Annotated in this window: 60 protein-coding genes and 1 pseudogene (2 of these 61 cut by a window edge); 48 read left to right on the top strand and 13 right to left on the bottom strand. The window is 40.7% G+C overall.

The window, feature by feature from the left end; all coding sequences use genetic code 11:
* The 11 genes from Q7A53_RS08900 to gucD form a co-directional block, all read left to right on the top strand.
* Positions 1–745: the 3' portion of an extracellular solute-binding protein gene (locus tag Q7A53_RS08900; RefSeq protein ID WP_411788794.1), read on the top strand. The gene continues 530 nt to the left of window position 1, outside the view; the window shows 745 of its 1275 coding nt (coding positions 531–1275); the start codon falls outside the window, past its left edge; it ends in the stop codon at positions 743–745.
* 67 nt (positions 746–812) lie between these two features.
* Positions 813–1799: a carbohydrate ABC transporter permease gene (locus tag Q7A53_RS08895; protein ID WP_411788793.1), complete on the top strand. Its 987-nt coding sequence runs from the start codon at positions 813–815 to the stop codon at positions 1797–1799.
* Positions 1800–2621 carry a carbohydrate ABC transporter permease gene (locus tag Q7A53_RS08890; RefSeq protein ID WP_411788792.1) on the top strand — a complete coding sequence of 274 codons (822 nt, stop codon included), beginning with the start codon at positions 1800–1802 and terminating at the stop codon, positions 2619–2621.
* Positions 2622–2652: 31 nt separating this feature from the next.
* Positions 2653–4233: a glycoside hydrolase family 43 protein gene (locus Q7A53_RS08885; RefSeq protein ID WP_411788791.1), complete on the top strand. Its 1581-nt coding sequence runs from the start codon at positions 2653–2655 to the stop codon at positions 4231–4233.
* Between the two features lie 36 nt (positions 4234–4269).
* Positions 4270–6378: a glycoside hydrolase family 52 protein gene (locus Q7A53_RS08880; protein ID WP_411788790.1), complete on the top strand. Its 2109-nt coding sequence runs from the start codon at positions 4270–4272 to the stop codon at positions 6376–6378.
* Positions 6360–7076: a ThuA domain-containing protein gene (locus tag Q7A53_RS08875; RefSeq protein ID WP_411788789.1), complete on the top strand. Its 717-nt coding sequence runs from the start codon at positions 6360–6362 to the stop codon at positions 7074–7076. Before Q7A53_RS08880 ends, Q7A53_RS08875 begins: the two co-directional genes overlap by 19 nt.
* On the top strand, positions 7069–8193 hold the full coding sequence (locus Q7A53_RS08870) for a Gfo/Idh/MocA family protein (RefSeq protein ID WP_411788788.1): 1125 nt from the start codon (positions 7069–7071) through the stop codon (positions 8191–8193). The genes Q7A53_RS08875 and Q7A53_RS08870 overlap by 8 nt, the downstream gene beginning before the upstream one ends.
* A 40-nt stretch (positions 8194–8233) precedes the next feature.
* On the top strand, positions 8234–9385 hold the full coding sequence (locus tag Q7A53_RS08865; protein ID WP_411788787.1) for a Gfo/Idh/MocA family protein: 1152 nt from the start codon (positions 8234–8236) through the stop codon (positions 9383–9385).
* Between the two features lie 143 nt (positions 9386–9528).
* Complete coding sequence (locus Q7A53_RS08860) at positions 9529–10302, top strand: IclR family transcriptional regulator (RefSeq protein WP_411788786.1); 774 nt, start codon at positions 9529–9531, stop codon at positions 10300–10302.
* A gap of 64 nt (positions 10303–10366) precedes the next feature.
* Positions 10367–11278, top strand: coding sequence for a fumarylacetoacetate hydrolase family protein (locus Q7A53_RS08855; protein ID WP_411788785.1), 912 nt, complete (start codon positions 10367–10369; stop codon positions 11276–11278).
* A 19-nt stretch (positions 11279–11297) separates the two neighbouring features.
* A complete protein-coding gene (gene gucD, locus Q7A53_RS08850; protein ID WP_411788784.1) occupies positions 11298–12758 on the top strand; it encodes an alpha-ketoglutaric semialdehyde dehydrogenase GucD in 1461 nt (486 codons plus the stop codon).
* A 77-nt stretch (positions 12759–12835) separates the two neighbouring features.
* On the opposite strand, the gene Q7A53_RS08845 is transcribed toward gucD, so the two are convergent.
* Positions 12836–14041, bottom strand: coding sequence for an ROK family transcriptional regulator (locus Q7A53_RS08845; protein WP_411788783.1), 1206 nt, complete (start codon positions 14039–14041; stop codon positions 12836–12838).
* A gap of 196 nt (positions 14042–14237) precedes the next feature.
* Here Q7A53_RS08845 and Q7A53_RS08840 point away from each other — a divergent pair, with 196 nt between their 5' ends.
* The 4 genes from Q7A53_RS08840 (at position 14238) to Q7A53_RS08825 (ending at position 19135) form a co-directional block, all read left to right on the top strand.
* A complete protein-coding gene (locus tag Q7A53_RS08840) occupies positions 14238–15353 on the top strand; it encodes a M24 family metallopeptidase (protein ID WP_411788782.1) in 1116 nt (371 codons plus the stop codon).
* Positions 15354–15381: 28 nt separating this feature from the next.
* Positions 15382–16716: a xylose isomerase gene (gene xylA, locus Q7A53_RS08835; RefSeq protein WP_411788781.1), complete on the top strand. Its 1335-nt coding sequence runs from the start codon at positions 15382–15384 to the stop codon at positions 16714–16716.
* 73 nt (positions 16717–16789) lie between these two features.
* Entirely contained in the window at positions 16790–18286 is a 1497-nt protein-coding gene (xylB, locus tag Q7A53_RS08830; RefSeq protein WP_411788948.1) for a xylulokinase, read from the top strand.
* Positions 18287–18499: 213 nt separating this feature from the next.
* Entirely contained in the window at positions 18500–19135 is a 636-nt protein-coding gene (locus Q7A53_RS08825) for a hypothetical protein (protein WP_411788780.1), read from the top strand.
* Positions 19136–19520: 385 nt separating this feature from the next.
* Here Q7A53_RS08825 and Q7A53_RS08820 read toward each other — a convergent pair whose 3' ends face one another.
* Positions 19521–21020 (bottom strand): sensor histidine kinase, encoded by a 1500-nt coding sequence (locus tag Q7A53_RS08820; protein WP_411788779.1) that lies wholly within the window; start codon positions 21018–21020, stop codon positions 19521–19523.
* On the bottom strand, positions 21017–21703 hold the full coding sequence (locus Q7A53_RS08815; RefSeq protein ID WP_411788778.1) for a response regulator transcription factor: 687 nt from the start codon (positions 21701–21703) through the stop codon (positions 21017–21019). Before Q7A53_RS08815 ends, Q7A53_RS08820 begins: the two co-directional genes overlap by 4 nt.
* A 171-nt stretch (positions 21704–21874) precedes the next feature.
* On the opposite strand from Q7A53_RS08815, the gene Q7A53_RS08810 reads away from it, so the two are divergent.
* The 3 genes from Q7A53_RS08810 to Q7A53_RS08800 are packed head-to-tail and all read left to right on the top strand — an operon-like array spanning position 21875 to position 25465.
* Positions 21875–24028: a glycosyltransferase family 39 protein gene (locus tag Q7A53_RS08810; RefSeq protein ID WP_411788777.1), complete on the top strand. Its 2154-nt coding sequence runs from the start codon at positions 21875–21877 to the stop codon at positions 24026–24028.
* A gap of 50 nt (positions 24029–24078) precedes the next feature.
* A complete protein-coding gene (locus Q7A53_RS08805; protein ID WP_411788947.1) occupies positions 24079–25041 on the top strand; it encodes a glycosyltransferase family 2 protein in 963 nt (320 codons plus the stop codon).
* A complete protein-coding gene (locus Q7A53_RS08800; RefSeq protein ID WP_411788776.1) occupies positions 25028–25465 on the top strand; it encodes a GtrA family protein in 438 nt (145 codons plus the stop codon). Before Q7A53_RS08805 ends, Q7A53_RS08800 begins: the two co-directional genes overlap by 14 nt.
* 23 nt (positions 25466–25488) lie before the next feature.
* On the opposite strand, the gene Q7A53_RS08795 is transcribed toward Q7A53_RS08800, so the two are convergent.
* The 4 genes from Q7A53_RS08795 to Q7A53_RS08780 form a co-directional block, all read right to left on the bottom strand.
* Positions 25489–26166 (bottom strand): NAD(P)H-dependent oxidoreductase, encoded by a 678-nt coding sequence (locus Q7A53_RS08795; RefSeq protein WP_411788775.1) that lies wholly within the window; start codon positions 26164–26166, stop codon positions 25489–25491.
* A gap of 247 nt (positions 26167–26413) precedes the next feature.
* On the bottom strand, positions 26414–27841 hold the full coding sequence (locus Q7A53_RS08790) for a PTS transporter subunit EIIC (RefSeq protein ID WP_411788774.1): 1428 nt from the start codon (positions 27839–27841) through the stop codon (positions 26414–26416).
* 17 nt (positions 27842–27858) lie between these two features.
* Complete coding sequence (murQ, locus tag Q7A53_RS08785; RefSeq protein ID WP_411788773.1) at positions 27859–28749, bottom strand: N-acetylmuramic acid 6-phosphate etherase; 891 nt, start codon at positions 28747–28749, stop codon at positions 27859–27861.
* Entirely contained in the window at positions 28742–29614 is an 873-nt protein-coding gene (locus tag Q7A53_RS08780; RefSeq protein ID WP_411788772.1) for a MurR/RpiR family transcriptional regulator, read from the bottom strand. The genes murQ and Q7A53_RS08780 overlap by 8 nt, the downstream gene beginning before the upstream one ends.
* A 499-nt stretch (positions 29615–30113) precedes the next feature.
* On the opposite strand from Q7A53_RS08780, the gene Q7A53_RS08775 reads away from it, so the two are divergent.
* The gene (locus Q7A53_RS08775) at positions 30114–30647 is read left to right on the top strand and encodes a chloramphenicol phosphotransferase CPT family protein (RefSeq protein ID WP_411788771.1); all 534 of its coding nucleotides are present in this window, start codon (positions 30114–30116) and stop codon (positions 30645–30647) included.
* 54 nt (positions 30648–30701) lie between these two features.
* Here the strand turns inward: Q7A53_RS08775 and Q7A53_RS08770 are convergent, their stop codons facing one another.
* Positions 30702–32207, bottom strand: coding sequence for a M1 family metallopeptidase (locus Q7A53_RS08770; protein ID WP_411788770.1), 1506 nt, complete (start codon positions 32205–32207; stop codon positions 30702–30704).
* A gap of 302 nt (positions 32208–32509) precedes the next feature.
* On the opposite strand from Q7A53_RS08770, the gene Q7A53_RS08765 reads away from it, so the two are divergent.
* The 7 genes and pseudogenes from Q7A53_RS08765 to Q7A53_RS08735 all read left to right on the top strand — a co-directional run bounded on the left by Q7A53_RS08765 (position 32510) and on the right by Q7A53_RS08735 (position 37610).
* Positions 32510–33040 (top strand): immunoglobulin-like domain-containing protein, encoded by a 531-nt coding sequence (locus tag Q7A53_RS08765; RefSeq protein ID WP_411788769.1) that lies wholly within the window; start codon positions 32510–32512, stop codon positions 33038–33040.
* Between the two features lie 148 nt (positions 33041–33188).
* Positions 33189–33632: an SgcJ/EcaC family oxidoreductase gene (locus tag Q7A53_RS08760; RefSeq protein WP_411788768.1), complete on the top strand. Its 444-nt coding sequence runs from the start codon at positions 33189–33191 to the stop codon at positions 33630–33632.
* Positions 33633–33767: 135 nt separating this feature from the next.
* Entirely contained in the window at positions 33768–34388 is a 621-nt protein-coding gene (locus tag Q7A53_RS08755; RefSeq protein WP_411788767.1) for an ArsR/SmtB family transcription factor, read from the top strand.
* Positions 34389–35648: an MFS transporter gene (locus Q7A53_RS08750; protein WP_411788766.1), complete on the top strand. Its 1260-nt coding sequence runs from the start codon at positions 34389–34391 to the stop codon at positions 35646–35648. It abuts the gene before it with no gap.
* A gap of 113 nt (positions 35649–35761) precedes the next feature.
* A pseudogene (locus Q7A53_RS08745) lies at positions 35762–36319 on the top strand (histidine phosphatase family protein).
* A 444-nt stretch (positions 36320–36763) separates the two neighbouring features.
* Positions 36764–36928, top strand: a complete 165-nt coding sequence (locus tag Q7A53_RS08740) for a hypothetical protein (RefSeq protein ID WP_411788765.1) — start codon at positions 36764–36766, stop codon at positions 36926–36928.
* A gap of 82 nt (positions 36929–37010) precedes the next feature.
* Positions 37011–37610, top strand: coding sequence for a putative immunity protein (locus Q7A53_RS08735; RefSeq protein ID WP_411788764.1), 600 nt, complete (start codon positions 37011–37013; stop codon positions 37608–37610).
* A 125-nt stretch (positions 37611–37735) separates the two neighbouring features.
* On the opposite strand, the gene Q7A53_RS08730 is transcribed toward Q7A53_RS08735, so the two are convergent.
* Positions 37736–37951 (bottom strand): hypothetical protein, encoded by a 216-nt coding sequence (locus Q7A53_RS08730; protein WP_411788763.1) that lies wholly within the window; start codon positions 37949–37951, stop codon positions 37736–37738.
* A gap of 157 nt (positions 37952–38108) precedes the next feature.
* Complete coding sequence (locus tag Q7A53_RS08725; protein WP_411788762.1) at positions 38109–38345, bottom strand: DUF1059 domain-containing protein; 237 nt, start codon at positions 38343–38345, stop codon at positions 38109–38111.
* A gap of 169 nt (positions 38346–38514) precedes the next feature.
* On the opposite strand from Q7A53_RS08725, the gene Q7A53_RS08720 reads away from it, so the two are divergent.
* Complete coding sequence (locus Q7A53_RS08720) at positions 38515–39018, top strand: GNAT family N-acetyltransferase (protein WP_411788761.1); 504 nt, start codon at positions 38515–38517, stop codon at positions 39016–39018.
* A 24-nt stretch (positions 39019–39042) separates the two neighbouring features.
* A complete protein-coding gene (locus Q7A53_RS08715; RefSeq protein ID WP_411788760.1) occupies positions 39043–39747 on the top strand; it encodes an SAM-dependent methyltransferase in 705 nt (234 codons plus the stop codon).
* 104 nt (positions 39748–39851) lie between these two features.
* Here Q7A53_RS08715 and Q7A53_RS08710 read toward each other — a convergent pair whose 3' ends face one another.
* Positions 39852–40814, bottom strand: coding sequence for a helix-turn-helix transcriptional regulator (locus Q7A53_RS08710; protein WP_411788759.1), 963 nt, complete (start codon positions 40812–40814; stop codon positions 39852–39854).
* A 111-nt stretch (positions 40815–40925) separates the two neighbouring features.
* Between Q7A53_RS08710 and Q7A53_RS08705 the strand changes: the two genes are divergently transcribed.
* From Q7A53_RS08705 to Q7A53_RS08655, 11 genes are all read left to right on the top strand, one after another.
* Positions 40926–41411: a GyrI-like domain-containing protein gene (locus Q7A53_RS08705; RefSeq protein ID WP_411788758.1), complete on the top strand. Its 486-nt coding sequence runs from the start codon at positions 40926–40928 to the stop codon at positions 41409–41411.
* Between the two features lie 15 nt (positions 41412–41426).
* Positions 41427–41891 (top strand): phage tail protein, encoded by a 465-nt coding sequence (locus Q7A53_RS08700; protein WP_411788757.1) that lies wholly within the window; start codon positions 41427–41429, stop codon positions 41889–41891.
* 164 nt (positions 41892–42055) lie between these two features.
* A complete protein-coding gene (locus tag Q7A53_RS08695; protein ID WP_411788756.1) occupies positions 42056–42322 on the top strand; it encodes a protein kinase family protein in 267 nt (88 codons plus the stop codon).
* Between the two features lie 15 nt (positions 42323–42337).
* Positions 42338–42781, top strand: coding sequence for a phosphotransferase (locus Q7A53_RS08690; RefSeq protein WP_411788755.1), 444 nt, complete (start codon positions 42338–42340; stop codon positions 42779–42781).
* A 111-nt stretch (positions 42782–42892) separates the two neighbouring features.
* Positions 42893–43660: a hypothetical protein gene (locus Q7A53_RS08685; RefSeq protein WP_411788754.1), complete on the top strand. Its 768-nt coding sequence runs from the start codon at positions 42893–42895 to the stop codon at positions 43658–43660.
* A gap of 62 nt (positions 43661–43722) precedes the next feature.
* Positions 43723–44439: an LCP family protein gene (locus tag Q7A53_RS08680; RefSeq protein ID WP_411788946.1), complete on the top strand. Its 717-nt coding sequence runs from the start codon at positions 43723–43725 to the stop codon at positions 44437–44439.
* 44 nt (positions 44440–44483) lie between these two features.
* Positions 44484–45005: a GrpB family protein gene (locus Q7A53_RS08675; protein WP_411788753.1), complete on the top strand. Its 522-nt coding sequence runs from the start codon at positions 44484–44486 to the stop codon at positions 45003–45005.
* 47 nt (positions 45006–45052) lie between these two features.
* Entirely contained in the window at positions 45053–45874 is an 822-nt protein-coding gene (locus Q7A53_RS08670) for a hypothetical protein (RefSeq protein WP_411788752.1), read from the top strand.
* A 105-nt stretch (positions 45875–45979) separates the two neighbouring features.
* Positions 45980–46453, top strand: a complete 474-nt coding sequence (locus Q7A53_RS08665; protein WP_411788751.1) for a GNAT family N-acetyltransferase — start codon at positions 45980–45982, stop codon at positions 46451–46453.
* A gap of 48 nt (positions 46454–46501) precedes the next feature.
* Positions 46502–47293: a class I SAM-dependent methyltransferase gene (locus tag Q7A53_RS08660; RefSeq protein ID WP_411788750.1), complete on the top strand. Its 792-nt coding sequence runs from the start codon at positions 46502–46504 to the stop codon at positions 47291–47293.
* Positions 47294–47454: 161 nt separating this feature from the next.
* A complete protein-coding gene (locus Q7A53_RS08655; protein WP_411788749.1) occupies positions 47455–48267 on the top strand; it encodes a MerR family transcriptional regulator in 813 nt (270 codons plus the stop codon).
* A gap of 198 nt (positions 48268–48465) precedes the next feature.
* Here Q7A53_RS08655 and Q7A53_RS08650 read toward each other — a convergent pair whose 3' ends face one another.
* Positions 48466–49806, bottom strand: a complete 1341-nt coding sequence (locus Q7A53_RS08650; RefSeq protein ID WP_411788748.1) for a methyl-accepting chemotaxis protein — start codon at positions 49804–49806, stop codon at positions 48466–48468.
* A 327-nt stretch (positions 49807–50133) separates the two neighbouring features.
* Between Q7A53_RS08650 and Q7A53_RS08645 the strand changes: the two genes are divergently transcribed.
* The 8 genes from Q7A53_RS08645 (at position 50134) to Q7A53_RS08610 (ending at position 56827) form a co-directional block, all read left to right on the top strand.
* Positions 50134–51066 (top strand): exonuclease domain-containing protein, encoded by a 933-nt coding sequence (locus Q7A53_RS08645; RefSeq protein ID WP_411788747.1) that lies wholly within the window; start codon positions 50134–50136, stop codon positions 51064–51066.
* A 62-nt stretch (positions 51067–51128) separates the two neighbouring features.
* On the top strand, positions 51129–51596 hold the full coding sequence (locus Q7A53_RS08640) for a GntR family transcriptional regulator (RefSeq protein WP_411788746.1): 468 nt from the start codon (positions 51129–51131) through the stop codon (positions 51594–51596).
* Positions 51597–51598: 2 nt separating this feature from the next.
* Positions 51599–52507, top strand: coding sequence for an ATP-binding cassette domain-containing protein (locus tag Q7A53_RS08635; RefSeq protein WP_411788745.1), 909 nt, complete (start codon positions 51599–51601; stop codon positions 52505–52507).
* Complete coding sequence (locus Q7A53_RS08630; protein ID WP_411788744.1) at positions 52476–53216, top strand: hypothetical protein; 741 nt, start codon at positions 52476–52478, stop codon at positions 53214–53216. Before Q7A53_RS08635 ends, Q7A53_RS08630 begins: the two co-directional genes overlap by 32 nt.
* Positions 53213–53899 carry a hypothetical protein gene (locus Q7A53_RS08625; RefSeq protein WP_411788743.1) on the top strand — a complete coding sequence of 229 codons (687 nt, stop codon included), beginning with the start codon at positions 53213–53215 and terminating at the stop codon, positions 53897–53899. Before Q7A53_RS08630 ends, Q7A53_RS08625 begins: the two co-directional genes overlap by 4 nt.
* 194 nt (positions 53900–54093) lie before the next feature.
* Complete coding sequence (locus Q7A53_RS08620; protein WP_411788742.1) at positions 54094–54915, top strand: ABC transporter permease; 822 nt, start codon at positions 54094–54096, stop codon at positions 54913–54915.
* A gap of 13 nt (positions 54916–54928) precedes the next feature.
* Complete coding sequence (locus Q7A53_RS08615; protein ID WP_411788741.1) at positions 54929–55708, top strand: ABC transporter ATP-binding protein; 780 nt, start codon at positions 54929–54931, stop codon at positions 55706–55708.
* Between the two features lie 15 nt (positions 55709–55723).
* Positions 55724–56827: an ABC transporter substrate-binding protein gene (locus tag Q7A53_RS08610; RefSeq protein WP_411788740.1), complete on the top strand. Its 1104-nt coding sequence runs from the start codon at positions 55724–55726 to the stop codon at positions 56825–56827.
* A 146-nt stretch (positions 56828–56973) separates the two neighbouring features.
* On the opposite strand, the gene Q7A53_RS08605 is transcribed toward Q7A53_RS08610, so the two are convergent.
* Positions 56974–57246: a hypothetical protein gene (locus Q7A53_RS08605; protein ID WP_411788739.1), complete on the bottom strand. Its 273-nt coding sequence runs from the start codon at positions 57244–57246 to the stop codon at positions 56974–56976.
* 209 nt (positions 57247–57455) lie between these two features.
* Between Q7A53_RS08605 and Q7A53_RS08600 the strand changes: the two genes are divergently transcribed.
* Positions 57456–57671, top strand: the 5' end (the start) of a protein-coding gene (locus Q7A53_RS08600) for a GNAT family N-acetyltransferase (RefSeq protein ID WP_411788738.1). It continues 258 nt past the right edge of the window; the window shows 216 of its 474 coding nt (coding positions 1–216); its start codon is at positions 57456–57458; the stop codon falls past the right edge of the window.

Below are 57671 nucleotides of genomic sequence, written 5' to 3'. Positions count from 1 at the left end.
TAAATCGCATGATATTCTGCCGTTTTCGCTTGCTAATAAGTCGAAATGGCCAGGATCTTTCTATTATATGTATTTGGCCGAAAGAATTGGCGGTCCGGATTTATTTAATGAAGCTTTTAACCGTGAAGGCAGAGGGTTTGACGACGAGGCCTATGTAGAAGCAGGAAAGAAAATACAAGAGTTAGTGAAAAACGATGACTTTCCAAACGGGTTTAATGGGATGAATTTCGATACCGGCCAGTCTCGTCAGCTTATGTATGCTGAAAAAGCCGGAATGATTATTCAAGGAAGCTGGATGCTTGGGACAACTAGAGCGGACATGCCTGCCTTTGAAAAGAAACTAGGATTCTTTCTCTTCCCATCTGTTGAAGGAGGAAAAGGTTCAAATAAGGATATTGTAGGCGGAGTAAGTCCAGTCTTCTCTGTAGCTAAGAAGAGTAAGCATCAGAAGCTTGCAAAAGAGCTCGTTCAGGAATTAACAAGTAAAGAAACCGCTCAGGAGCTTGCTAATAAAGATGGGGCGATCTCAGCAGTGAAAGATGTTGAGTACGATGATGAATACGTAAAACAGATCAGTAAGGTGCTGGAACAGGCAGAATACTTACAAACGTTCTATGATCAAACTCTTCCGCCAGAATTGGCAGAAGCTCACTTAGATACCACTCAAGCCATATTTGGTCTTTCAATGACACCGGAAGAAGCGGCGAAACAAGTCGAAGAAAAAGCTAAAGAAGTCCTCAAATAATAATGAAAACTACATCAGGTAGCAACTTGCTTGGTGTAGTTTTCTTATCTTAAGGGTGGTGACGTACTTGCAAGATCATGCGAGAAAATTAGATTCGACAGAGGAATTTAGAAAATCGGCAAGCCGGGAAAAGCAAGCCGGAAAGAAAAAAAGAACGAAACCCAAAATGTCGAAAAAGCGTCGGGAAGAGATGTTGGTCATTGCTGGATTCCTCGCTCCTGCTTTGCTGATTTACGGAGTCTATGTCGTCTATTCTATTGTAATGACTTTCTATTATAGTCTTTTCGAATGGTCAGGAATCGATAATAATATGGTGTTTACTGGTCTAAAGAATTACATCACTTTGCTTAGTGATGGGGTCTTTTGGACTTCCTTCCAAAATAATTTCCTGCTCGTGGGGGCGTCTTTACTGACTCAGCTGCCATTGGGATTAATTATGGCCCTCTTATTATTCAGTCCTGTTAAAGGGATGCGGTTCTTCAGGTCCATTTACTTCATGCCTTTTCTTATGTCGACTGTAGCCATTGGTATTTTGTTTATTTACATTTATGACGGAAACTTTGGCTTAATTAACCAGTTGCTCGGTCAGTTAGGGTTGGATTCTTTGCAGCATGGATGGCTTGGAAATGAAGGTACAGCTATCTGGGCTGTTATTGCGACTGTCTGCTGGCAGTTTGCTCCGTTCTACATGATTTTATTTAGGGCTGCCATCGTAGGAATCCCTGAGGATCTTTATGAAGCTGCTGAAATTGATGGGGCGAATCCGAGGAAGAAATTTCTCAATATTACTTTGCCTTTATTAATGCCGACAGTGATCACTTCTGCGATTCTATCCATTATTGGAGCACTAAAGTACTTTGATTTGATCTATGTTATGACCGACGGCGGACCGAATAATTCTACAGAATTAATGGCCACCTATATGTATGAACAAACGTTTACAAATTTCAACATGGGTTACGGAAGCAGTATTTCTTTCTCCATGTTTATTATTGCCTTTATAGTCACAGCTTTCATTATTTTCTTTGACCAGAAAAGGAAAGGGGCGAATTAAATGTTAAGGAAATTAAATCAAATACCGCTCTACGTATTAGCTATTGCTTTGCTGTTGTTTACAGGTGTTCCTTTTTTCATCATGGTGTGCGCCTCTTTCAAAAGTCAAATTGAATTTATGGGCTCTCCCTGGGCATTACCTGAAAAATTTTCTTTAGAGAATTATCGACTGTTGTTTGAGTCTGATTTCTTTCATTACTTTTTTAATAGTGTGCTGGTTTCGGTCATTTCCGTAGTGGCTGTTATCATATTGGCTGCCATGGCGAGCTACCCGCTGGCAAGAATGAACTTTAAGTTAAATCGTCCTCTATTTCTCCTTTTTTTAGTCGGAATGATGATACCGATTCACACGACTCTGATTCCTATTTTCCTGCTCACTAAAAATCTAGGATTATACGATACGATCTGGGCATTGCCGGGACCGTATATTGCGTTTGCACTTCCCGTTTCAATTGTTATCTTTACTCAATTTTTGCAGGAGCTTCCTAAAGAACTGGAAGAGTCCGCTAAAATGGATGGCTGCGGCCATTTCCGGTTATTTTGGAGAATCCTCTTTCCGTTATTAACTCCAGCGGTTGCAACGGTAGCGATCTATAACTTCATCCAAATTTGGAACGAGTTTGTCTTCGCTCTTGTTCTTACAAATTCAGATGGAAATGCTACCCTTCCTCTTGGTCTTCGTCAATTTTATGGTCAGTTTTCCGTTAATGTTCCGGGGATAATGGCGGCGTTAACACTAGGCAGTCTGCCTCTGCTATTAATCTATCTACTAGCTCAGGAGAAAATTGTTAAAGGCATTGCCGCAGGCTCTGTGAAAGGATAAAACAGATAACACACGAAAGAAGGGAAAAAGTATGCATTCTATTGTAAACCCGATCCTGCCCGGTTTTCATCCGGACCCTTCCATTTTGAGGGTTGGCGATGACTATTATATTGCGACTTCTACGTTCGAGTGGTTTCCTGGTGTGCAGATCAACCATTCGAAAGATTTGAAGAATTGGAGACTGTTAACGTATCCACTGACGAGAACCTCACAGCTGAATATGTCTGGAAACATTGATTCCGGTGGTGTGTGGGCCCCGTGTTTAAGCTATTCAAATGGCCTGTTTTATTTAATCTACACGGATGTGAAGAGTCGAAGAGGGGCATTTAAGGATACCCACAATTATTTAGTTACATCTGAGAATATTGAAGGACCTTGGTCTGATCCCGTGTATTTAAATAGCAGCGGGTTTGATCCTTCGTTATTTCATGATGAAGATGGCACCAAGTGGCTGCTGAATATGATTTGGGACCATAGACAAGGGACCAATTCTTTTGCAGGTATTGCTTTGCAGGAGTATTCCTCTCAAGAAAATAGATTAGTTGGCCCGGTCAAAAATATTTTTAAAGGAACTGAATTAGGTCTAACCGAAGCCCCGCACCTGTATAAAAGGAATGGCTATTATTATTTAATCACGGCTGAAGGTGGCACAGGTTATGAACATGCTGTAACGATGTGTCGTTCAAAAAGCTTGTTTGGTCCGTATGAAACGGATCCTGAAAATCCAATCCTTACTTCTCGTAATTCAGAAGCAGAGTTGCAGAAAGCGGGGCATGGCAGCTTAGTAGAAACGCAAAAGGGTGAATGGTATTTAGCTCATTTATGCGGGCGTCCAGTCAAAGCTGATCAATGTATATTAGGAAGAGAGACAGCCTTGCAAAAGTGCTACTGGACTCAAGATGACTGGATCCGAGTTAAAGGAGGTCCCAACCCGCAAGTGGTAGTAGATGGCCCGGATATACCTGTAAAAGAATGGGGGAAACAGAAGGCTCGAGATGAATTCAATGAAGAATCACTTGGCCTTCAATGGAACTCTCTTAGAAGACCCTTTACAGAAGATTGGCTTTCCTTGAATGATCGTCCTGGCTGCCTCCGTCTCTATGGAGAAGAATCATTGATTTCCACCCACAACCAAAGCTTAGTGGCAAGACGGTTGGAAAGCATGAAGGCAGAAGTAGAAACCAGCGTAGACTATCTTCCAGAACATTTCCAGCAAATGGCCGGATTGATTTTTTACTACGATACCAAGGATTATGTCTATTTGAGAATTACTCATCATGAGGATTTAGGAGCAGTATTAGGAATTATCCGCTCAAAGCACGGGGTGTATGAGGAATTGTTAGACCAGGAAATCCAGCTTCCTCACCATTCAAATTACTATTTAAAAGCGTCTGTTAGAAATGAGAAGGTTTCATTTTATTATTCTTTGAATGGTGATGAATGGGAATTGGTAGAGGAATCGGTTGATATCAGTCATTTATCTGACGATGACCCTGATTATATTCGTTTCACGGGAACTTACGTGGGGGTATGTGCTCAGGATCTTTGCGGGCAGAAGAAACATGCAGATTTTAATTATTTTGTTTATCAAGAAAGTAATAACCATCTTTAACCTATTTCGATTATAGCTAGGATTGGAGGACCGCTTATGAAATACGATCCGTTTTTCAATGCTCATCATTCCCCAATGGGGGCGTTTGCCAGTTTCACACTGGGGCACAAATGTGCAAGCGGGGGACTCGGAATGGATTTAGGGAAGCCTGCCGACGAAAATGTGTACATAGGAATGGAGACGAAGGAGGGCGGAAGCTATCAGGCATTGCCTTTCTTTGGGGATTCCTCTGAAGATTTAGCTCGGTTTGCGGTTGGTAATGATCAAACGGATGCTGACCAAGAACTCATTACTTATTTCCGTGACGAGGAGATTGAGCGTGATTTTAATGTGGGAACGGATACTTGGAAAGCAGGCGATATGGAATTCACCATTTATTCGCCCGTTAGAGAGCTGCCCGACCCTGTAAAGGCGGAAGAAGAGACGATTAAAGATTCGATCCTTCCTGCTGTGTTTGTGGAGGTAACGCTCGATAATCTTCGTCACAAGAAATCACGTAAGGCCTTCTTTGGGTACCAGGGGGAAGATCCTTATGCTGCTATGAGAAGAGTCGATGATTCCGCTCATCCGTCCCTCGTCGGAATTGGTCAGGGACGACGCACAGCCATCGTAACCAAAGACGGGAATGTTAAATCAGGTCTAGGGTTTACCATCGATAAAGTCTTACATGCGGAACACGAGTTTAATTTAGGTTTTGGATTAGGATTGAGCGGCGGCCTGGTTATGGAAGTCGGTCCTGAAGAGAAAAGAACCTTTCAGTTTGCCGTCTGTTTTTACCGGGACGGACTTGTAACGAGTGGAATCGATACAAAATATTATTACACGCGTTACTTTCAATCAATAGAAGAAGTGGCGGACTATGCTCTTAGCCATTTCTCGCGTTTAACGTCCGCCTGCAGAAAGGGCAATGAACTGTTAGAAAAGGATCATCTTTCGGATGAGCAAAGGTTTATGATGGCTCATTCTATTAAAAGCTACTACGGAAATACTCAACTTCTTGACGGAGAGGACAAGCCAATCTGGGTCGTAAATGAAGGGGAGTATCGAATGATGAATACATTTGATTTAACCGTAGACCAATTGTTCTATGAATTAAAAATGTCGCCATGGACAGTGAAAAATGAGCTTGAATTATTTATGGAGAGATACTTCTACCATGATTCGGTTCAATTCCCTAATTCAGAGGAGAATCATTCTGGAGGGATCAGTTTTACGCATGATATGGGGGTGGCAAACGTATTCTCCGCCCCTGGCAGATCGGCCTATGAGTTTGCAGGGATTGATGATTGCTTTTCCTTCATGACCCATGAAGAGTTAGTAAATTGGCTTAGCTGTACAACGGTCTATATTTCACATCAAGAAGATTATTCCTTTGCAGAAACCCATTTGGGAGTGATCCAAGCATCCTTTGCCAGTATGTTAAATCGCGACCACCCTCAGCCGGATAAACGGAATGGACTGATGGGACTCGACAGCTCTTTTACCAAGGGTGGAGCGGAAATTACCACCTATGACAGCCTTGATGTCTCTCTGGGACAAGCAAGAAATAATATTTATTTGGCTGTGAAAAGCTGGTCCGTGTATATTGCTTTAGAAAAGTTATTCTCGAATCTTGAGCTGCCGAATCTATCTAATCAGGCGAAGGAACAAGCTATGCGCTGTGCGAAAACCATCGCAGGGGAAATGACTCCAGAGGGATACATTCCGGCTGTAATTACGGAAGGAAACCAGTCCAAAATTATTCCAGCAATCGAAGGCTTAATCTTCCCGTATTTTACAGATGGAAAAGAAGCATTAGCTGAAGATGGTGAATATGGATTTTTCATTCAGTCGCTAAAGAAACATATCACCTATGTCCTGCAGCCGGGAATTTGTCTATTTGAAGATGGAGGCTGGAAATTATCGTCAACAAGTGACAACTCGTGGCTGAGTAAAATTTATCTTTGCCAGTTTATTTATCGGCATATTCTGGGTTTTCCATGGGAGGAAAAAGAGAGAATTGCCGATCAAGCTCACGTAAAGTGGCTGACCCATAAGGAACATTCTTATTGGAGCTGGAGTGACCAGATTATCGCCGGGGAAATAAAAGCCAGTCGTTTCTATCCGAGGGGTGTTACGAGTATTTTATGGCTGATGGAAGAGTAGCAAATAGAAGAGGAAAGGCTGGTTATCAAATGAAGGCACTGATTTTTCAAGGAGGATGGGAAGGTCATGAACCGGCCCAGGTTGCTGAGATCTTAGCAGGGATACTCAGGGAAGAAAGCTTCAGAGTTAAAATTGCAGATTCCTTATCTGCTTTGGAAGAGGAAGATTTATCAGACTACGATCTTATTATCCCCAATTGGACGCAGGGGACGATCTCTGACAATCAATTGGCGGCTCTAATGAAAGCAGTAGAAAAAGGAACGGGTCTCGCGGGCTTGCACGGAGGACTTGGGGACTCTTTCCGGATGGCGACGGATTATCAATTTATGGTCGGTGGTCAATGGGTGGCTCATCCTGGCAATGATCATGTTCCATATCAAGTCCATATAAAAGACAAAAACCACCCGCTTACAGAAGGGATGGAAGACTTCAGTGTAGAGTCAGAACAGTACTACATGCATGTCGACCCTGCCATTCATGTTCATGCGACCACTATGTTTCCCGTAGCTGAAGGTCCTCATGAAGCCAATGGTCAAGTAGAGATGCCTGTGGTATGGAGTAAGAAGTGGGGAAAAGGAGAAGTATTTTATTGTTCTCTAGGACATGTTGCAGAAATTGTGAACATGCCAGAGGTTGTGACCTTGATGCGAAACGGATTTAACTGGGCGGCAAGAAATGTGGGGGAAAGAAATGAGTAAATTGAAAGCAGGCCTTGTCGGGTGTGGGAATATTAGTGATATCTATTTGAAGAATTCCGCAGCATTTGAAGCTTTTGGTATTGTAGCTTGTGCAGATGTTGATCTTGATCGAGCAAAAGAAAAGGCTGCTCAGTTTAACATCCCAATGGCTTGTACCCCACAGCAGCTAATGGAAGAACCAGACATTGATTTTGTGCTGAACCTGACCCCGCCTTCTGTTCATGCGGAAGTGGCATTGCTTAGTTTGAAATCTGGGAAACATGTGTATAGTGAAAAACCGTTATCCGTAACCAGGTCCGATGCTGAAAAAATAGTAGCGGCGGCTGAAGAAAGAGGACTAATGGTTGGCAATTCCCCTGACACCTTCTTAGGGGGAGGCATTCAGACCTGCCGCCATATCATCGATCAAGGAATGATTGGCGAACCCGTTTCCGCTGCAGCTTTTATGATGAATCATGGACATGAACACTGGCATCCCAATCCTGATTTTTATTATCAGACAGGCGGAGGGCCGTTATTTGATATGGGTCCTTATTACCTGACCACACTGATTTTTCTAATGGGTCCGATCCATCAAGTGACCGGGACAGCTAAGATGACTTATCCGGAAAGAACCATCACAAGTGACGAAAGGTATGGAGAGAAAATCAAGGTCACGACGCCCACCCAGGTAAACGCCGTTCTTGACTTTGAAAACGGTGCAGCCGCTTCTCTCATAACAAGCTTTGATACGTGGCATCATCGACTGCCTCATATTGAGCTTTACGGATCAGAAGGAAGTATAGTCGTCCCTGACCCCAACAGGTTTGATGGTCCTGTGTACGTAAGGCGATTCGATGAGGAAAATTGGTCTGAATACCCGCTAACTCATGGGTTTACAGAGAACAGCCGAGGGCTTGGAGCAGCTGACTTTGCCTACGCCATAATGGATGACCGACCGCCTAGAGCAAGTGGGACCCTTGCCTTTCATGTGCTGGATGCTATGCAGGGAATTTATGACTCATCTCAGGCAGGGAAGCACTATAAACTCTCAAGCACATGTGAGAAACCAGATCCTTTGCCAGCGAACCTTACAGAACAAAATATTGATGACTTATTAAGCTTGAAGAATCACTAAGGCTGACTTTTAAGAATCTGAATGCGGAGGAGGAGTTCGTATGGCGGAGCAAATAAATATCGGAATGATTGGCTACAAATTTATGGGAAAAATGCATAGTCATGCTTATCGTGATTTATCGTTCTTTTTTCCGGACAGTCCTAAGCCTTGCCTCAAAGCTGTCTCGGGGCGCAATGAATCTGCCGTGAAAAAAGCAGCCGAGGAAATGGGGTGGCACAGCTATGAGACAGATTGGCGCCATCTGATTCAACGTGATGATATAGATGTGATTGATATCGTTACGCCTAACCATACCCACCCTGAAATTGCCATAGAGGCAGCTGAGGCAGGAAAGCATATTATCTCAGAGAAGCCTCTTGCCCTTGACGTGAAAGATGCGAATAGAATGCTTGAAGCAGTGGAAAAAAATAATGTCGTTCACATGGTATGTCACAATTATCGGTTTGCACCTGCTGTTCAGTATGCGAAGCAATTAATTGAAAAAGGATATTTAGGTAAAATCCATCATATCCGTGCTCACTATCTTCAGGATTTCATTATCGATCCGTCTTTTCCACTGATTTGGCGCCTGAAAAAAGAAGTGGCTGGTTCAGGGGCGTTGGGAGATATTGGTATACACAGTATTGATTTAGCAAGGTTCCTGGTGGGAGAAATGGAAGAAGTGAGTTCGATGATGAAAACATTTGTGGAGGAGCGGCCAGTTCCCAGTGAAGAAGGAGGGCTGCGCGGCACTTCTAACCAGAATGAATATGGTCAAGTGACTGTGGACGACGCCATTGCTTTCTTGGCAAAGTTTAAAAACGGTGCAATGGGAATATTTGAAGCAACACGATTTGCTGGTGGGAATCGTAATAAGAACAAATTTGAAATTAACGGTGAAACTGGCTCGATCCGATGGGATATGGAACGAATGAATGAATTGGATGTATATTTCACCGATTCTCCTGAAGGATTACAAGGCTTTCGCACCATTCATTGCACAGAAGAACAGCACCCTTATGCCGGAGCCTACTGGCCGCCTGGCCACAGCATAGGCTATGAACATACGTTTATTCATCTTGTGCATCAATTCTTTCAAGGGATCTCTGCCAATTACTCTCCTCATCCTAACTTTAAAGATGGGCTAATGAATCAGAGGGTCATGGAGTCAATTGAGAATTCCGCTATAAATAGAGGCTGGGAAAAGATATAGATTAAAGAATTTTTATTTCCTGTTATCATGCACTTGGACTGCCGATTTTTAAATGTTTTCAGAATTATTCCACTTGACTGCCTATTACTCTGGATATATATTGTAACTAATGCACGAGTAATCAACGAAGGAGTCACCACAACATGCCGATCATTCAATCTGTTGACAGAGCCTTTAGAATTCTAGATTTGTTCAATGAACTGACGCCTGAACTGAAAATTTCAGAAATCAGTTTAAAGCTTGACTTGAACAAAAGCACGGTTCATTCGCTGCTTAAAACATTAAAAGAGCATGACTATATCAGACAAAATCCTGAATCAGGTAAATACAGCCTGGGGATGAAGCTGGTCGAACGGTCGAATTTCTTGATGAACAGCATGGATATAAGAGCGATTGCCAAGCCTTCCTTAGTCGAACTTTCAGTAGAGACGGGGCTGGCAGTTCACTTAGTAATATTGGATGATAAAACCGGGGTGTACATTGATAAAGTAGAGAGTCCTAATGCTATTATCGGGTATTCACGCATTGGCAGAAGAGTAGCCGTTCACTCGAGTGCTGTAGGGAAGGTATTGGTCGCCTATCAGCCGCAGAAAAAGAAGGACGAAATTCTAAAGGATTATCATTACCAAACCTTTACTTCCAAAACATTAAACTCACGTCAGGACTTTCTCAATGAACTAGATAAAGTACTTAAGCTTGGCTATGCGGTCGATGATGAAGAAAACGAGCCAGGAGTTACGTGTGTCGCGGTTCCGATCTATGATCATGAAGCGAAGGTGGCGGCGGCAATTAGTATGTCTGCACCGTCCACAAGATTTTCCGGGGAACAGATCCACCCTGTTGTCGAAAGACTTAAACAAGCAAGCCGCAGTATTTCTGAAAAGCTGGGCTATACGTCTACTTTAACAAGCTCGTAAAGTGGATGTTTTTTTGTCACTATATGAAAACGGTGTTTTATATTATAAAACGGAAGGTGATGCAATGAATATTATTAAATTTAAAACCCAGGATGGAGCCAGTCAATTAGCTGTCGTCAAGGAGGATCATTCCATTTACCTGTTACCTTATCAGGACTTTCTGGAAATCATTGAGCAAGCGGAAGAAAACGATGTGACATGTCTCTCTCTCGTAAAGGAAGCTATTCAGGATTCGAAGCCTATTGGGCAGAAGCTAGAAGACTTGCATTTACTGCTTCCTTTAAACGCTGAAGAAGTATGGGCTTCTGGGGTTACATATCTGAAAAGTAAACGAGCCCGTAATTATGAAGCCCACGAAGGGAAGGAGGAAGTGAGTGACTCCTACTACGACAAAGTGTATGAAGCAGAACGACCTGAGCTTTTCATGAAATCGACCAGCCGCAGAACGATTGGACCGAATCAGCCGGTTTATCTCCGCAATGATTCGAACTGGCAGATTCCAGAACCGGAATTAGGCCTTGTCCTTAATAAACAGGGGAAGATTGTTGGCTACACGGTCGGCAATGACATGAGCAGCCGCGATATTGAAGGAGAAAATCCTTTGTACCTTCCCCAGGCAAAGATATGGAAGCATTCCTGCTCATTTGGACCGTCTATACGACTTGCTGAAACCGTTAACAATCCTTATGAGTTAACCATTACTTGTACAATCAGCAGGAATGGTTCAAAAATATTCGAAGAAAGTGCCAGCACTTCTCAGTTGAAAAGAAAATATGATGAGCTAGTTGAATACCTGCATCGCGATAACGAACTCTTTGATGGCACCGTACTATTTACGGGCACATGCATTATTCCTGATAATGATTTTACGTTACAGGATGGGGATCTAATCGAAATTACGATTCCAGAAATAGGCACGTTAAGGAATCCAGTTGAAAAGCTGGCTGTACAACATACATCATCTGTATCTAACTAAATCTCAAGGAGGAATAAAGATGAAAACGACAACAGAAACGAATACTTTTTTAAATTATATTAATGGAAAATGGAGCGCGTCCGATTCAAGAGAAGTAATTGAAAGTACCAATCCGGCGAATCCGTCCGAAATTGTAGGCAGTGTTCAAAACTCCAGTGCGCAAGATTTAGATCTCGCCGTTCAAGCAGCGTCAGAAGCTCAGAAAAAGTGGAAAAAGCTTTCAGGTGCTGAGCGAGGGAATTACTTGTTCAAGGTTGCTGATAAGCTGGAAGCGAACATTGATGATATTGCCGAAACGATGACAAGGGAAATGGGAAAAACTCTTCCAGAAGCTAAGGGGGAGACAGCCCGAGGAGTAGCCATTCTGAGATATTATGCAGGAGAAGGCATGAGAAAAGAAGGCGATGTTATTCCTTCTACCGATAGCTCAGCTCTTATGTTTAGTAAACGTGTTCCTCTGGGAGTAGTAGGAGTCATTACGCCCTGGAACTTCCCAGTTGCGATACCTTTATGGAAATCCGCACCGGCCTTGATTTATGGTAATTCAGTTGTTTTGAAACCAGCAACAGAAGCGGCAGTTACTGCGGCTAAAGTGATGGATTGTTTCGATCAAGCCGGATTTCCAGAGGGTGTTATTAATCTTGTAACAGGTAAGGGCTCTGTGATTGGGCAAGGATTAGCAGAGAATAAACAAGTAACCGCGGTAACGTTCACAGGTTCCAATGCCACAGGAAATCACATTGGAAAGACCGTCGCAGCCCGTGGAGGAAAGTATCAGCTTGAAATGGGCGGGAAGAACCCAATTATCGTGGCTGAAGATTGTGATCTTGATTTAGCTGTAGATGCAGCGATTAGCGGCGGATTGAAATCTACTGGACAGAAATGTACGTGCAGCAGTCGTGTGATCGTACAAAAAGGGGTTTATGAAAAGTTCAAGCAAAAATTACTTGCGAAGGTAGAGGCCATTAGCGTTGGTGACGGACTTAAGGAAACTTCATGGATGGGCCCTTGTGCGACGAAAGGTCAATTTGAAACGGTGAAAAACTATATTGAAGTTGGACAAAAAGAAGGAGCAGAACTTTTATTTGGAGGGGAACCGATTAGTGATGAAAATGGAGGGTATTATATCGAACCCACTATCTTTGATAAAGTAAGTTCCTCCATGACGATTGCTCAAGAAGAGATTTTCGGTCCGGTACTGGCATTGATGGAAGTAGAAACGATTGAAGAAGCGATTGAATTAGCGAACGATGTAGAGTTTGGCTTGAGCGCTTCTATTTTCTCAAAAAATATTGATCACATTCTTTCCTTCATCGATGATATCGAAGCCGGTTTAGTACGAATTAACTCTGAAACCGCTGGAGTCGAATTGCAAGCGCCATTTGGGGGTATGAAAGCTTCCAGCTCTTATTCAAGAGAGCAGGGAGAGGCAGCAAAAGAATTCTTCACTACGATGAAAACGGTGTTCTTAAAAGGGTAATAAAATAAAATCCGCTGGCAAACCACTAAAGCCTGCAGTCTCTCATGAGGCTGCAGGCTTTAACTGATTGAGGAGCATTAATGGATTTGGGCTATGCCACTTTCCAGGAAATTCTCTGTTATAAAGGCAGCCATACCTAAAGGAGAAGAATGGGTGGCTAATTTAGAAAAAGAGATGTCTATTCCTTCTTGGTTAAACTCCTTGGATTGTTCTTTCATCGTTTCACTAATTACAGGTTTCATCCATTTTTCAGCCATGGCCATTCTATTCCCGATAATGACTTGTTCAGGGTTAAAGGTATTAATCATATTCAGAATTCCAACTGCAAGATATTTTCCTGTCTTTATAAAGAGATCAATCACTTCTTGATGACCTTTGTCAGCTAGACTGATTAGTTGTTCTAATGTAAGCGGGTCGGCTGAGTCTTCGTTGATCCCCAAGGCATGGGCTTCATTTAGAATTGCTTGTTCAGAAGCGTAGAGCTCCCAGCAGCCTTGCCTTCCGCAGCGGCAATGTTTTCCTTCCACATCAATAACCATATGACCGACTTCTCCCGAATAACCCTTTAATCCACGATATAACTCATTGTTTAAGATCAGTCCTGCCCCTATTCCTATCCCTGCGCTAATATAAATTAAGTTCTCTTGTTCTTTTCCTGCCCCATAGAGCTTTTCACCATAGGCCCCAGCGTTGGCTTCATTTTCAATTAAAATTGGAATGGAGAATTCCTCTTCTAATATTTTCTTTAAAGGAATATGATCCCACATTAGGTTGGGAGCCAATAACACTTCGCCCTCATGATTGACTATTCCGGGAACTCCAATCCCTATGCCGACGGTTCCATTAGGGCTTTCGGGAGCAGATTTATGTAACTCTCGAATCATGCTTTTAATAGAAGAAATAATTTCCTCTGCCGACAAGCTGTGAATTTCAATCTTTCGTTCTTCTACTACTTTTCCTTTGAGATCCGTGAGTACACCAAGCAAATAATTAACGCCAAGATCAATCCCAATGGAATGACCAGCGGCTTGGTTAAAGAGCAGAATGACGGGTTTACGACCGCCTCTGGATTCGCCCATACCTGATTCGCTAATGAGCTGCTCATCAATTAATTCACTGACTAGAGAAGATACCGTACCGCGATTAAGTCCGGCTTTTTGTGAGATTGCCGCCCTTGAAATAGGCGCTTGATTCCGAATCATTTTAAGCACGATCGATTTATTTATTTTCTTTACTAATTTCTGGTTGCCTGTTTCTGGCATTTGTGTTTCTCTCCTCATCATTTGACTATTCTCCTTTTATTATAAACTCTGAAAGAAAGAACTTCATTTATTAAGGAAATTCTTTGGATAATATCATTATAAACTTTGTTTATTAATTAGACAAACAAAGGAAGGAAGTGATATAATCTAGACTACAAACAAAGAGAGTTTCATCGAGGATTGAAGTAGATTTCATAGTAAGGGAGGGTAACTTTTTTTGAAAGCGTTCTCAACTACTCAAAGCGACTTACAACTGAAGCTTAAGCGAATTTATGATTTTTTGGAGGAACAACATTTTGATTCACTCCTTTTACAAAGAAAAGATAACTTTGCCTGGCTAACTAGCGGTGGCTATAACGGTATTCCTTATAACAGTATGACCGGAGAGTGCGGTCTGTTAATCACTAAGGATAATGTATTTCTCCTAGCCAATACCATCGAAAAACCGAGAATTATGGCTGAGGAAATGATCGGCCTTTCCTATGAAGTTATTGATTATCCATGGTACCAGTCTATTGAAGAAGCGATGGAGAAGGTTCCTGTAGTTCATCGTCTTGCCTCTGATACGGGATTGAAAGCATTAGACCACCAGGTCGTAAACATCGCGCCTTTGCGATTTTCTTTAACCACCCCCGAAGTAAAAAGAATAAGAAATTTAGGTTTTAAAGCGACGGCTATTACCGAGAAGTTCTGCCAGGGGCTGAAGCCTGGGATGACTGAAATGGAAATCGCGGGTAAATTAAACAGTCAATTTATGGATGCCGGTCTTACCCCTACTGTGGCTTTGGTGGCTGCCGATGAAAGAATTGCAAATTATCGACACCCTGTTCCAACGATGAAGCCTTTCTATCAAAAGTGTATGGTCATTTCTTGTGTTCAGGAAAAAGGACTAACGGTGGCTTTAACTAGGATTGTCCACGTAGGGAAAGTAGAGCAAAGTCTTCAATCTATTCATGAGAAAACCGCTTGGATTGATGCTCAATTAATTTTTAATACAAAACGAGGCGTAAGGGCGGAACAACTCTTACATACGTTGAAGAGGGCGTACGCTGAAGCAGGTTTTAAAGATGAGTGGCTGCTGCATCATCAAGGAGGGGCGATAGGCTATGAGAATCGTGATTTTTTACTTACTCCTGCTAGTTCCTTTGAGGTGGAACCATTCCAAGCCTTTGCGTGGAATCCTTCGATCACAGGAACGAAATCTGAGGACACAATTTTAGTAGAGGGAAGCCGAAGTGAAATAATTACCACTGCTGATTCTCTATGGCCCATGCTCCAATTTGAGAGCCCAACCGGAGAAATTGTAAAGCGTCCAGCTATCTATGAAATTTAAGTAAATATTCTAAGGAGGAATTAGAACCATGAGTTATTTTAATGAAGTGAATGCAGTGCAATATGAAGGAACACAGTCGACCAATCCTTTTTCATTCAAGCACTATAATCCAAAAGAAAAATTAGGGGATAAAACACTTGAAGAGCATCTACGCTTTTCTGTGGCATACTGGCACACATTTACAGCCGATGGATCGGATCCCTTTGGTGCTGGCAATATGGAGCGTCCATGGAATCATTTGCAGGGAATGGATTTAGCTAAAGCTAGAGTGGAAGCTGCGTTCGAAATCTTTGAAAAGCTCGATGTGCCCTATTTCTGTTTCCATGATGTTGATGTAGCTCCGGAGGGTAGTACACTCGGAGAGACGAATCGAAATCTTGATGAAATCATTTCAATGATTAAAGACTATATGAAAACGAGTAAAACTAAATTGCTATGGAATACGGCTAATATGTTCACCCATTCTCGTTTCGTTCATGGCGCTGCGTCAACCAATAATGCGGATGTGTATGCCTATGCCGCTGCTAAAGTGAAAAAAGGATTGGAAATTGGACAGGAGCTTGGTTCGGAAAACTATGTCTTCTGGGGAGGACGCGAAGGTTATGAAACATTACTGAACACCGACCTTAAACTTGAACTAGATAACTTAGGACGGTTCTATCACATGGCTCTCGATTATGCTAAAGAAATTGGCTATACGGGTCAGTTTTTAATCGAGCCCAAACCTAAAGAACCGACTAAGCATCAGTATGATTATGATGTAGCAAGCAGTCTTGCTTTTCTGGAACGATACAACCTTTCCAATGATTTTAAATTTAATATTGAAGCTAATCATGCTACCCTAGCTGGTCATACCTTTGAACATGAGCTTCGTTATGCTCGTGTGAACGGCATGCTGGGTTCCGTGGATGCGAACCAGGGAGACACGCTGCTGGGATGGGATACGGACGAATTCCCGACTGACTTATATTCTACTACTTTAGCCATGTATGAAATTTTGAAAAATGGCGGCTTAGGTAAAGGCGGGTTGAATTTCGACGCTAAGGTTAGAAGAGGATCATTTAAGCCCGATGATCTGTTGCACGCTCATATCGCAGGTATGGATAGTTTTGCTATCGGTTTAAAAGTAGCTCACAAGTTACTGGAAGATGGAGTGTTGGAAGAGTTCATTGAAAACCGTTATAGTAGTTTCTCCGAAGGGATTGGGAAGAAAATTGTTGATGGAGACACAAACTTTCATTTGTTAGAAGAGCATGCTCTAAGTCTTGGTGAAATCGAGAACCAATCAGGACGGATGGAATGGTTGAAATCGGTACTGAATCAGTATTTATTAAGTGTAAATGTTCCTGTAGGAATGAAGTAAACGATTCAGAGCGCTCAGGGACTTCAATGTTTTTGAGCGCTTTTTCTATTTAAGTAAAGAGAGGCGGGATATGATGAACTATGTAATTGGAATAGATTTAGGAACGAGTGCTGTTAAAGTGCTGCTCGTAGATAAAGAAGGAGAAATTAGAAACGAAATTTCCAAGGACTATCCCTTGATTCAAGAACGAACGGGGTACAGCGAGCAAGACCCGGAGGTTTGGGTAGAGAAAACTCTCGAAGCTCTTCAAGAACTCGTGGAGCCGATTGAGAATGCTAGTATTGAAGGGATTAGTTTTGCAGGGCAGATGCACGGACTTGTGCTGCTGGATGAGACAAACCAAGTCCTACGTAATGCGATCCTTTGGAATGATACGAGAACGACTAAGCAATGTGAAACGATCTATGAAATTGTTGGAGAGGACCAATTGCTCAAAATCACCAAAAATCCTGCTTTGGAAGGCTTCACTCTACCTAAGCTGCTCTGGGTAAAGGAAAATGAGAGGGAGTTGTTTGACCGTGCCGCTACTTTTCTCCTTCCTAAAGATTATTTGCGTTATCGTCTAACAGGGAAGATTCATAGTGAATTTTCCGATGCGGCAGGTACATTATTGTTAGATGCCGCACAGAAAGAATGGAGCAGGGAACTATGTGAACAGTTTGGGATCTCATTGGACATGTGTCCGCCGCTTATCGAATCTAGTGCATGTATTGGCACGCTTTCGGACGATACAGCCCGATATATCGGGGTATCTCCGTCTGTCCAAGTGTTCGCAGGAGGAGCGGATAACGCTTGCGGGGCTATTGGAGCAGGGATATTATCAGAAGGAGAAACACTATGCAGTATTGGTACTTCTGGTGTTGTGCTCTCTTACGAAGAGTCCTCCGATCTGGATTTTGAAGGAAAGGTACATTATTTTAACCACGGAAAAGAAAATGCCTACTACACGATGGGAGTAACTTTAGCCGCGGGTGATAGCCTAAGCTGGTTTAAAAGGGTGTTTGCGAAAGAAATGACTTTTGACCAGATGCTGGAGCAGCTGGACGATACTCCGATTGGATCTCATGGTTTATTATTTACTCCTTACATAGTCGGAGAAAGAACTCCTCATGCAGATGCTGCGATCCGTGCAAGTTTCATAGGGATGGACAGTTCTCATACAAAGAACGATTTTGTAAGGGCTGTAATAGAAGGGATAACCTTCTCTTTAAATGATTCCATTCAGATCTTTAGGGATAATGGAAAAATAATTGATAAGGTGGTCTCCATTGGAGGCGGCGCTAAGAATAAGGATTGGCTGCAAATTCAAGCCGATGTGTTTAACGCTCGGGTTGTTCGATTATCCAGTGAGCAGGGTCCGGGCATGGGGGCTGCTATGCTTGCCGCTAAAGGCTGCGGTTGGTTTGAAACGCTTGAGGAATGTGCGGAGGTCTTTATTTCGACTAAAGAAATTGTGGATCCTATTGAAGAGAATGTAGAGAGATATCAAAAGTTATATCCTATATACCAACAAGTATATGAGCAGACGAAAGGTTTGAATAGCAAGCTGCACGAATTTAGGAAGCAATAATAAAGAAGGATTCTGCCGTCAGCAGGGTCCTTTTTTTACCTCACCAGCAATATCTCTGAGCAACACCTTGAGGATGATTTTTAGGTGACATCTTTATAGATCTATATTTTCAACTCAAGAGAATCATTTACAATTAATCCATAATATAGAATAATAAGGTATTGTTTTTTAAAGGAGTTACTTGATGAAAGTAATTATTCAGGAGGGTTATTAGTGAAAATTAGAAAAGATAATATAATCAATTACATTATTGCGATCATATTTATTATCTTAGCTATTGTATTAGTGGTACAACTGTCTATTAACTCAAATTCTGAATCAAAACCATCTATTAAGGAAGAGGCACAAGGGTATTTAAAGGAAAAGTTTGCAGCTGATACCAAGGTTGTTGGTATTTATCATGCCAGCTTAGAGTATCAACCTTTTGAAACGGCGGCAAGAGTGGTAAATTCATACGACCATGTGCAGTTTTATGTTTATAAAGATAGAGATAACAAATTAGTTGATACCTACATCTCATCAAAATGGGAGCAGGAATTGACTCGAAAATTAAAACCCTATATCCAAGAACATATTAAAGGATATGAAAGCCTCTTTGTCCACTTTGACGAAAATTCAAATCGATATAGTGGGGTTATACCTAAAATGCTTCCAAGTATAAAAGATTCAAAAGCTATACCTTCGATTCGCCTAGAATTAGATCGAAAACCGGAAACTAATGATGAGCAGCGTTTCGAGGAGCTGGTCAATTATCTAAGAGATGAATATAACTTTACAGATGGGGACATAAAAATCACCTATTTTAAGGATAGTGTTCCATTAGACAAGGTTTGGCAATCAGATATATAAAGACCCTGTGACAGAAGTCTGTTAGCAAATATTAATTCTGAAAGATGATGAAATCTTATTTCCATCATCTTTCAGAATTTTCCTGGCTGATGCAAGCTTTCTAGACGTTTCCGTAGAAATTATAATTACGTTTCGCATTGTATTACTTTGTCTCTAAACGAAGGAGAATGAAATGGGGAAATATCAACTATTCCAGCGTAGGAAATACACGTAGACTTCTGCGGGAGGAAGGCATAGGTGTGACCCCGGAGTGCTTGCACGAGGAGGCACACCAGCCGCCCGCGAAAAGCGGAGTGTATTTCCGGAGCGGTCATTCAGAATAAACCTCTGCAATTTCCTCCGTTTTTCTTCTTTAGACTGGGGGGGATTTCTTTATATCCCTGTCTCATTGTTGAGTCAAGCGTTCTACTTGTTTTAAAGGAATACTTACTGTAAATACAGACCCTTCATCTACCTGACTCTCCACATCTACTTGACCCCCGTGTGCTTCGACAATCGATTTCGTAATGGAAAGTCCGAGTCCGGCTCCCCCATTTTGACGGGTTCGTGAATGATCAATTCGGTAAAAGCGGTCAAAAATATGAAAGAGGTTTTCCTTACTTATTCCCGGACCATTATCTGCAATACTGATGACCAGATGACGGTTGTGATCTCCATGCAGTGAAAGATGAATTACCCCTGATTCTGAATCCGTATGCTGAACGGCGTTGTGAAATAAGTTCAATATCACCTGTTTTATTTTGTCCTGATCCACCGACCCTGTAAGGTTTTCTTCCAGCTGTAGTTCCACCGTGCGATTTCCGGCTAGAAAATAAAGCTGAGGTTCCATTTCCTGAATTAATTGGGCAAGGTCTGTTTCAGTGAGAGAAAGCTCGGGTGCCCGATCCAGCTTTGCGAGTAGTAGTAATTCCTCAACAAGTTTAATAATTCTTTTAGATTCTCCGTGTATGCTTCTTAAGGCTAGGTAGAGCTGTTCGGGACGTTCCGCAGCACCTCTTAGCAAAACTTCTAAATACCCATGAATAGAAGTGAGCGGGGTGCGAAGCTCGTGGGAAGCGTCTGCGATAAACCGCCTCATCTGTTCTTTAGCCTCTTTTTCGTGCTCGAAAGAAATGTCCAGACGTGTCAGCATTTCATTAAAGGAATCAGCTAAACGATCGATTTCCTCCTGCCCTTGATGATGGGGGATTTTTTCAGCTAAATTGGCTGCGTTGATATTTTTAACCGCGTTAACCATAGTTGATAAGGGTAGAAGTGTTTTGCGAATCACAGAGAAATAGATGGCTAACCCCGCTGCCAGAGCCATAATAGACAAAACGATAAAAGTAAGCAGCTGCTGCCAAAGGACTTTGTGTAAATGAGAAGTAGTCGTCCCCATTTGCAGCAGTTGACCAGACCGTTCATTTCCGCGGCCCAATGGTCGGAAGACGAGGAGCTGTTCCTGTCCTTTTTTATTTTTTACAACCATTGGTTCGAGGGGCTGGTGATTAATGAGAGCGAATTTAAGATTCTGGTATTCGGCTTTCGATATTTCGGGTGATTGTAAGTCTTGCTCATTAAGAAGGTCCTTATAATTGCCCGACGTATCGATCAAGGCTAAAGAAAAATCCTCCATAAATAGAAATCGTGACTGATCTCCCTCTCCTTGAGGCGGACTAGGTAAGGAATCTTCATTAAGAATCATTCCAACAGGCATAGACATCAGCCTTGACATTAACGATTCCGATTCATTTCGATATAAAAAATCCTTCATTACGAAATACTGCAGAATACCGATGATCAAGAGAATAAAAGATAAAATCAGCAGCATGCGGACGAGCAGTTTATATCTAAGCGACTCGGGATTGGTTATTTGACGTAATCTTCCTAGTTTCAAGGGATTCATGGCAAGTCTAACCTGTAGCCCGAGCCCCTGATGGTGCGAATGAGCCGGTGATCCTTATCCTTAAGCTTGTCTCGCAGCGCGCGAATATAAACTTCCACAATATTATCCTCCCCTTGAAAGCTGTATCCCCACACTTTATCTAGAATCATTCCTTTACTAACGACTATTCCATGATTCAAGAATAAGTAACGAAGCAGTTCATACTCGGTAGGGGACAACTCTAAGACCTGGTCGTAATACTTGATTTCTTTTCTTCGATCATCAAGTTTAAAGGGACCATGAGTAACCCCTCCGAACAGGCTCGGGAATTGATTCCGCATGCGTGCATGAATACGGGCAAGCAATTCCTCGAAACTAAACGGTTTAATTACATAATCATCGGCTCCTAGAGTAAGCCCTTTTACCCGCTCTTCGACTTCATCTTTTGCGGTCAGCATAATGATCGAGGTTTGTTGACCGCTTTTCTTAATTAATCGGCACACTTCAAACCCGTCAATCCCTGGCATCATGATATCCAGAATCACTACATGAGGTGCGAACTCCTTCACTAGGGTGACGGCACTCATTCCATCAGAAGCTGTTTTCACTTCATATCGTTCATTTGATAATCCGAGTTCTAAGAAATTTAATATATGAGGTTCATCATCGACAATTAGAATTTTTATTTGTTGTTGATCTGTCATCCTGCCGCCTGCCTTTCTTTTCTCTTCGTCTCTTTATTATAAAGCGTTCCATCAGATAGCCATACAATTTTCAGCAAACTTTCAGCTGGTTTTAAACTCCAAATCAGCTTGGACGTGCAAACTGGGAACCAGCCTTAAAAAAGAAACTTTTGATTTTAGGAGTGGTAGGGAATGAGAGAACGTTTGAAATCGCGGGTAGATATCTTTTTAGTGATTATCGTTTTACTTTCCATTTTTCTAAATGGATACAACATTTGGACGGATCAATACGCAAACACCTATTATACGACTGCCGTTGCAAGTATGATGGAAAATTTCCATAATTTTTTCTTCGCATCGTTAGACACGGCGGGCTCGGTTACGGTAGACAAACCACCAGTTACCTTTTGGATTCAAACCTTGAGTGCCTCTATTTTTGGACTTAAAGGCTGGAGTGTCATCCTGCCTCAGGCTTTAGCTGGAGTGGGGTCTGTTGTACTCATGTATGTATTAATCAAGCCTTCCTTTGGGACGATTGCTGCAAGGTTATCGGCATTGGCAATGGCAGTTACACCGGTTGCAGTAGCCGTCAGCCGGACGAACAACATTGACAGCATGCTAGTATTTACTCTTTTAGCAGCCACATGGCTCTTGTTCCGAGGAATTAGAAAGAGCAGTATCTGGAGTTTGATCGGAGCGTTCTCACTTATCGGCGTTGCCTTTAATATGAAAATGCTTCAGGCGTATATGGTTCTTCCAGCTTTTTATTTGATTTACCTTTTAGCAGTAAAAATGAACTGGAAAAAGAAACTTGGCGTCTTAGCTTCTGCAACCACTTTGATGGTCATTCTATCGCTGTCGTGGGCGGTTATTGTTGATTTAACACCAGAAGACCAGCGGCCGTATATTGGCAGCAGTGAAAATAACTCGGTTCTTGAACTCGCCTTTGGATATAACGGACTTTCTCGCTTGACCGGCCAGCAAGGACCGGGCAAGGGTGGAGATCAAGGCACGTTTAACAGAGAGAATCTGGCTGGGGAGGCGAACAACAATGGCATGGCAGTTCCCCCTGCAGCTGGTGAGTCATCCGATCAGAATGGAGGTTTAGCTGGCCCGGACTTTGATGGCAATGGAAACGGTGGACCTCCGAATATGGAAGCTGGAGGAGGCGGCATGCCAGGCAGAAACGGCGGCGGTATGTTTGGTACAGGCGAAAAAGGCCCTTTGCGTTTATTTAAGTCAGCGTTATCCGGCCAAGCCAGCTGGCTGCTTCCCTTTGCACTCCTTGCAAGTTTAGGTTTGCTATTTGGAATACGCAGGGGTCACATAACCGCCAAGCACAAGGAAACGATCTTTTGGCTGTCCTGGCTCATTCCAGTAGGGATATTTTTCAGTATAGCCGGATTTTTCCACCATTATTATTTGATTATGCTGGCTCCGCCGATTGCCGCTTTGTTTGGGGCAGGGTGGGCGCAGCTTTATGAAGATTTTCGAAGCGGATCCAGCTTCAAATCCTCGCTGCTCCCTGCGGCGGTATTGCTTACTTCTGTTTTTGAGTGGTTCGTTATCCATCCTTATGATGACACGATTGGCAGTGGCTGGTCCGTAGGAGTTCTAGTAACGGGAATCTTATTCACTTTCGTTCTAATCTACTTTAAATTCAAGGAAACGAATTTGAAGCGTTTATTTAGTGTATTGGCGTTATTGGTTCTGTTAATTGGACCGTCCTACTGGTCATTAACGCCGATTGTTTATGGAGGTAATAGTATGCTTCCACAGGCTGGGCCAAGTCCAGGCGGAAATATGGGCAAGATGCAGGCTGGAGGCGCTCCTAATTTCAATAGAAATATGAACGGAGATGTTCCGGATACAGATGTCTCGGAACATCCATTTCCTCAAAATAGTGAAGATATGCCTTCGATGAGCATGGGAGGCATGCCAGGAGGGATGGAAGGCGCAGGGATTGACGAGCAAACTCTTTCTTATCTTAAAGAAAATAACACTGGGGAAACCTATTTATTTGCTACAACGAGTTATACGACTGCCGCTCCTTATATCATCGACGAGAATGAATCTGTTATTACAATGGGAGGATTCTCTGGATCAGATCCGGTCTATTCGGTTGATGAAATAAAAGACTTAGTCAAGAGCGGCGAAGTTAAATACTTCCTTATCTCTGACCGAGGAATGGGAAGAGGAAGTTCTGAAGTTACTACATGGATTAAAGAGAATGGAACAGAAATTCCGACAGATAAATGGAAAACAGGCTCTTCCAGTTCAGATCAGGAAATGAATCAGTTTGGACCTGGAGGTGCGGGTACCCTTTATGAAGTGAGCTTGGATTAAGTTTATAAATCATGAAAGCTAAATAATAAATAGAAAGGAAGAGAGTGGCTATGCGTTATTCGGTGATCGTTCCTGTTTATAATGAAGAAGAAGTGATCCAGACCACGGTTAGTCGTTTGAAACAGGTGATGAACCAGCTAAATGATTCTTATGAATTAATCTTTGTTAATGATGGAAGCAGAGACCAGACCTTATCCATCTTAAAGGAATATTGTCAGGGCGACTCAACTGTGAAAATTATTGATTTTGCTCGTAATTTTGGCCACCAAATCGCTATTACAGCAGGTATGGATGCGGCACAAGGGGACGCTGTTATTGTGATGGATGCCGATCTTCAGGATCCTCCAGAGCTGATCTTTTCTATGATTGAGAAGTGGAAGGAAGGGTACGAAGTGGTCTACGCCAAACGAACTAAAAGAAAAGGCGAGACTTTCTTTAAGAAATATACCGCCTCCTTATTTTATCGTACTCTACGTGCTTTAACGGATATAGATATTCCTATGGATACTGGAGATTTTCGATTGATTGATCGAAAAGTGTGTGATCAAATGGCGCAGCTGCACGAGAAGAACCGGTTTGTAAGAGGGCTGGTCAGCTGGGTAGGATTTCGCCAGACCGCGGTTGAATATGAGCGGGATGAACGACTGGTTGGTGAATCCAAATATCCATTGAAAAAAATGCTGAAGCTTTCGCTCGACGGAATTACCTCTTTTTCATATAAGCCGCTTAAACTCGCAAGTTATGCAGGAGTCTTACTTTCTCTTGGTGGGTTCCTTTATATGCTCTACGTTATTTATTTGAAGTTATTTACAAACAGTACGATTCTAGGATGGTCATCGGTCATTGTCATCCAGTTACTATTCAGCGGGATTGTCTTATTGATTATGGGAATAATGGGAGAATATATTGGAAGAATCTATGACGAAACGAAAGCTAGACCCTTGTATATTGTGCGAAAAACGTACAAGCGGGAAGAAATGACTCAGAAAGCGAAATTCATTGGAAAGCAATAAAGCAGGGATCATATTCATCAAGTTTGGATTCGTTGGATTATTGAACACCGCTGTAGATTTGCTGCTTTTCTTCATCCTATCAAGTGTCGGTATCACTTACTGGCTTGCCCAAATTTTTTCCTACAGCGGCGGTGTGATCAATAGCTATCTGCTCAATCGTCAATGGACTTTTCAAGTGGCGGAGAAGAAGAGTAGAAGAGAATTCAGTCGATTTCTTTTAGTTAATCTAATCACTTTAATTCTCACTGCTTCGCTGTTGAAGATGGGGTTGCAACTAGTAGAATGGTCGCTGGTAACCACGAAGATCGCTGCTACTGGTGGCGGGATGCTAGTTAATTATGGACTGACGAAGAGCTGGGTGTTTGTTGGAGGAAGAAATTCGTACAATTTGAAAAATAGCGAAAAAAACAGCGGTACTCCTTAAAGAAAGGGGTACCGCTGTACTATTTAGTTAATCCACTGCACAATTTCTTCATAACAGAGCCGTGACTTTGGCGGCTGTTCTTGAGCACGGTAACCAAAAGCAGCCATCACAGAAATGCTGAAATGTCCATCTTTTAGAAGACCTTCTTTCTCGAGGAGTTCATTCATTTTCTGGATGTTAAACCCTTCAATCGGGCAGGAATCTACACCTATTTCAGCAGCGGCTGTCATCATATTGGCGAGCGCTACGTACGTTTGTTTGGATGCCCAGTCATATAGTGGACGGTCTCCATCCAGCAAATCAAAATCAACTTCTTGAAACTCCTTGATTCGTTCCAGGAATTTCTCGGCTTGTTCATCCGGCATTTGTTTGATCTCTTTAAATTGCCGTTGCAAATAGTCGGAGTCATATTTGGTGTCTTTCTTCGTGCGGGCGAGGAGGATGACAAAATGACTGGCATCCGGAAGCTTTCCGTAAGCGCCCCAAGCTGTTTGACGGATTTTTTCACGGAGTTCCTCATTTTGGATGACTAGAAATCGCCATGGTTCGAATCCAAACGAGCTTGGAGATAAGCGGCCGGTTTCTAAAATAAAGCGAAAGTCGTCCTCGGGGATTTTTTTATCGGGATCAAATTGCTTTGTTGCGTGTCTGAATTGATGGGCTTTAAGGATTTCCTGCTTCTTTTCTTCTTTGTTATTCACTTTGCATTCCTCCTTATTCTTTTCAAATGTAAAGTAACACAAATGGGGGATATATTCATGGATTCTGCCCAATGAATGCGTATTTGTATGACCCAGTGACTCTGTTCATTTATAGTATTGATTTGTATAGTTGTGAAAATACATAGGAACCAACTAATTTCATGAACTTCTCCTCAAGGAGTAAGAAATTTTAGGAGGTTAATAATAAAAACTCAGCCCTGGTAACGAAGGCTGAGTTGATGGGGGATTAGGCTGCTTTATCCTGGTCATAGAGGCGGTTGGCCATTTCTTTTTTAAAGCCGAATAAATACGTTAATGCAAATCCGCCAATATAAGAAATAATTAATCCAATAATGTACGATAAATATTTTCCATCCGCAATCAGTGGAATAAGCGCAATGCCGGAGGGACCAACGGTGATCGCACCTGTATTTGCTAAGGCAAGGAAGGATCCGCCGAAGCCTGCTCCTAGACAAGCTGTCAGAAATGGACGTCCAAGGGGCAGGCAAACTCCGTAAATTAAAGGTTCGCCGATCCCGAGTATGCCCACAGGCAAGGCATTGGCGATGGTTTTACGCAGTCGTTTATCCGTGGTTTTCATGTAGATGGCGATTGCCGCTCCCACTTGACCGCCTCCTGCCATTGCTAATACCGGAAGTAAAGTAGTGTAGCCTACTTTATTAATGAGCTCTAAATGAACAGGGATGATTCCCTGGTGGAGTCCTACAGTGACCAGCGGAAGGAATGTCGCTGCTAATACAAAGCCACCGACTACGCCGCCGATCTTAAGCATCACATCGACGAGGAACCAAGTTATACCGCTCATAATTAATCCTGCCAGCGGTTGAATAATTATAACCGCGATCAGAGAGCCGATCAGAATAGTTACTAGAGGAGTAATGATTAAATCAAGGCTGTCAGGAATGCGTTTTCTGACAAATTGTTCGATTTTAGCAAAAATGTAGGCAGCAATAATCACACCTAATAAACCGCCAAGACCTGTACTGACTTTTAAATTTAATCCGAATAATTGAAGGGTATCAATATTACTCAGTGAAGGAGCATAGATGAGAAGGCCGGCAATCCCGCCAAGCACTAAGGTTCCTCGGAATTCCCTTGCTGTATTGATTCCTACGAAAATTCCCAGACTTCCAAATAATAAGCCGCCAATGGATTGTAAAAGGATATACCAATCTGTATCGAGAATGGCCGAATCGAGTACTCCTGCTTCAGGAGCGGCAAGATTCGCGATTAAGTTAGCGATACCTAAAATGAGACCTGACGCTACAAAACCAGGAATTAGCGGTACAAAAATATTCCCTACGTGCCGCAGCATTTTCTGAGTTCGTGACGTTTGCTTTGCTTTATAGGCCGCTTTTGTATCTGAAGCTACATTAATCTCTTCTTCCTCGTCTAACTCTTTACCTTCGATCCCGGTAATTTCTTCTACCTCATAGGCAACTTTAGAAACTTTTCCAGGGCCGAGAACAATTTGAATCGTTTGATCTTCCACAATCCCCATAACGTCTTCAAGGCCTTTTATTGAATCGAGCTGAACTTTAGAATAATCCTTCACATTGACGCGCAAGCGTGTAATACAATTTGTGAAACTAATGATATTTTGTTTTCCACCCAAATGGGACACAATCTTTTCGGCAAGCACGCGATTGTTCATGTTGATAACCTACCCTTCTATTGAGTAATGGCGTAACGGACAAAGCCGTTTGCAGTTTCTAAACATTCCTCGGCTTGTTCTTTGCTGCATTTTCTTTCAATCATCACGATGGCTACTTTGGGCTTATGGCCTGCTTCCTTTAAGTAATCTTCAGCTTCTTCAATAGAAACACCTGTCGCTAATGAGATAATATTTTTTGCTCTTTGGACGAGCTTTTTATTGGTCAATTGAACATCCACCATCAGGTTGCCGTAGACTTTTCCAATCCCGACCATGGCGCCGGTTGAAATCATGTTCACGACTAATTTTTGCGCTGTCCCTGACTTCAGCCGGGTAGACCCGGTGATTACTTCAGGTCCGACGTTTACTTCAATGGCAACATCCGCCTCTTTGCTGATTTCCGATCCTTTGTTACAGCTGATAGCAGCTGTATGGGCACCAATGCTTCTTGCATAATGTAAGCCGCCAATAACATAAGGCGTGCGTCCGCTTGCTGCCAGGCCGATTACTGTATCTTTTTCTGTAAGGTTTAACTTTTTTAAGTCTGTGACTGCTTCTTCTTTGCTATCTTCCGCCCCTTCAACGGCTTTGATGATCGCTCGGTCGCCGCCGGCAATCAATCCCTGAACTTGTTCGAAATTCGTGCCAAATGTCGGAGGGCATTCGACTGCATCAAGGATTCCCAGACGTCCACTGGTTCCTGCCCCTATATAGATGAGTCTTCCTCCAGAATGAAAGGATTCAACGACGAAGCGGATGGCTGCTTCGATCTGTCTGATTTGCTTCTCGACCGCCAGAGGTACGAGCTTATCTTCATTATTCATCACTTTTAAAAAGTCATGCGTAGACATATCATCTAAGTTCATTGTATTCTCATTTCTTGTTTCCGTAGTAAGATGATCAATCATGTTGTTTATTTCCTCCTTTTTCCCCGCTTTGCTGAATGATTTCGTGTGTTCTTTTTAAATGAAAGAGAGCATCGTCATACTCTTCATGAGCGCATGCTGTATAAAGAATATCCACGACATTCAACGTTGCCATTCGTGAAGTCATGGCAGCGCTTCTAAATTCATCTTCCTTTGCAGCGACAAACAATACGGCATCTGCCAGCGAAGTAATCTCCGTGTCTGCATACTTCGTGATCGCGATAATCTTTGCCCCTTGGCTTTTGGCAATTTGTATGCATTCGATGACTTGCTTTGTCTCACCGGAGTACGTAATGGCTATCGCTACATCTTCAGGACCTAAATTTACTGCCGATACTCTTTGCATATGAAAATCGCTATAAGCGGTACAAGGTCTGTTGATGCGCATAAACTTCTGAACGGCGTCCGAGGCTATAAGGTAACTGGACCCCACTCCGTAAAGATCAATCTTCTTTGCCTGCGTTAAATAACGATATGCCTTGGTAAGTTCCTCCACATCCAGCAGCTGAAGGCTTTCGTGTAGCGACTGAATATTGTTATGGGTAATCACAGTCATAACGTTCTTAATCGAATCCCCAGGTTCCAAATGCTGTTTGTCTAAATCGTGCATGTTCAGGATTGATAAGTCACCAGCAAGCTTTAATTTAAAGTCTTTAAAACCTTCGTAACCAATTGATTTGCAATATCTTAATACGGCAGATGGGCTGGAGTAACTTTCAGCCGCAATTTGCTGAATCGACATGGAAACGACGTCTTCAGGATGATGTAAGATATAATCCGCCACTACTTTTTCCGCCGGCTTTACCGTAGCGAAAGATTCTCTTACTTTATATAGAACTCCATTCATAAAGGACACCTCAATTGAGAATGTTTTTTTATTAAGCGCTTTCACATAGTATAGCACCGGTAGAATAAAAAATCGGTAATGGTGGTAATTATGAAATAAAATTTCAAAATTAGGAATGATTCTGTCGTGGAACATCTAAAGAAGTGAGTAGAAATAGGGAGTGTGTTTCGAATTTAAATCTCCGCTTATGAACAGAAGTACCAAAGCTTTATGCTTTGATAACTGTGAGAGATGAACTGACATGGAAGGGATGTCACATGTCATTAATTAAACGTTGAAAAAGTAAATGAATGTATTTCTATAATGGGGCTTGGACCGTTGATCTAGAAGGAGGAAAAGCACTAGACAATGTAGAAGTTATGAACGTTCGACTTTGGAATTATTTATAGACATCAAAAGGAAATTTAACGGGAGAGACGGTTACCCAACAAACGAATGGGCGGGTTAAAAAGTGAAAACCTTCAATATATAAGGTTTGTATAAAAGAAAGGTGGGAGCGATGGTACAAGTCATCATTCTAAATGGCGGATCTAGTTCTGGAAAAACTACGATTGCAAAGTGTCTTCAAAATTCATTACATACCCCCTGGCTGAGGTTTAGTATTGATGATTTAATCAATGCTATGCCTGAGTCTATGTTTAAGACTGCTAGTGGCCTTAAGCTCGGTGACGATGGGTCTGTCAGCCCTGGACCTGAGTTTAGGACTTTAGAATCTGCGTGGAAATACGGTATTGGAGAGATGGTTCGCAAAGGAGCTCTTGTGATTATTGACGATGTTTTTATTAGCGGGGTAGAAGCCAGGCAAAGCTGGGAAACTTCTTTAAAGGGTCTGGAGGTGCTGTGGGTGGGCGTGTATTGTGCCTCCACTGCGGCATCTGCACGTGAAAAGCAGCGCAAGGATCGCACAGAAGGTATGGCTGCAGCACAGGCGGAGGCAGTTCATATCGGGATCGATTATGATATTAAAGTAGATACAACTCATCATTCGCCAGAATCATGTGCTGGAAAAATAAAGAAAAAAATTCACCAATAAATAATAACAGGCTGCCGAAATTCACTCGACAGCCTGTTATTAAAAATAGTCAACTTATTCTTGATCTGACAAATACACACGGTGATTTCTGAAGAATGGCATTAAATCTTGTTTCGTAGATCTTTCCATTGAGGAAATAAATTCACCAGTAGAAGAGATCCCGAATTTTTGCTGATGGAAATAGCGTTTCATAGCATGATAGAATTCTTTATCGCCTAGTTTTTGCCGTAGATCATTAAGCGTGCTTGAGCCATAATCATAAATCGTACGATAGTAAGCACTGATCCCGCCTTCATCTGCACGGGCAGTAAAGTCGGCCACCTGACTTGATAGATGATAGTAGGGGTCGGGATTCGGATCTGCGTTCAGTTTATCAAGATCTCCATCGTATAAGGCAGCCGCAAAGCTTGCGAAAGACTCGTCCAGCCAAGGTTCATCGTATTCATTATTTCCAATGATTCCATAGAACCATTGATGTCCGATTTCGTGAGCATTGACGGATTTCGCCCAATCAATCGTACTGTTTTCAGTAAGACTGATCATTACGAGCTGTGGATACTCCATCCCTCCGAACCAGCCTTCCATAGTAACAACATCCAGTTCTGGCCACGGGTACTTGCCGAATTTATCACTGAACAGCTTGATACTATCCACACCAGATTCGAGTAAACTGGCTGCATATTTGGCATGGTCACCAGAGTAATAGACATTCACTTTCGTATTTTTTACTTTCGCAGATATCACCCGGTAGTTGGGGTTCATCTCCATTGCAAAGTCGCGGACATTTTTCGCTTTATAGTGGTGAGTGGCTTTGTGCCCTTTGATGTCCGGATTGCCAACCTCTTCACCAGTGGCCGCGATGACCTGATCTTTATCCGTCGTTAAGGTCACATCAAATTTTCCTGTGAGAGAATAAAAGGATTCTCCATATGGATAGTAGGGGTCCACATTCCAGCCTTCCTCATCATAGACGGCAAGGATAGGAAACCAGTTACCAAGGGAAACCGTATCTCCGTCCCAGCCGAAGCGGTCCTTCTGTTCAGGCAGGCTCACTTCAAACTTCATGGTTACCACTGCTTTTTTATTCTTATCTAAGGAGAGATTCTTGATATGTAGCGCAGTTTTATCTACCTCGAAGTCTGCTTTCTTCCCATCCACTTTAATCTTGGAAACATTCATACCGCCGCCATTTTCTTCAAATACATCTGCATTGCCCCAGAGGTTGAAATACAATTCACTTAAGTTGGCTTTAATGTTGTTCTTGAAAGTGACTTGCATTTTTCCATGGATGGTGTGGTTCGTGGAATTGTAATTTACATCCATTTTGTATTTCGGTTTTGCAGGTCCCAACTCAGTTTCCTTTCTTTTGTTCAACTTCTTAACAGATTCTTTGATCAATGGCACCGCATCCGGAGTTTCTGAAGGTACATACGCCCCTTTCCGTTCAGATTTAACCTGCGGACCCTCCTTATCAGCAGCAGAAACTGCCCCCGGTAAAACTAACCCCAAAGCCAATGAACTGACAACCACACTTTTTAACCATTTGTTCTTTAATTTCAAAAAATCCCTCCTTTTTCCATATACCTATCACTTCTTGGTCGGGCAGTAAGTTCCCTTGAACCCAAGGTCCTAAAACTATAGTAAAATCGAACTGAATTTGTAAAAAATTACAAATAATGATCGAAAAATGGATGAAGCAACTGGAAAAATTGGGAGGCTTGCAGAAAACATTGCAAATTTAGAACAATGGTTTGTCCTGTATTTTGTAACTTATTGCAAGAATTTCCGACTAATCAATGGCAGTGTCAATCATCTATTCGTGTTTTTATTACAGTTCATTCGTTTGTTAGGAGAGGATGTCTATGAGGAAGAGTACTGCCATAGTTTTGTTCTGCATGGTGATGACGATTGGATGTTCAATCAACAGCACAGGAACGTCATCGAACTCAATACCAGATGAAAATTCAGCTTCGGAAGAACCGGACAGAGTGAATTCCTCAAGCCGAGAACAACGGAGTGTTGATGAGGAAGTGCCTAATGCAGATGTTAGGATGAACGCTGTCAAAAATGGTAAAATAAACGTCCAAGTTTCGATTGAAGAACAAACGGCAGATCATTTCACCTTTAAAGTAAAAAATGAGGGACCGGCAGAGTTAACATTTGGGAAGGATTATTATTTTCAGGAGAAGAAGGCAGGAAAATGGAAAAGGATACCACTTACACTTACCTTTGAAAGTATAGGATATGAACTTTCTGCAGGTGAATTTTACAGACAGAACGTTTATTTGAAAGACCTGGGTTTAGCTAAAGGAAAGTATCGGGTAGTTAAACCGTTGAAGGCAAAGAATCAAAATTCCTCGGTGAAGGTCGCTGCTGAATTTTCAGTGGAGTAGGCTCATCATTTAAAAGGATCGTTAATAGTTACCTTAAGTATTCATTTGGAATTTTTAGATTATCAAGGAACCCATCCAGTAAAAAAGTTTAGAAGTGTACTCCATTGTGAGATAATAATTTCCACAGAGAAATATAAGGAGTGAGTCCATGGGAAAAGAAGCAGCGATTAAGGAAACATATGAACATTTAATTAAAGCTTGGAACAATCGTGACGCTGAAAAAATGTCAAGTTTGTTTACTGAAAGTGGAGAAAGCATTGGGTTTGATGGCAGCACCTCTAAAGGCCGAGAAGAAATTCTGTCTCACTTAAAGCCTATTTTCAGAGATCATCCAACGGCTCCTTTTGTGAATAAAGTAAAAGAAGTTAAATTCATTGGAGACCAAACAGCCATCTTAAGAGCGATAGCAGGAATGATTCCGCCTGGTGAATCTGATATCAAACCAGAAGTAAATACTCACCACACTTTAGTGTTAGAACATAAGGAAGACGGATGGAAGATAGAATTATTTCAAAATACACCTGCTCAATTTCACGGCCGGCCTGAATTAGTGGAAGAAATGACAAATGAATTGAGGAAATTGATTCGATAAATTTAACAAATTTCCATTGATATGAGAGTTAAATCTTAAAACCAGTTATATTGTCAGATTAATTTGACAATATAACTGGTTTTATTTTACACTTATGTCAATAAAAATTGACTAATCAAAAAAGGTGGACAATAAATGAAACAAAATATTCTTTATTTAACTAATTTAGGGCAGTTGAAATCTCTTAGTGATCCTTTACGTGTCGATATTCTTCATCATTTAATTGAAAAACCGTACTCTGGTCAGCAATTATCACAAAAACTAGATGTAGCAAGGTCTAAAATTCATTACCATTTAAAAGACCTTGAGAAAAATGAACTCATTTATTTAGCAGGTGAATCCAAGAAACGTAATATGACAGAAAAGACTTACCGGGCAGCTGCCAAAAGCTTTATCCCTTCAAGTGATATTTTTCCTGTAGAAAATAGGTATTTGGCTGATAGCGGAAGGCTCATGACTTTAACTGCTATTGACCGGACAAGACAAAGAGCAATTGAAGCTCCAGAGGAAGTCTTCTTAACAGAAAGTGAAAATCCAGAGAATTGGAATCAAATTAATGCTCAATTAGAGGTGCAAACAACAGATGATAAATATAAGAAGTGGGTTAAGAAGTATCACGAGCTCCTTAAAGAATTTAATGAATTGAAGGATGATGGCGAGGACAGTAAGTGGTTTTATGTTTCTACATTTGGATTTGAGTTAGCTCAGCCGCTATTTACGAAGAACGAAAGTCATTCGGAGGGCACCGAGGGCTAGATGAAGAAGTTAGTTCATACAGTAAATCGTGAACTGAAAGTGCTGCCCAGTATAGTATGGGCACTTTTGGGAGCTTGCTTTATAGAATCTACGGCGCGTTTTATGGCGATGCCTTTTATTGCTCTTTATTTTACACAGGTCGCAGGCTTAACTGTAACTCAAACTGGACTATTACTAGGAATCCCCCCTTTATCTTCCTTACTGTTTAGTGTTGCTGGAGGAAGACTTGCCGACAGATTTGGGGTGGGAAAGTTATTTCTGTTATCCCTCTCTGTTCCTGCCTTATGCTTAATAGGATTTGCCACTCTTGGTAACTACATAATATTGTGTATGATTAGTGCAATTGCTGGTCTGGGGTGGGCATTGTTCAACTCAACCAATCAATCATTAATTTCTGCTTACACCAGTGAAGTACATTATTCGAAAGTATTTAGTTATCGGTACTGGTTTTTTAATCTGGGAGGAACCATTGGCCCTCTTCTGGGAGCCTATATGGGAAGTGGGCAGTCACCGTTGCCCATCTTACTATTTTCCGGGGTTCTTTTAGCATTAACATTGATTTTGGGTAGTATGTTCTACCGGGGAAAGAAGGTGAACTCCTCTAGTCACCAAAGTAAATACAATGCCAAGAAAGCTGACATGTTCGGCAGGATTCTTAAAGTAATCGTACAAGACAAGGTGTTCATTCCTCTTGTGTTTTCCTGTTTTTTTATGTTTGCTATTGAATCCCAACGTGACGTAACGGTTGTACAATATCTAGCTGATGATTTTGCGAATGGAGTAGATTTGTTTGCTCGGCTTATCGCTTTAACCACATTACTCATAGTCATTTTTCAGCCAATCGCTGGAAAGATCTTGGACCGGATGAGCTATAGTCAAGCTTTTTTGAACGGTAGTATCTTATACAGTTTAGGACCATTACTCTTTGTGTTTTCCTCCAGTCCCTGGCATTGGTATGTGAGTATCACCATCTTCACTTTCGGAGAAATATTAGTCGCTCCTAAACGCCAGGCACTTATCGCAAAAATTGCAAAGAAAGAGATGCGCACGACTTACTTCTCTGTATCCAACATGGGAGGATATGCGGCATTCTTTATAGGACCGTGGGCGGGTAGCTATGTTCTGCAGCAATTTAATGGTCCGGTGTTATTTAGCATCATGTTTGGAGCAGGAATTATGGCAGGCTGCTCTTTAGTTATAGCTGCAAGGAATTTTCGTTATGCTGGTGAGGTTTTCAGGATTTCCAAGCACGGCAGTTGAGCCTTTGAATTATTTTTTTAATAAACTTGAAATCTTAAGAAATTGAGGGTGTTACGGAAGAAATAGTAGAGGTAAAGGTTAGTATATAGGTGAGATTGTGGGAGGAAACGATATTGAGTACAATAGTTTATTTAGTAAGACACGGTGAATCGCCTAAAGAAGGTAATGAAAGAACAAGAGGGTTAACCAGTAAAGGTTATTTAGATGCACAGCGAGTAGCAGACATATTTAAGAATGAAAGGATAGAAGCGGTTATTTCCAGTCCGTACACGCGCTCCATTTTAACCGTTGAAAAGACAGCACAGCAAATAGGACAAGAAGTAATAATCAATGAAATTTAAAGGAGAGGGTATTTTCACTTGAAGATAATAGATTAGCTGATAAGGAATTAGCATCTATATTGGAAAAGTCATTTTTGGATTCAAATTACTCTGTAGAGGGAGGAGAATCTAATGCTGAATGTCAAAAAAGGGCTATAACCGTCTTTAAAGAATTGTTAGAAACTTTTCGAGAGAAGAAAATTGTCATAGGGACTCATGGAGCTGTTATGACCTTAATGGGGGTTTTTCGATCGCACCTATGATTTAGACTTCTTGTATAACACATCTAAACCTGACATGTATAGAATGGAATTCAAAGAACAAGAATTAGTGAAAGTACAAAGGATATGACGTGATTTAAGAGATAACCAATAGTATTACGAAACATAAAAACAGTGGGAAGGACTACGAAATAAGTGGCCGTTGTTCAACAAGGGCAGTCGCATTGGAATTATGAGTTACTGAAAAATAATGGGTTACATAAATGGGAGAAGGTGATTAGAAGGAATATCCTTTCATTTTATAGAATGTTTAGGTTATTAGATTCTGAAGATAACCGAATCCTTGTTAGTTGTGAAATATGGAATTTGCTTCTAAAGGGGGAATTTTCTTGCTATATATGTTGATTGTTAAAGCCTCTCAGAACAATGAGGCAAATCTTCAATCATAAGATTTGCCTATTAGTCATGATAGGCAATTGGGTAATATAGTGACCTTAAGGGATGGAAAGGTTTAAATCTTAGTTTTGTACATAAATGAGAAGTCGGAATATGTAGAAGTGGAAAGGAAGTTAAGATGGACAATCAATACTTTGTAGGCTGGGGAACACTAGCATTAATAAATGCTGCGCTTGCTCAAGGAAAAAATAGAACGGGATTAAACTGGTTTTTACTTTCGCTGGTTATAGGTCCATTAGCGACACTTATCCTATTATTTGTTGAAAAACTGAGTCCTGATTAAATATCCTTTTACCTATACGATCTAGAGTAAGTAGTGCTGACAAAGAATAGATCACCCAGAATTTAATTAAGGAGAAGATCCTATGTATTCAGACGTAGAAGAGAAATTGAAGAGAAAGAATAAGTTATTGTTCTCTCGTGACAGCCTTTGTTTGCAGGAGTTGGTAGAGCTTATTCAACTGCAGACTCATAGAACTCTTGTTATGTGGGTTCTTGATTGTGCAAAGACACCCTTAGGTCAAATAGAAGCTAAATACCCTCATGAACCGAGGCCGCGGACTTGTCTAGAACGATGTGAAGACTGGGCAAGGGGGAAAATAAAAATGCCCGCTGCCAAGAAGGCAATACTAGCCGCTCATACCGCTGCAAAAGAAATTGAGGAGATTGAATACGGAACCTTATGCCAAGCGATTGGTCATGCTGGTGCTACTGTGCATGTGGAAACACACGCAATAGGATTACCTATTTACGAACTGACTTCAATCGTTCATAAATACGGAAGAGATGATTTCCAAGTGCCGGTTAGCGAAAAGATCAATGACTACTATAAGCGACTATTATACTGGCAGGAAAACACTGATAAGCTTGGACTTGAATGGGCTGGTTTTTTACTAGATAACACGAAACCTAATAAGGAAAAATTATTGAGTGAGAAAAGGCAAAAGGAAAGGTTTAATAGTTGAGCAGACTGAGAAAAGATTTAAGGGTGTGGCGAGTGAAATTTTTAGACGTGGAAAGAGGGCAAGTCTTGTAAGTTTAAATGTTACAAATTTGCTGGATAATTCAAAAATGGAAGGGGATTTTCGCACTACTCCATTTTTGTATTAAACTCATTTAATTCTTTTTCAATAAGAAACACAGAAATTTCAAATGCTTCGATTCGTCTTTTAGCTAATGTTATTTGAGATTTATACTTCGCAGGATTTTCTTTGGCATCAAAAGTTTTTACTGTTTCTCTTAGTTTGTTTAAAGTTGAGTCAATTTGACGCTTGGCTTCAACTAAATCAGAATATTTATACATCATTGAAAGAACCTTCCTTTTTGCGAATGTGTACTTAATTATCTCTCAGTTTAAACTAAGTAATTAGAAAAGGTCACCCATAAATGAATGACCTATTTTCAAAATTAGGGAAAGATAGGTCAACTTTCTATTGAGTGCATACTAGATGGAGGTTAAGGAATTACTCATCTGGTAATGCGTTAAATTCTTCTTTTTTCCTTTCATACCAAATCTGGATGGCTTCTGGATTTTCCATAAGTTCTTTCATTTCATTCATAGCTGAAATATGCTTTTCGTCTCCTTTTTGATACATTTCCATGCCATGTTTTTGGCTTTTTTCTGCCATCTCCTCAAAAGTATTGGCATGAAATTTTTGCTCGCATGCTCCTCCGAGTTGTTTACAAGTCATCGTCTTCATAATTACTGCCTCCTTTTCTTCAGTGTTATTGTATCTATAGTAACATATACATCACTACTTCCTGCCGGAGGAGAGAGTGGAGGATAAAGAGCATAAATTAGAGAATATGAGAATAGTGGACAGCTTTTTTTACGACGAGAACAATATCAGGTTATCAGGAGGAAAAACAATGATGGAGATTCAAAGATTAAACGAACAAGATGTTGAACGGTACCTTGAAGTCAGGCTTCAATCTTTACAAACCAATCCAGAAGCCTTTGCTTCCAGTTATGAAGAGGAAAAAGAACGGCCCGTAGAATTATATCAAAGCAGATTAAATCCTCAAAGCCCGTCCATAACAGTAGGGGCAGTTGAAGATGGTCAACTGGTCGGTATAGCTACTCTAGTAACAGAGACAAAACAAAAGCTTAGTCATAGAGCAAACATAGTATCTACCTATGTAATCCCAGAAAAACGCGGGAATAACATAGGCAGGAAATTAATCGAGCAAGCTATTCAGCATGCCCAAAGAATACAAGGGATCGAGCAAATATACTTAACGGTTGCGTCAGAAAACAAAGCTGCCAGACAGTTATATCTATCGTCAGGCTTTGAATTTTTTGGAACAGATAAGAAAGCATTAAAGTTGGAGGACCATTACATAGATATCGACCATATGGTATTGTATTTCTGAAAAAATTGGAAAAGGGGAGTTTGAATGAGCAGGGGGACTAAAACAAAGTTAGATTTGGATAAGGTTATTTTTATTGGCAGAACATACGAAGAATATATGGACATGTTTATGTTGTCAGAAGGAGATTTGAAAGGTAAAAAAATACTCGACTGTCCATCTGGAGCCTGTTCATTTGCGGCTTCAGGTCAATTAAAAGGATGGAATACCATGGCGGCTGATATTGCCTATGATCACCCTGCAGAAGATCTCGTAACGAAAGGACGGGAGGATCTTCAGCATGCCTTAACTCATATGAAGAATGCGGAAAGTAATTACATATGGGATTACTTTCAGGATCTCAATCAGTTACAAGAATATCGAGAGAGGGCTTTACATTCATGCATAGAAGATATGAACAAGAACAGCGAGCGATATCTCCCGGTTCAATTGCCAGCCTTGCCATTCAAGGATAACGATTTTGACATGGTTTTGTCTGCGCATTTCTTATTTACGTATGCAGATCGGTTAAATCTACAGTTTCACCTGGACACTCTTAATGAATTACTTAGAGTGGCAAAAGAAGAGTTGAGAGTCTTTCCCTTGGTTGATTTAGAAGGCAATAGATATGAACACCTTGATCATGTAATCCAATATTTAAAGGATAATGGCTGTTATGTTGAAGAAGTAAAGGTTCCATACGAGTTTCAAAAGGGAGCCAATTCTATGTTAAAGGTGAATAAAAATCATTAAGCTTTCAAAGGGCAGCGGTATTCCGCTGTCCTTTTGTTTAGTAACAATGCTCTGCATGAAGGGGATGCCAAATCCTCCTTGTTTTCTTTTTATAGGTTTGATGTTTATGGGTAGTATAAACGTAATCTATCTTGGATAACTTTAACGACTTCTTCTGGCATTTCCCTCACTGTGATCTCTTCCCCTAGAAAAAGCAGCCAATTGGCCATTTCGGTCAATTCTGCGGGATTCTTCACATTGATAAAGGTCTTAAGAATGGCGGTTGAGTGGTGAGGATTCGTATAGGAAAGGGAAGTTTTAAAGGGATGGTGCTTCTTGAACTGAGCTATCGCTGTTGGGCCAAGTTCCAGAACAAGGTTGATCAATTCTTTCTGGTTACTTAGTAATTCTTCTATCTTGACCTTACTTAATCCTTTTTTCATTTCGGAGGGTTGAACATCCATGAGATGGTCGACAGGAAAAATCAGCTTCTTTTCTTCTTGCAAGTCAAAACCCTCAATCAACCAGAAGCTTTTTTCATGATAAAGATGCAATAGATAAATTTGGTATGATTGTAGGACGTTCTCTTCTTTGATCGTAATTTTTAAATAGCGATTGGAAAGAAGAGTAAGAATAAGTTTCTCTACTATAGGATGGGGGAGGTCTGAGAGATTGAGCAGATCTGGATTATGAGGATTAGTGCCAGAAAAAAGCAAGATTTGATTTAAAAGAACAAGGTCATCCTGCTGGTTTTCTGTAAGAAGTCCCAATAGCTTTTCGGCTAAAGATTGACGGCTTTTTAGATAAGGGAGCTGCTGGTTTCTTGTAGCCATAAAGGCAATAAAAAGAGCTTTGACTTCGCTATCGGTAAAGTGAACATCTGGCAGGACGGAGTTGGACATAACAAAGTAACCCCCATCCCTTCCAACTTCAGCGACTAGGGGCATCCCTAAAGATTCAATTTCTTTAATATCTCTGATCGCTGTGGAACGAGAGATGTTAAATTCCTGCATGATTTCAGTAATTGTAAAATGGGCTCGGTTGTTAATATAGCGCATAATAATATTTATCCGTTCAACTTTTTTCATGGCGTCTCCTAAACAGTTTCAATTTTTGACATGATTTAAGGTTATGATATACCTATCAAGTAAAGAAGACAATTCATTTGGAAAAAATCTCTGAAAAAGGATGGTATTCATATGGGAAATTATACTCTGGAGGAAAAAGAAAGCTTCACCGTTATCGGATTGGGAACAGAGCTTACGAGTGATTATACAGATTTTGCAGGCATCAATAAGGAAAAGTCCAGTTTCTGGCATGCAGTCAGTGAAGATGGCAGGCTTGAGACGTTAAAATCTATTGCGGCCAACGACTACATTTTTGCAGTGAATGAAGCAGTGAATAACAAGATGATGCATTACGCTGGCGTAATGCCAGAAAGCTTGGATCAAACTCCAGAAGATGCGAGAGTCATCCATTTTCCTAAAGGGGAATACCTGGTGGTTAAAGGGGAAGAGCAGACGGCTGATGAACTGCATATTACGCTTACAGGCGCTGCCTTTGGCCAAGCACTGCCAGAAGCAAAGGAAGTAGACTATGTTGGCGGACCCAATGCAATGGTCGAGATGGAACAGCGAGACGGCGTAGTTAGTGGTGAAATGTGGATTCCTGTCGTTAGGAAATAGAAAGGAGAGTTGAAAATGACCAAAACCGTTGATTTTAAACAGGTGTCTGAGGTTGGCTTAGAGTCATCGCCTGTATCAACTGAGCTTGCTGGTCTCCGTGCACATGAAGCCCGATACTTTATGAACAAATACAACCATGAATTTACGATTGTACCCGCAAGCGAAAGTCAGGAAACTATTGAATATGTGAATCGTATTTTGAAAGAAGAACGTGATATTGAGTTTGCTGCCAAACCTTTAGAAACGTCAAGATTTCAATTGGAAAATATTAAATTTGCTTACGTCTTTTATGAAGACGGTCTTGAGGTCAATGTCATGTATACGGTTGACACCCCTAAGAAGCGAGCAGTTGGTTTTAAGCTTTCTGAGGGGATGGAAGTACCAAAAGAGTTAGAAGGAAAATTTAAATTTGCAAGGCAGAAATCTAAACTTGCGGGAACAATCCGCGGCTCATATTTCGTAATTAAAGGAGAATATTAAGGAAGGCAGTAACGAGAATATTTTATTCTCAACCTTTAGTTTTTGACTGCTTTCTCCATATAAGAAGGGCTTTCCTGGCATAAGGGAAGCTCTTTTATTTTTAGTATTGTTTAATACCTGATTTATTGAAATAATTGACAGTAGGTAAGTGGAGGGAGTTGGGGATGAAGATGAATAATTATCTACGTGATTTACCATTTGAACGGTTATGTTATGAGGCTCAGTTAGGAAAAGCGATAGGGCATCCTGAACCCATCTCCGGAGGTCTTCTACATAGAATGTATGCTATAACAACCACAGAAGGAAAATATGCCGTGAAAGTATTGAATCCACAGTTCTCAAACGAAAAGAAATTAATCCTCTTCATTGCAGAAAAATGGGTGCTATTCTTGGCGGTATCTATCAAACAGATTTTTCAGGTCTGGATTTAAACGATCATGGTATGAATGAAAATACTGTCAACTACGATGGTGATTAGTCACAGGGATTTAGATCCGAAAAATGTTCTGTGGAAAGAAAACAATCCCATTATTATTGACTGGGAGTCTGCCGGTTTCATAAATCCTATGCAGGACGTGATTGAAACAGCTTTATATTGGTCCGAAGACAAGAGGGGAACCATTGATAAAGACAAATTTTTTTCCGTTATATATGGATATCAAGGTAATTGCGGCAAACTTCAAGCGGATTGGAGTTTGGTATTAGATAACGGATACTTAGGAAAGTTAAACTGGCTTGAATATAATCTTAAACGTGCCTTGAGAATTGAATGTTCAGATGAAGAAGAACAAAAGTTGGGAGTCATTCAAGTAATAGAAACAATAAAAGAACTAAAGCAATATGATCAGACCATCCCAAAACTTCTTCATTGGCTTAATCACGACTTGTAATGATTTAGTGCAGTCTTAATTTCTCTTCTTAGGACAATTTCCATAGTCCACTGAAATACAGACTCTAAAACCTATAAGAGAAAGAATTTAACGGAAAGAAGTGTGGAGAATATGAAAGTTGCCTACTCCGTTACAGATCCTGCTAATTTAAAGAGTGTGGTGCTGCATGGAAATCAGCTATCTGAATTTATGGAGAAGTTTAAAGCTAAAATTAGTGAAATAGGGAAGGTAAACGAACCCAAGGGCATTATATATCATGACTTCGAATCGGCAGCGTCAGTTTATTCAGATACGCCGCTGCCTGCTTATACCTCTAGAGAATTAATACATATCTGTCCTGAACTGGGAGTATGGAAAAGAATCTATTTGGAAGCTATCCATAATTCTAATTGTAAAGGTGCCCAAAGGTATTTTAAAGAACTGAATCTCGCCGACATTGCTACTATTATTGCTCATGAATGGACCCATCACTTAGAAATGTTCAATAACTTTGAGGACCATAACGATTCTAATATGTGGTTTGAAGAAGGTACCTGTTTTTATCTTCCAAGAAAGCTATTAATGGATAAAGATCAGTTTGCTAACATCCATACCATAGAAAAGAATTTAATAGATGAGTATTCACCTGCTTTTGGTGAGTACTCCCTGAAAAAGTTTGGGGAATCGGATAAAGGTGGATTTTCAGGAGCTCTATTTGATTATTGGCGGGCATCTTTTGCCATAACTTTTATCACGGAACATTATCTGTCTGGAGACCCGGTGGAACTATTAAAGATATATGAAGAATGGAAGAAATCGAGTCTTGACTATATCGATGATTTTATTATTCAGACACTTCATTTATCAACTGAACAAGCTAAGAAATTATGGCTTACATAAAATTTCTAGTAAAAGAAAGTCATGATGAATCACAGTTGAAGTTTTCTCAAGGAGGGAATTAAATTGATCCGAAAAAAGGAACGGCTAAGATGGCATCTGTGATGAGAGATACCTATGTAAATATTCCAGGGCACGGGTACAACAAGATTAATGCTGCTTTTGCATTCGGTGGTCCTGAACTGTTGCGTAAAACGATATCCGAAAATTTCGGAGTGGACTTAGAGTATTATGCAATAATTGATTTTAATGGATTTATCCAAATTACGAACACTCTTGCTCCAGATGGTCTAAAAGTTAACGTAGAAGAGGACATGAAGTATAAAGATGGTTCGGGAACTATAGACCTTGATCTTAAAAAGGGAAAACAGACCCTTGAAGGTGAAGATTTACTGGGATATGCCCGTTATAGGTACGGCAAAGATGGGGATTTTGGTCGGGTAAGACGACAGCAAAAGGTTATTAAACTATTAAAAAATGAACTAGTTTCCTTTAATGGTGTCATCAAAGCACCTAGAATGCTTGGAAATATTGGTCCATATTTAGATACAAATATGGAAGGTAAAGAAATCCTAAGTTTAGGGAAATCATTCTTATTAAACCCAGTCGATGATATACAAACCGCTAGTGTCCCTGAGCAAAATAAAGTTTGGCCAGAAAGAAAAGAGTACCCTGTAGGGTTGGTCGTAGCTCATAATGAGGTTCAGACTAAACAGGATATTCAAGCATTTTTACACGGTTCAGAGACAAGTGAATCCGCCCTAGGGAATGAAAAACGCTAATACCCTAATTAAATTAATAATACTTGTTAATAAAGGGGGATAAAATGAGGGTCAGATTAAGGGAGTATACAGAAGATTGGAAGCGCATGTTTAATGAGGAAGCAGATGTATTAAGTACGATCTTCGGCGATGAAATTCTTTCGTTTGAGCATTTCGGCAGCACATCAGTGCCGGGCATGAAAGCAAAGCCAGTGATCGATATGATGTGCTTAGTAAAGGATATTGAAAGAATAGATGAATATAATGAACAAATGCATTCATTAGGCTATGACGCAGCTGGTGATTGGGGCATTAAAGGAAGAAGATTATTTCGTAAAGGGGGAGACAAGAGGACTCACCATATCCATTTTTATCAAATGGATAACCCTCAAATCGAACGTCACTTGATCATGAGAGATTATCTTCTTTCCCATCCAGAGGAGGCAAGGAGGTACAGTCTGTTTAAAGAAGAACTGGCCGAGAAATATGAATTCACCAAGGATTACAGTCCTGCAAAAAAAGCATTTGTTTCAGAAATGGAGAAAAAAGCTATAGAGTGGCTTAATAGTAAATGGGAAAGTTCTTGATATTCAAGTAAATTGATCATGTAATTAAAGCCATTAGGGGTGGATGAATGAAGAATAATATAATGATTGCCGGTACAGTCTCACTATTGTTACTATCAGCGTGCGGTAACGAAAATAGTGATATAGCTCAGGGTTCTGGGATAGAAAACAAGGAATCTGAAAGTCAGCAAACAACCACGAAAGAGGATAAGAGTAAAGGAAGTGAAAGTCAGCAAATTACAACGAACGATAAGATGGAAACAGACGGAGAAATACATACTGCAACTGATGATCAAGAAACAACGAGCTTTACGAATAAACATTACACAAGAGATAAAATAAGTGTCGAATACCCCCAATTGTCTAATGAAGATTCTGAGAAAGCACAACGAATTAACGGAGTTATTACTAAGGACGCGGCTTATTTCTTTGAACATGGTTTGTATGAAGGGTATTCAGGAGACATAAAATATGACACCACGCTCCTTAATGATAAATTCGCTAGTTTTACCTATCAAGGACTCATAACGAGTCCAAACCAAAGTTATCCAGTCAACCTTTTTTATTCAACTATAGTCAATCTTCAAACAGGTGAAAAGGAACGGTTACGTGATTTAGTCACAGTTGATGACAAATTTGTTAAGGCATTTAAAGAAGGGAAGATTTTATCAACCAACTCCTCTGATTACAGTAAAGAAATAAAAAAATATCTATCAACATTAACGATTGAAGAGCTGGCCAGTAAACTTTCTCAAGCAGACGACATGGAGGCTTCAACCGCCTTCACTTATTTAACGGACGATTCCATCGTTGTGGCTTTGGGTGTGCCGCATGCCTTAGGAGACTTTGTGCAAGTTGAAATAGCAAATGATAATATCAAACTCAATTGAATATTTCTAATGCACAATTGGATCCACGGTTAGTATGAAATCCCTGTTCCTCAAGACATATTTATTTTTAACAGAGGACAGGTTATGCAATGGGAGGCGTTAGAAATGAATATACGATTCTTAGAGAGCTCAGATTATTATGTTCTTTCCCCTTTAATTAACGAATGGTGGGGCGGAAGAGAAATGTCAAGTCTGCTCCCAAAGTTATTCTTTGATCATTTTAATAATACGAGCTTTATTGCAGAAAAAAACGGGGAAATAATAGGTTTTTTAATTGGTTTTATGTCGCAATCTAAGAAAGAAGAAGCGTACATACATTTTGTGGGAGTTCACCCCGATCATCGTAAGAATAATATTGGTAAACATCTATATGGGGAATTCTATAAAGCTGCCCTAATGAAAGGCAGGTCTATAGTAAAAGCAATTACTTCACCAGTAAACAGAGCATCGGTGGCATATCATACAAAGATGGGTTTCGCCATTAAGGGTGGAGATAAAGTAATTGATGGAATTGCTGTGTCATCTGATTATGATGGACCAGGGCAAGATAGGGTTCTATTTGTCAAACACATGAACTGATTTGTGCTAAATAGATTATATCTTACTATCAGCAAGGTGGTTAAAAATTTGAAAGATTATGGGGTTGACCTATTTAAAGGTGCGGCTAGTTATTATTCAAAATATAGGCCGATTTATCCTGCTTCTCTTGTAAGATTCTTAGTGCAGGAGTTTTCTCTAAATGGAGAACAAACTCTGCTTGATCTAGGTTGTGGAACTGGCCATCTTACATTGCGGCTTGCAGATTGGTGTACAAAAATAGTAGGTATCGATGCGGAGGCGGAAATGATAGAGGAAGCTAAACGCCTGCAGCAGGAGATAAGACTTGGGGAAATTCAGTGGTTTAACGGGCGCTTGGAGCAGTATAAAGCCGTATACAATGAACATTTTAATCTTGTAACAATTGCCAAGGCCTTTCACTGGATGAACAGATCTGTGATTTTAGATGAATTATATGAGGTAATTCCAAAAGGCGGCGGAGTAGCCATTATTGATAACTATGAGCCCGGTAAATCGCTCCGCCCTTGGCAGTTAAAATTAAATGAAATTATTAAAAAGTGGTATGGAAAAGAGAGAAAAGCGGGAAAGCAAACTTATTCTCATCCAGTTATTAGTCACGAAGAAGTTATATCAAATTCGAAATTCAAGGCAGAAGTCTACACTTTACCTGAATATGAAATTAATTGGAATTGCGAATCAATTCTAGGAAACTTATATTCAACTTCATATGGCTCAAAACGATTTCTTGGTAAAGAAATTGATAAGTTTGAGAAAGAGGTAATAAATGCATTGATGGAGTTTTCTGATGTTGATCAGTTTAGAGAAACTGTGACTCTTTCAGTAAAGGTTGGTAGAAAGTAAATGTAATTTTTGAGTCCCCAAGAGAGATTGTCTATTATAAGATAATTTCTCTTTTTTATAGAGAGTTAAATTGAGATATATAAAGAGATTAGAACTTTTTTAGATAGGTTGACAGTGACGCAGCGTAACAGCTTATCCTTTGATAAAAGGAGGTGTAACACTTGGATCAAAAGGGATATCACATTAAAGAATTTGCAAAAAGAGCATCTGTTTCTGTTCGAACACTGCGTTATTATGACAAACGGGGCTTGCTTGTTCCGTCCATCTACGATAAATCAGGATATAAATTATATACGGATGAGGATTTTACCAGACTTCAATCCATCCTGTCTTTTAAATTTCTTGGTTTTTCATTAAATGAAATTCAAGCTAATCTCTCTCTTCATCCAGAAGACCTGTCTCAAAGACTTGAACAGCAGAAAGTAATGATGAAGGGGAGACGTTTGCAAATTGATCAAATCATTGGCGCAATTGAGAAGGTTGAGCAGTCGCTGCATACCAATCAAATGAATTATGATTTAATTACAGAATTGATCCAAGTTACACAAATGGACTTAAAGCCAGACTGGGTAGATCAGTATTTAAACAATAGTGATCGTAAAACAATGAGGAAGCTAGCAAAGGAATCTTATTCAACTAAAACTTTACGGAAGTTAGCGGCGAGAGGCTGGACTGAAGAAGACCATCAGGAGCACTTGAAAAAGTATCAATATTTTAGAGCAACCCTGACAAAGCTGGTTAAGGAGAATTATTCCCATGATAGTACGGAAGCGCAGGAATTGATGAAGTATTTACAAGAGATGAATAGACAATATAGTCAAGATGATCCGGAAATCAGAGAAGGTATGAAGAAATCATGGGAACAGTTTAATTCCTTGCCAGAGGATGAAAAGCCAAAAACTTATACGATTCCTGAACAGGAAAGAGAATTTATCAAGAAAGCGAGTGAAGTATTCTATTTGAATAAGAAATAAGTCCAATTTAGTTAACTTACTATTCTATGATAGGTCATTCCTAATATGCAAGATGCGCGAGAATTGGGTTGCAAAGGGTATTTTTGTTTATGAGATTAAGAACGCATCAAATCTCTAAGAAATACCCTTACCATCCAATTCAACCTAAGTGCCTGGGTGATAAAAGCTCAACCAATAAAACGTGTGCAGGGATGAGGGTTAGTTAGTCACTTTAAACATACTTAGGTTATCTCGTAGACTAATCGCCATTTTATTAAGATTAACCGAGGATAATGTCACTTCTTCCATGGCAGTTGCTTGTTGTTCGATGGAAGCTGCTACTTCTTGCGTACTTGCTGAAGTTTGTTCCGTTATGGAGGCAATATTGTTGATCATCTCGGTCATTCTCTGTGAGCTCATATTAACGGTTTCAGAAGTTTCCGATACTTCTCGTAATTGTCTAGTTACTTCTTGAATATCTCTAACAATAACATCAAATGATTCCCCTGTTTCATTCACCATAATAATCCCTTTATCTACTATGCCGGTGCCATTATTCATGGATTCAACGGCATTCTCTGTATCGGATTGGATTTCATTGATCAGATGCTGAATATCTCCTGCAGCTTCAGAAGATTTCTCAGCAAGCTTCCTTATTTCATCTGCAACGACCGCGAATCCTTTCCCATGTTCTCCTGCTCTTGCAGCTTCTATGGCTGCATTCAAGGAGAGGAGGTTGGTTTGTTCCGAAATCTGCGTAATCAGCTCGATGATATTACCAATTTCACTTGATTTTTCACCTAGAGAATTGATTTTCTTCGATGTTTCCCTTACAGATTTTTGAACTAGATTCATTTGTTCAATGGTTGCTTCAACTTTATTTATTCCTGTATTCGCACGATTACTCGAGCTATCTGATAAATTTGCTACGTTAAGGATGGCTTCTGAGGAAGATTCCATTTCCTTAGAGATATTTAGTGCAGATTCCTTTAGCTGTAAGGCACTTTGAGCTTGATGATCCGCTCCAGACACTACTTCTTGTACCGTGCCTGAGATTTGTTCAATTGCGGAATTGTTTTGTTCGGCATTTTGCTTTAATTCTTCTGAAGATGAAGATACTTTATTGACCGTTTCATTCGCATTTTGCACTAATTTTCTGAGGTTATCGATCATTCCGTTGAAGGCACCTGATAATTGTCCAATCTCATCTTTGGCATTTGTTTCGATATAGGAGGTAAGATCCCCTTCAGCAGCTTTCTTGGTCGCAGCTACCACTGTATTCAAGGGTTTGATCACTATAAAATGAATGAAAAGACTAATGAGGATTGTGGAGATTAACAGAGTGACAAAGGTATTGATATACACTCCATAGTTTCCATCTACAAATTGCTGTACATACGAATTGATAAAAGCAGAAATAGGAGAGCTGATTAATAAACTGATGATGACCGCTGCCACTGTCTTCAATCTGAGGCTCTTACTTCCGGGAATTTTTATACTGCTTTTATAGGTATGGTTACTAATAGGTGCTGACGTTGTATCTGCATTGGGTTGTGTCATTCAATCACTCCTGAAAGTTTCTATTTTGAATCGTCTTGATTACCTAAAGGAAATCCCCTTCTAGTATTTATCGGTAATCCTGGAACTTTTTAAAGTATTTTGACATGCAACCATAGTTTTAACTATGACTATCACGTTTCAAAAAACACTTGCATATATTCAGTTGATTTTAAAAGAAACCCCATTCCGATAAATATTAAGCTCACGTGTTTCTCGCGTGAGCTTTTTTATTTTCTTAAGGATTGCTGCTTCCAGCATAGAAGCATATAGTTGCAAGTAAGGATAGGAGATAATAAGATAGATTCAAGATACATAGGGAGTGGGAGAATGAACTTTGTAGCGATCGATTTTGAAACAGCTAACTCTTCTAGATCCAGTGTTTGCTCAATTGGTTTAGTAGAATATCAGAATGGACGGTTGATTGATGAATACTATCAATTGGTGAAACCAAAGCAAAACTATTTCCATTCAATTAATATTGGCATTCATGGAATTACAGAAAACGATGTGAAAGATGAAAAAGAATTTGATCAATTGTGGCAAGAGGAGATTAAGCAAAGGGTGGAGGGCAAACTTGTCGTTGCCCACAACGCCAGCTTTGATATGAGTGTCCTGAGAAAGGTGCTGGATGAATACCAACTCCCTTACCCTGATCTGACTTATAATTGTACGGTAAATATAGCGAAGAAAACGTGGCCGCATTTAGGGCGCTTTAACCTAGATGCGCTTTCCAATTTTTTAAATATTTCTTTTGAACACCACCATGCTCTGGAGGATGCTCATGCGTGTGCTATTGTATTGTTACAAGCCTGTGAACATCACGATATCACCAGTGTTCAGGACTTAGAGGAAAGGACCCGTACAGAGAATGGACGATTATTTAAGACGGGCTACCAGCCGGCACGTGCTAGTAAGAGAAAAAGAAAAGAATCACGGTCCCGTTCGGTCCGCGATTATGTAGCAGCTTCCTCTGAAGTAGTTCCAAGTCAAACGCTCTTTAATAAATCAGTTGTCTTTACGGGTGCGCTTGAAAATCTACGAAGAAAAGATGCAGAAGAAAAAGTATTGAAAGGCGGAGGGTACTGCCTTGATACTGTGGATACCAAAACGAATTATGTCGTCATTGGCAATAAAGCGTATTCTAAAATGAAAGATGGAGAAAAAAGCAGTAAATTGAAACAAGCGGAGTGGCTGAAGGCAAAGGGATATCCGATTGAAATTATTTCCGAACAGCAATTTTTTTCACTCTTAAATAGTTAAGAATTAAAAGAATAGTAGTGAATTGAACGCCCCAGGAATAGCCTATCCCTGGGGCGTTTATTATGAATGGAAAAAAGTTCTTGTGTTTATTTCATTTAAGTAATATACTACATTACATCACTAATGCACTCATTTGGGAAGAAGGGAAGAATTTGATCCTTAACACCGGTGGAAATAAACCTATTTACATTCAGATAGCAGATTGGATTGAAAGCGAAATTTTAAATGGAAACTTAAAAGAGGATGAGAAGGTTTATTCACAATATAAACTGGCAGATATGTTCAACATCAATCCGGCCACAGCGGCCAAAGGTTTAACGAGGCTTGCTGAGGAAGGGGTGCTGTATGACAAACGGGGGCTTGGGAAATTCGTAGCGGCAAAGGCCAAGGTAATCATCACAGATAGACGGAAAAACCAGACGCTGAAGCAGCTTATGGAAGAAATTATTCAGGAGGGAAACCGGTTACACCTCTCGGAAGATGAGCTGATTGATTTATTAAAAGAAGTGAAACGTCAGGGGGAGAACTAACTATGGAAATAGTTAAGTGCAAAAAGCTAACGAAAAGCTATCAGCATTTCAATGTGTTAAATCAAGTATCTTTGACAATCACAGAAAATAAGATCGTAGGGTTAGTCGGGAGGAATGGAGCTGGTAAAACCACGCTGATGAAGATAATCGCCGGTTTAACTAGAGCCACATCGGGGGAAATCGAAGTTTTTTCTAAAAATCCTTTTAACAGCCTCCTGGTATCGGCCAATTCACTTTATCTAGATGATCGAATGGACTTTCCTGGGAGCTTAACCTTAGCTGAGATTCTTAAGGAAGCTAAACGCTTCTATTCCAACTGGGATCATGAGCTTGCGTTTCGTTTGTTTGATTACTTTGGTTTTGAAAATAGTCAATTTCATCAGAGTTTATCTAAAGGGAAAGAAAGCGTGTTTAATGCCATTATTGGAATAGCTTCTCGTTGTGCGCTCACGATTTTTGATGAACCGGCCACCGGGATGGATGCGGCTGCCCGGAAAGACTTTTACCGTGCGTTATTAAAAGACTATTTAGCTTACCCGCGGACGATTATTATTTCCAATCACCATTTTGAGGAGATGGAAGATCTCATTGAGGAAGTTATCCTGCTGCATAAAGGCGAAGTCTATTTGCAGCAGTCGGTGGAAGAGTTAAAAGAAAGCTGGATACGCCTGCAAGGAAGTAGAAATGTGGTGAATGCCTGGCTTGCAGGAAAACGAGTGTTAGAAGAACGTCAAGTATTGGAAGAGACTTATGCTGTTGCAGAAAACACTTACTCAGATGAAGAAATGATCAGCATGAAGCGAGAAGGAATTAAGGTGAGTCCTGTGTCTGCAAGCGAGATTCTTCTCTATTTAACAAAGGATGAAAAAGGAGGGGTAGATGATGTACTTAACGGAGACGCGCCTCAGTGAAATTGTAAAGAAACAATATAAATTCAAGTGGAATTCTTATAAAAGTGTGTTTAGCTCTCTTGTCATTATTCAACTCGTGGCAATTTTGTTTTCTTTAGGAGGAGTGAGGGGAGGAGGAATGAACACTGAATCGATAAAACTCGATTATACCTCTTATTCAGCGGACATAGTCATCATCTTCACTTTTTTATGGGGCCTGATGTCCTCCCTTTTATTGACTACTAAAGCTTACCGGCAGGATGATTTTATATTTGTAACGAATCGCTTCAGCAGCGTGATTTCATCTATCGCTTTTATTGTCACTGCAAGTGTTATAGGGGGGATAATGGCGGTTGGATCGGGGTATCTGCTGAGAGTGCTAGTCTATTATATATGGAGAGATCATCAAGTGGTCGATAATGGAATCTCTCACCAGCCGCTCCTATTGTTAATGGGAATCATAGCTACGATCCTATTTATTTTGCTCTTTAGTGCTATCGGTTACTTAGCCGGAATGATTATTCAGGTTCACAGAGTATTTGTGGTTGTTCTTTCTGCTTTATTTATCGGTTTCTTCTTTATACATGCCGAACAATTCTCTAAGGGGCTTTACCAGTTTTATTTTGAGGAATCGGCCTTTATCGTGTTTTTGAGCAAAATGATTGTTACGATAGGTATCCTGTTTTACTGTGCGATGCTGATTGCCAGTCGTTTGGAGGTGAAACGATGATTGTTGTCTTACTTGTGCTAGTAGTAATCATTTTTCTTGCAGCCGGAAGCTTTAAAAAAAGGTCCACACCAAGAAAAAGATTAAAATATAGAAGCAGTACCCTGTTGTTAAGTGGATATGCAGCTATATTATTGCTTGCTGTCCTGATTTCTTTTACGCTTCCTGACAAACAAAATGCAAATGCTGAAAGCCTGAGTTATGCTGAGGTGCAGGCGCAACGCATTAAGATGGAACGATTACTAAGAAGTGGAAAAACCTCAGAAGTATCCAATGAATATCTGAAAAAACAATGGGAATTTCCTTATGATAATAAAAAAATTACTCTTCACGATCCCTCGGATTATGGGATGTTAATGATTTATTTAGACAAAAAATCTAATAGTAAAAAAATAAAAGCTTCTTATTATCAAAGTCCTTCCCGTATTGAAGGGAGAAAAATCGATGAGCTTCCAATTCCTGAGGTAGAGGTAGCAGGAACGGTTATCAATGTTAATTACACAAATCCTGCAACACAACACTATTCCTTATTCCAGCACGAGTTTCCTTTTCAGCAATTCTCTGGGAATGAAAATCATGTTGATGTTAATTCGAATTCTTCTTTCGGTTCGTCCATTATGTATTTAGAGGTACCGGAAGAAGTAAAGGTAGACACAAATGCTGCTTACATTGTGGAAGTGCATTAAAGAAAAAATCCCCTTATTTCAGAACCCGAACCATGCTATCAATTGGTTTGGGTTCTTTTTATGCCATAAATGAATTTGTCAGCCAAAACTGAACGCTGATATCACTTTTACCCTTGAAAAGACACACTAGCTTAAGCTGGAAGCACACTTCTAGGCAGATATACATATGATTTTGGATAAAGAGGTGGTGAAGGATGAGGCACAACGCTGTAAACAAGGTACACGATCCTGTTGCAGTTGAACAAGAAGAATGGAAGAAAAGACAATTAAAAAATCGCTTTAAACAATTACTTACCATATCTTCGCCGATATTTATATTACTAGTGTGGGAGTTTTTATCCCGTACAGGTCTGGTAGATGCTCGTTTCTTCCCTCCGCCGAGTGAAATTGTCGGCACGTTTCTTACAATGGGCGCAAGCGGAGATCTATTCAGCCATATCGAGATTTCATTATTTAGGATTTTCGCTGGATTTTTGTTAGGGGTCATACCTGCCATCATTCTCGGTCTGCTGATGGGGCTGTATTCCCCGCTTCGGCATTTCTTTTCGCCGTTAATCATGGCGTTGATGCCCATACCGACGCTCGCTTTATTGCCGATTATTTTGATTATTTTTGGCGTTGGGGAAGTTTCTAAGATTGTGACGATTGCAGGCAGCGTGTTTTTCCCTGTGATCATTAATACGGTAGCCGGAGTCATCAACATCGACCGGATTTACCTGGATGTAGCAAAGAATTACGGAGCAAATCGCAGGGATTTCTTTTTCAAAATAGCGCTGCCGGGGGCACTTCCTGTCATGATTGAAGGAATCCAAATGGGGCAGGCGATCGCCTTATTAACCATCGTGGCCGCTGAAATGATGGGCGCTATTTCTGGAATAGGGTACTTAATCTGGACGTCATATAGTGCCTTCCTATTAAAAGAAATGTATGTCGGACTGGTGCTGATTTCTTTCTTTGGCTATCTATTTTCCTTGATATTAAGAGGGTTTGAGAAGAAACTGCTGCCATGGAGATAGAGGAGGGATGGGCATGCAGGACAATACCAAAATATCTCTGCAGAATCTAACGAAGGTTTTCTATAAGAAGGGCAGCAGTGTGACTGCCTTGAAGGAGATCAACATAGATGTCAAAGATGGGGAATTTGTATGTATCGTAGGACCAAGCGGATGCGGTAAAACAACGCTGCTTCGGATTCTGGCGGGGCTTGAGACGACGAGCGTCGGGGATTTCACGATTGCTCAAGGTAAGGAGAACCGGCCGCTCCAATCGATGGTTTTTCAAGAGCGAGGAGTCATACCCTGGTTAACGGTCGAAGAAAATGTGGCATTTGGACTTAAAATGAGGCACCTGCCTAAAAAGGTGGTGCAGGAAAGAACTCGGTACTATTTGGAGAAGGTAGGATTGGATAAATTCGCAAAGCTTTATCCAAAAGAACTCTCAGGTGGCATGAAGCAAAGAGTCAGCATTGCCCGGGCCTTTGCCAATGATCCGGAAATCTTATTAATGGATGAACCGTTTGCCGCACTTGATGAACAGAATAAATTCATTTTACAGGAAGAGTTGTTAAGTATTTGGGCGGAAACTAAGAAGACGGTGCTGTTTATTACCCATAGCATTGATGAAGCGCTGCTTCTTAGTGATCGGATTTTGTTAATGAGTGCTCAGCCTGGCAGAATTGTCGATGAGAAGACGATTGATCTGCCAAGACCGAGAACGATGGAGCAGGTGCGGGCAGACCAAGGGATGTCTCAGCATTTCGTGGAAATTTGGAACCATCTTCAAGCAGAGGTTCAAGGGTCTAGAATTTAGGCAGGAGGAGAAATGATGGTGAGAAACTGGAAGCTTTTATTAATCATTCCTATGTTGATGTTCGCCATGCTGATCAGCGGTTGTGGGAAGGATCAATCAAATGATAAGAATGCGATGAATGAAGAAATTCAAGTAAGTAAGGATAATCCTTCTGGAGATTTAGCCCCATTGAAGAAGAAAGCTACCGTAGTGATCGCGGAAGACGGGGCAGCATCTGGAGCGGGATTCTATATTGCTAAGGAGAAAGGCTACTTTGACGACTATAATATTGATGTGAAATTTACTCAGTTTGCCAACAGTGATGATATGCTCCCGGCTCTTGCTTCTGGAGAAGTAGACATTGCTGGAGGGATATCCACAGCTTCGTTTTTCAACGCTATTGCACAAGGGATAGATGTGAAAATCATTGCGGACAAAGGCCATTATATCAAAGGTAAATCGTATTTCTCCTTCGTGATTAGAAAAGATTTAGAAGGTAAGATCAATGATTATTCTGATTTAAAAGGCAAGCGAATTGCCGTTTCCTCTAGAAATGCCGTAGATGATTACATTTTCCATCAAATGCTTGAGTACGCAGGACTGACTGACGATGACGTGGAATTTGTACTTATGTCAGACTTCGGGAACATGCTGGCTTCGATGGCCAATGGTTCGATTGATGCAGCTCTGCAAATTGAGCCGTTGATTACTCAAGGTACTGAACAAGGCATTCATACGCGCTTAGGTGATGCCTCTGATTTTGCCCCAGATGCACAAATTGCCATGGTGCTCGGATCTCCAGAATTTGTTAAGGATGAACAGGATGTATCCCTGCGATTTATGGCTGCTTATTTAAAAGGAGTACGGGATTACAATGATGCCTTTATTAAAAATGAAGGAAAAGATGAAGTCATTAAGAGCATGACGAAGTACACCGCACTGAAAGATCCTAAACTTTGGGAAAAGGTTTCTGTAACCGGGCTTGATCCAGATGGAAAAATGTTTATTGATGATATTAAAAGCCAATATGACATGTATAAAGAAAATGGTGCAACAAGAGGAACGTTTGATTTCAATAAAGCCATTGATACGTCGATTACCGATAAAGCGGTTGAAGTTATAGGAGAATATAAAAAGTAAAGATAAAAAAGCCGCTGTCACAGAGAGACAGCGGCTTTTTTCAGGACTTATGGCTGGTTTTGGTTTGGGTGCGTAAAAATGAGATGACCCGTGATTTTAAGGGGTTTGCCCTGAAATCTAAATTTTGCTGTAAATCCTAATTGAACCTAGGCATACTGCTTAAGAAGCTGATACATTTTCTTACCTTCATCATTGAGCACACTGCCATTACCGCGGCAGGAATAGCATTCTTTCTCGTAACTCGTTTCCTCTACCGCCAGTTTCCAAGCTTGAGCCCCGTTTGCGTGATTTACCCGCTGGTAATGATCTACAAGCATGTTGGCTTTGCTATCATCGTATTCTTCATATTTTCCACTGCCGTGACAAAGAGGACAGACATTATAGAGCGTATTTAAATTTTGATTTTCCAATACGTACACATCCTTCATTTTTTATAATAATAAATTAAGATTGATTTTACGGAATATTCACACTAATTACAAGAGGAAAACATCCAATTTGTTAATATAAAAAAGAAAAAAAGTATTCAGGTACGTTTGTATAAGGTGTTCTTCCCTATCAATCTATGCATGATAAAACTTTTCAGACCCGTCAAATTCAGAGATTATTCTTAGAGGGAGTGGCAGCCATGATTAAGGTCGTGGATATACAAGATAAGCATTTAGAAGAGATACACAGCTGGGAATTGGATGAAGAACTTCAGGTTAAAACGGGTATTTCCCAGCCCAGGACGAGGGAACAATTTATGGATTCCTACGCTGCTTATTTCCGTGGTGAAAAGCCAAATCTTTATTTGAAGGCAATAGAAACCGATGGAATCTTGGCAGGTAAAGTGGAGCTGTTT

The organism is Halobacillus rhizosphaerae (genome assembly GCF_046719735.1).
GTDB lineage: Bacteria > Bacillota > Bacilli > Bacillales > Halobacillaceae > Halobacillus_B > Halobacillus_B rhizosphaerae.
This window is presented reverse-complemented; position numbering and strand designations above follow the sequence as displayed.

Bases quoted from the DNA above. Each gene is read 5' to 3' on its own strand.
- Q7A53_RS08670 (WP_411788752.1), top strand. From the start codon at position 45,053: ATGAAGAATAATATAATGATTGCCGGTACAGTCTCACTATTGTTACTA.
- Q7A53_RS08715 (WP_411788760.1), top strand. From the start codon at position 39,043: ATGAGCAGGGGGACTAAAACAAAGTTAGATTTGGATAAGGTTATTTTT.
- Q7A53_RS08750 (WP_411788766.1), top strand. From the start codon at position 34,389: ATGAAGAAGTTAGTTCATACAGTAAATCGTGAACTGAAAGTGCTGCCC.
- Q7A53_RS08700 (WP_411788757.1), top strand. From the start codon at position 41,427: ATGACCAAAACCGTTGATTTTAAACAGGTGTCTGAGGTTGGCTTAGAG.
- Q7A53_RS08630 (WP_411788744.1), top strand. From the start codon at position 52,476: ATGATGTACTTAACGGAGACGCGCCTCAGTGAAATTGTAAAGAAACAA.
- Q7A53_RS08780 (WP_411788772.1), bottom strand. From the start codon at position 29,614: ATGAATGGAGTTCTATATAAAGTAAGAGAATCTTTCGCTACGGTAAAG.
- Q7A53_RS08620 (WP_411788742.1), top strand. From the start codon at position 54,094: ATGAGGCACAACGCTGTAAACAAGGTACACGATCCTGTTGCAGTTGAA.
- Q7A53_RS08675 (WP_411788753.1), top strand. From the start codon at position 44,484: ATGAGGGTCAGATTAAGGGAGTATACAGAAGATTGGAAGCGCATGTTT.
- Q7A53_RS08845 (WP_411788783.1), bottom strand. From the start codon at position 14,041: ATGATGAGGAGAGAAACACAAATGCCAGAAACAGGCAACCAGAAATTA.
- Q7A53_RS08820 (WP_411788779.1), bottom strand. From the start codon at position 21,020: ATGAATCCCTTGAAACTAGGAAGATTACGTCAAATAACCAATCCCGAG.
- Q7A53_RS08885 (WP_411788791.1), top strand. From the start codon at position 2,653: ATGCATTCTATTGTAAACCCGATCCTGCCCGGTTTTCATCCGGACCCT.
- Q7A53_RS08870 (WP_411788788.1), top strand. From the start codon at position 7,069: ATGAGTAAATTGAAAGCAGGCCTTGTCGGGTGTGGGAATATTAGTGAT.
- Q7A53_RS08650 (WP_411788748.1), bottom strand. From the start codon at position 49,806: ATGACACAACCCAATGCAGATACAACGTCAGCACCTATTAGTAACCAT.
- xylB (WP_411788948.1), top strand. From the start codon at position 16,790: ATGAACTATGTAATTGGAATAGATTTAGGAACGAGTGCTGTTAAAGTG.
- Q7A53_RS08860 (WP_411788786.1), top strand. From the start codon at position 9,529: ATGCCGATCATTCAATCTGTTGACAGAGCCTTTAGAATTCTAGATTTG.
- gucD (WP_411788784.1), top strand. From the start codon at position 11,298: ATGAAAACGACAACAGAAACGAATACTTTTTTAAATTATATTAATGGA.
- Q7A53_RS08755 (WP_411788767.1), top strand. From the start codon at position 33,768: ATGAAACAAAATATTCTTTATTTAACTAATTTAGGGCAGTTGAAATCT.
- Q7A53_RS08615 (WP_411788741.1), top strand. From the start codon at position 54,929: ATGCAGGACAATACCAAAATATCTCTGCAGAATCTAACGAAGGTTTTC.
- xylA (WP_411788781.1), top strand. From the start codon at position 15,382: ATGAGTTATTTTAATGAAGTGAATGCAGTGCAATATGAAGGAACACAG.
- Q7A53_RS08775 (WP_411788771.1), top strand. From the start codon at position 30,114: ATGGTACAAGTCATCATTCTAAATGGCGGATCTAGTTCTGGAAAAACT.
- Q7A53_RS08640 (WP_411788746.1), top strand. From the start codon at position 51,129: ATGAATGGAAAAAAGTTCTTGTGTTTATTTCATTTAAGTAATATACTA.
- Q7A53_RS08730 (WP_411788763.1), bottom strand. From the start codon at position 37,951: ATGATGTATAAATATTCTGATTTAGTTGAAGCCAAGCGTCAAATTGAC.
- Q7A53_RS08740 (WP_411788765.1), top strand. From the start codon at position 36,764: ATGGACAATCAATACTTTGTAGGCTGGGGAACACTAGCATTAATAAAT.
- Q7A53_RS08765 (WP_411788769.1), top strand. From the start codon at position 32,510: ATGAGGAAGAGTACTGCCATAGTTTTGTTCTGCATGGTGATGACGATT.
- Q7A53_RS08645 (WP_411788747.1), top strand. From the start codon at position 50,134: ATGAACTTTGTAGCGATCGATTTTGAAACAGCTAACTCTTCTAGATCC.
- Q7A53_RS08720 (WP_411788761.1), top strand. From the start codon at position 38,515: ATGATGGAGATTCAAAGATTAAACGAACAAGATGTTGAACGGTACCTT.
- Q7A53_RS08705 (WP_411788758.1), top strand. From the start codon at position 40,926: ATGGGAAATTATACTCTGGAGGAAAAAGAAAGCTTCACCGTTATCGGA.
- Q7A53_RS08805 (WP_411788947.1), top strand. From the start codon at position 24,079: ATGCGTTATTCGGTGATCGTTCCTGTTTATAATGAAGAAGAAGTGATC.
- Q7A53_RS08790 (WP_411788774.1), bottom strand. From the start codon at position 27,841: ATGAACAATCGCGTGCTTGCCGAAAAGATTGTGTCCCATTTGGGTGGA.
- Q7A53_RS08815 (WP_411788778.1), bottom strand. From the start codon at position 21,703: ATGACAGATCAACAACAAATAAAAATTCTAATTGTCGATGATGAACCT.
- Q7A53_RS08875 (WP_411788789.1), top strand. From the start codon at position 6,360: ATGGCTGATGGAAGAGTAGCAAATAGAAGAGGAAAGGCTGGTTATCAA.
- Q7A53_RS08855 (WP_411788785.1), top strand. From the start codon at position 10,367: ATGAATATTATTAAATTTAAAACCCAGGATGGAGCCAGTCAATTAGCT.
- Q7A53_RS08610 (WP_411788740.1), top strand. From the start codon at position 55,724: ATGGTGAGAAACTGGAAGCTTTTATTAATCATTCCTATGTTGATGTTC.
- Q7A53_RS08635 (WP_411788745.1), top strand. From the start codon at position 51,599: ATGGAAATAGTTAAGTGCAAAAAGCTAACGAAAAGCTATCAGCATTTC.
- Q7A53_RS08810 (WP_411788777.1), top strand. From the start codon at position 21,875: ATGAGAGAACGTTTGAAATCGCGGGTAGATATCTTTTTAGTGATTATC.
- Q7A53_RS08725 (WP_411788762.1), bottom strand. From the start codon at position 38,345: ATGAAGACGATGACTTGTAAACAACTCGGAGGAGCATGCGAGCAAAAA.
- Q7A53_RS08880 (WP_411788790.1), top strand. From the start codon at position 4,270: ATGAAATACGATCCGTTTTTCAATGCTCATCATTCCCCAATGGGGGCG.
- Q7A53_RS08710 (WP_411788759.1), bottom strand. From the start codon at position 40,814: ATGAAAAAAGTTGAACGGATAAATATTATTATGCGCTATATTAACAAC.
- murQ (WP_411788773.1), bottom strand. From the start codon at position 28,749: ATGATTGATCATCTTACTACGGAAACAAGAAATGAGAATACAATGAAC.
- Q7A53_RS08865 (WP_411788787.1), top strand. From the start codon at position 8,234: ATGGCGGAGCAAATAAATATCGGAATGATTGGCTACAAATTTATGGGA.
- Q7A53_RS08735 (WP_411788764.1), top strand. From the start codon at position 37,011: ATGTATTCAGACGTAGAAGAGAAATTGAAGAGAAAGAATAAGTTATTG.
- Q7A53_RS08890 (WP_411788792.1), top strand. From the start codon at position 1,800: ATGTTAAGGAAATTAAATCAAATACCGCTCTACGTATTAGCTATTGCT.
- Q7A53_RS08685 (WP_411788754.1), top strand. From the start codon at position 42,893: ATGAAAGTTGCCTACTCCGTTACAGATCCTGCTAATTTAAAGAGTGTG.
- Q7A53_RS08625 (WP_411788743.1), top strand. From the start codon at position 53,213: ATGATTGTTGTCTTACTTGTGCTAGTAGTAATCATTTTTCTTGCAGCC.
- Q7A53_RS08760 (WP_411788768.1), top strand. From the start codon at position 33,189: ATGGGAAAAGAAGCAGCGATTAAGGAAACATATGAACATTTAATTAAA.
- Q7A53_RS08665 (WP_411788751.1), top strand. From the start codon at position 45,980: ATGAATATACGATTCTTAGAGAGCTCAGATTATTATGTTCTTTCCCCT.
- Q7A53_RS08695 (WP_411788756.1), top strand. From the start codon at position 42,056: ATGAAGATGAATAATTATCTACGTGATTTACCATTTGAACGGTTATGT.
- Q7A53_RS08690 (WP_411788755.1), top strand. From the start codon at position 42,338: ATGAAAATACTGTCAACTACGATGGTGATTAGTCACAGGGATTTAGAT.